The sequence below is a fragment of the Curtobacterium sp. PhB128 genome, assembly GCF_004340725.1.
Taxonomy (GTDB): domain Bacteria; phylum Actinomycetota; class Actinomycetes; order Actinomycetales; family Microbacteriaceae; genus Curtobacterium.
The window spans coordinates 169384-223165 of record NZ_SLUR01000006.1 but is presented as its reverse complement, the minus strand read 5'-3'; the positions used below and the strand labels follow the sequence as shown (position 1 = coordinate 223165).

At 71.8% G+C, this 53782-nt stretch carries 61 protein-coding genes and 1 tRNA gene (2 of these 62 running past the window's edge); 33 read left to right on the top strand and 29 right to left on the bottom strand.

The window, feature by feature from the left end; genetic code table 11:
* The 3 genes in view from EDF23_RS12485 to EDF23_RS12475 are tightly spaced (each overlapping or abutting the next) and all read left to right on the top strand, a layout consistent with a single transcriptional unit that may run on beyond the window.
* A protein-coding gene (locus tag EDF23_RS12485) for an alanine--glyoxylate aminotransferase family protein (protein WP_131921804.1) crosses the window boundary here: on the top strand, positions 1-465 show its final stretch. The gene continues 768 nt to the left of window position 1, outside the view; only the last 465 of its 1233 coding nucleotides appear in the window; its start codon lies off the left edge, out of view; the stop codon is at positions 463-465.
* Positions 462-1721 carry an allantoate amidohydrolase gene (locus tag EDF23_RS12480; protein ID WP_131921803.1) on the top strand — a complete coding sequence of 420 codons (1260 nt, stop codon included), beginning with the start codon at positions 462-464 and terminating at the stop codon, positions 1719-1721. Before EDF23_RS12485 ends, EDF23_RS12480 begins: the two co-directional genes overlap by 4 nt.
* Positions 1718-2551, top strand: coding sequence for a MurR/RpiR family transcriptional regulator (locus EDF23_RS12475; RefSeq protein ID WP_123292009.1), 834 nt, complete (start codon positions 1718-1720; stop codon positions 2549-2551). The genes EDF23_RS12480 and EDF23_RS12475 overlap by 4 nt, the downstream gene beginning before the upstream one ends.
* On the opposite strand, the gene EDF23_RS12470 is transcribed toward EDF23_RS12475, so the two are convergent.
* Positions 2518-3024: an SRPBCC family protein gene (locus EDF23_RS12470; RefSeq protein ID WP_131921802.1), complete on the bottom strand. Its 507-nt coding sequence runs from the start codon at positions 3022-3024 to the stop codon at positions 2518-2520. The genes EDF23_RS12475 and EDF23_RS12470 overlap by 34 nt on opposite strands.
* Positions 3021-3596: a GNAT family protein gene (locus tag EDF23_RS12465; protein WP_131921801.1), complete on the bottom strand. Its 576-nt coding sequence runs from the start codon at positions 3594-3596 to the stop codon at positions 3021-3023. The genes EDF23_RS12470 and EDF23_RS12465 overlap by 4 nt, the downstream gene beginning before the upstream one ends.
* Positions 3597-3640: 44 nt before the next feature.
* Between EDF23_RS12465 and EDF23_RS12460 the strand changes: the two genes are divergently transcribed.
* Positions 3641-4678, top strand: coding sequence for a dipeptidase (locus tag EDF23_RS12460; protein WP_131921800.1), 1038 nt, complete (start codon positions 3641-3643; stop codon positions 4676-4678).
* 78 nt (positions 4679-4756) lie between these two features.
* Positions 4757-5785 (top strand): PDDEXK nuclease domain-containing protein, encoded by a 1029-nt coding sequence (locus EDF23_RS12455; RefSeq protein ID WP_131921799.1) that lies wholly within the window; start codon positions 4757-4759, stop codon positions 5783-5785.
* Here the strand turns inward: EDF23_RS12455 and EDF23_RS12450 are convergent.
* Complete coding sequence (locus tag EDF23_RS12450) at positions 5776-6447, bottom strand: DUF899 family protein (RefSeq protein WP_131921798.1); 672 nt, start codon at positions 6445-6447, stop codon at positions 5776-5778. The genes EDF23_RS12455 and EDF23_RS12450 overlap by 10 nt on opposite strands.
* Positions 6448-6613: 166 nt before the next feature.
* Here EDF23_RS12450 and cysK point away from each other — a divergent pair, with 166 nt between their 5' ends.
* Together cysK and epsC are read left to right on the top strand one after the other, a co-directional pair.
* Positions 6614-7552 (top strand): cysteine synthase A, encoded by a 939-nt coding sequence (gene cysK, locus EDF23_RS12445; protein ID WP_123292013.1) that lies wholly within the window; start codon positions 6614-6616, stop codon positions 7550-7552.
* Complete coding sequence (gene epsC / locus EDF23_RS12440; protein WP_235035942.1) at positions 7549-8133, top strand: serine O-acetyltransferase EpsC; 585 nt, start codon at positions 7549-7551, stop codon at positions 8131-8133. The genes cysK and epsC overlap by 4 nt, the downstream gene beginning before the upstream one ends.
* A gap of 80 nt (positions 8134-8213) precedes the next feature.
* On the opposite strand, the gene EDF23_RS12435 is transcribed toward epsC, so the two are convergent.
* Entirely contained in the window at positions 8214-8513 is a 300-nt protein-coding gene (locus tag EDF23_RS12435) for an excalibur calcium-binding domain-containing protein (RefSeq protein ID WP_243648909.1), read from the bottom strand.
* A 155-nt stretch (positions 8514-8668) separates the two neighbouring features.
* Between EDF23_RS12435 and EDF23_RS12430 the strand changes: the two genes are divergently transcribed.
* The gene (locus EDF23_RS12430; RefSeq protein ID WP_131921796.1) at positions 8669-9043 is read left to right on the top strand and encodes an MmcQ/YjbR family DNA-binding protein; all 375 of its coding nucleotides are present in this window, start codon (positions 8669-8671) and stop codon (positions 9041-9043) included.
* Here the strand turns inward: EDF23_RS12430 and EDF23_RS12425 are convergent, their stop codons facing one another.
* Positions 9044-9691, bottom strand: a complete 648-nt coding sequence (locus tag EDF23_RS12425) for an MOSC domain-containing protein (RefSeq protein WP_123938558.1) — start codon at positions 9689-9691, stop codon at positions 9044-9046.
* 103 nt (positions 9692-9794) lie between these two features.
* Here EDF23_RS12425 and EDF23_RS19260 point away from each other — a divergent pair, with 103 nt between their 5' ends.
* Genes EDF23_RS19260 through EDF23_RS12410 form a run of 4 tightly spaced genes read left to right on the top strand, consistent with a single transcriptional unit; the run spans position 9795 to position 11475 of the window.
* Positions 9795-9965 (top strand): hypothetical protein, encoded by a 171-nt coding sequence (locus EDF23_RS19260; protein ID WP_165901117.1) that lies wholly within the window; start codon positions 9795-9797, stop codon positions 9963-9965.
* Between the two features lie 9 nt (positions 9966-9974).
* Positions 9975-10529, top strand: a complete 555-nt coding sequence (locus EDF23_RS12420) for an RNA polymerase sigma factor (protein ID WP_111084365.1) — start codon at positions 9975-9977, stop codon at positions 10527-10529.
* A complete protein-coding gene (locus EDF23_RS12415) occupies positions 10526-11170 on the top strand; it encodes a hypothetical protein (protein ID WP_131921795.1) in 645 nt (214 codons plus the stop codon). The genes EDF23_RS12420 and EDF23_RS12415 overlap by 4 nt, the downstream gene beginning before the upstream one ends.
* A complete protein-coding gene (locus EDF23_RS12410; protein WP_131921794.1) occupies positions 11167-11475 on the top strand; it encodes a hypothetical protein in 309 nt (102 codons plus the stop codon). Before EDF23_RS12415 ends, EDF23_RS12410 begins: the two co-directional genes overlap by 4 nt.
* Positions 11476-11641: 166 nt before the next feature.
* On the opposite strand, the gene EDF23_RS12405 is transcribed toward EDF23_RS12410, so the two are convergent.
* The 7 genes from EDF23_RS12405 to EDF23_RS12375 all read right to left on the bottom strand — a co-directional run bounded on the left by EDF23_RS12405 (position 11642) and on the right by EDF23_RS12375 (position 17987).
* Entirely contained in the window at positions 11642-12808 is a 1167-nt protein-coding gene (locus tag EDF23_RS12405) for a low temperature requirement protein A (RefSeq protein ID WP_131921793.1), read from the bottom strand.
* A 92-nt stretch (positions 12809-12900) separates the two neighbouring features.
* Positions 12901-13791: a phospholipase gene (locus tag EDF23_RS12400; protein ID WP_131845753.1), complete on the bottom strand. Its 891-nt coding sequence runs from the start codon at positions 13789-13791 to the stop codon at positions 12901-12903.
* Positions 13792-14081: 290 nt separating this feature from the next.
* Positions 14082-14537 carry a MarR family transcriptional regulator gene (locus tag EDF23_RS12395; RefSeq protein WP_131921792.1) on the bottom strand — a complete coding sequence of 152 codons (456 nt, stop codon included), beginning with the start codon at positions 14535-14537 and terminating at the stop codon, positions 14082-14084.
* A 186-nt stretch (positions 14538-14723) separates the two neighbouring features.
* Positions 14724-15374: a GntR family transcriptional regulator gene (locus tag EDF23_RS12390; RefSeq protein WP_131921791.1), complete on the bottom strand. Its 651-nt coding sequence runs from the start codon at positions 15372-15374 to the stop codon at positions 14724-14726.
* Positions 15375-15496: 122 nt separating this feature from the next.
* Complete coding sequence (locus tag EDF23_RS12385; protein ID WP_165901116.1) at positions 15497-16288, bottom strand: DUF2071 domain-containing protein; 792 nt, start codon at positions 16286-16288, stop codon at positions 15497-15499.
* Entirely contained in the window at positions 16285-16683 is a 399-nt protein-coding gene (locus EDF23_RS12380) for a hypothetical protein (protein ID WP_123938564.1), read from the bottom strand. Before EDF23_RS12380 ends, EDF23_RS12385 begins: the two co-directional genes overlap by 4 nt.
* A 29-nt stretch (positions 16684-16712) precedes the next feature.
* Positions 16713-17987, bottom strand: a complete 1275-nt coding sequence (locus EDF23_RS12375) for a bifunctional phosphopantothenoylcysteine decarboxylase/phosphopantothenate synthase (protein WP_131921852.1) — start codon at positions 17985-17987, stop codon at positions 16713-16715.
* 64 nt (positions 17988-18051) lie between these two features.
* On the opposite strand from EDF23_RS12375, the gene EDF23_RS12370 reads away from it, so the two are divergent.
* Positions 18052-18843, top strand: coding sequence for an NRDE family protein (locus EDF23_RS12370; RefSeq protein WP_165901115.1), 792 nt, complete (start codon positions 18052-18054; stop codon positions 18841-18843).
* A 57-nt stretch (positions 18844-18900) separates the two neighbouring features.
* On the opposite strand, the gene EDF23_RS12365 is transcribed toward EDF23_RS12370, so the two are convergent.
* Positions 18901-19809 carry an SDR family oxidoreductase gene (locus EDF23_RS12365; RefSeq protein ID WP_123938565.1) on the bottom strand — a complete coding sequence of 303 codons (909 nt, stop codon included), beginning with the start codon at positions 19807-19809 and terminating at the stop codon, positions 18901-18903.
* An 88-nt stretch (positions 19810-19897) separates the two neighbouring features.
* On the opposite strand from EDF23_RS12365, the gene EDF23_RS12360 reads away from it, so the two are divergent.
* The 3 genes from EDF23_RS12360 to EDF23_RS12350 all read left to right on the top strand — a co-directional run bounded on the left by EDF23_RS12360 (position 19898) and on the right by EDF23_RS12350 (position 22638).
* Positions 19898-21007 (top strand): LLM class flavin-dependent oxidoreductase, encoded by a 1110-nt coding sequence (locus EDF23_RS12360; protein WP_216834442.1) that lies wholly within the window; start codon positions 19898-19900, stop codon positions 21005-21007.
* Positions 21008-21156: 149 nt separating this feature from the next.
* Positions 21157-21786, top strand: a complete 630-nt coding sequence (locus EDF23_RS12355; RefSeq protein WP_123292027.1) for a hypothetical protein — start codon at positions 21157-21159, stop codon at positions 21784-21786.
* A gap of 360 nt (positions 21787-22146) precedes the next feature.
* Complete coding sequence (locus EDF23_RS12350; protein ID WP_123292028.1) at positions 22147-22638, top strand: pyridoxamine 5'-phosphate oxidase family protein; 492 nt, start codon at positions 22147-22149, stop codon at positions 22636-22638.
* A gap of 128 nt (positions 22639-22766) precedes the next feature.
* On the opposite strand, the gene EDF23_RS12345 is transcribed toward EDF23_RS12350, so the two are convergent.
* A complete protein-coding gene (locus EDF23_RS12345; RefSeq protein ID WP_131921788.1) occupies positions 22767-24008 on the bottom strand; it encodes a hypothetical protein in 1242 nt (413 codons plus the stop codon).
* A gap of 226 nt (positions 24009-24234) precedes the next feature.
* Between EDF23_RS12345 and EDF23_RS19645 the strand changes: the two genes are divergently transcribed.
* Positions 24235-24636, top strand: coding sequence for a Rid family hydrolase (locus tag EDF23_RS19645; RefSeq protein ID WP_235035960.1), 402 nt, complete (start codon positions 24235-24237; stop codon positions 24634-24636).
* Positions 24637-24686: 50 nt separating this feature from the next.
* On the opposite strand, the gene EDF23_RS12335 is transcribed toward EDF23_RS19645, so the two are convergent.
* Genes EDF23_RS12335 through EDF23_RS12315 form a run of 5 tightly spaced genes read right to left on the bottom strand, consistent with a single transcriptional unit; the run spans position 24687 to position 30111 of the window.
* Complete coding sequence (locus tag EDF23_RS12335; RefSeq protein ID WP_243648908.1) at positions 24687-26360, bottom strand: amidohydrolase family protein; 1674 nt, start codon at positions 26358-26360, stop codon at positions 24687-24689.
* Positions 26357-27016, bottom strand: a complete 660-nt coding sequence (locus tag EDF23_RS12330) for a bifunctional 4-hydroxy-2-oxoglutarate aldolase/2-dehydro-3-deoxy-phosphogluconate aldolase (RefSeq protein WP_123292032.1) — start codon at positions 27014-27016, stop codon at positions 26357-26359. Before EDF23_RS12330 ends, EDF23_RS12335 begins: the two co-directional genes overlap by 4 nt.
* 55 nt (positions 27017-27071) lie before the next feature.
* Positions 27072-28049: a sugar kinase gene (locus EDF23_RS12325; protein ID WP_131921787.1), complete on the bottom strand. Its 978-nt coding sequence runs from the start codon at positions 28047-28049 to the stop codon at positions 27072-27074.
* Entirely contained in the window at positions 28046-28891 is an 846-nt protein-coding gene (locus EDF23_RS12320; RefSeq protein ID WP_131921786.1) for an IclR family transcriptional regulator, read from the bottom strand. The genes EDF23_RS12325 and EDF23_RS12320 overlap by 4 nt, the downstream gene beginning before the upstream one ends.
* A complete protein-coding gene (locus tag EDF23_RS12315; protein ID WP_165901114.1) occupies positions 28891-30111 on the bottom strand; it encodes an alanine racemase in 1221 nt (406 codons plus the stop codon). The genes EDF23_RS12320 and EDF23_RS12315 overlap by 1 nt, the downstream gene beginning before the upstream one ends.
* A gap of 159 nt (positions 30112-30270) precedes the next feature.
* On the opposite strand from EDF23_RS12315, the gene EDF23_RS12310 reads away from it, so the two are divergent.
* Both EDF23_RS12310 and EDF23_RS12305 read left to right on the top strand, forming a co-directional pair.
* Complete coding sequence (locus tag EDF23_RS12310) at positions 30271-31680, top strand: MFS transporter (protein ID WP_207895487.1); 1410 nt, start codon at positions 30271-30273, stop codon at positions 31678-31680.
* Between the two features lie 164 nt (positions 31681-31844).
* Entirely contained in the window at positions 31845-32621 is a 777-nt protein-coding gene (locus EDF23_RS12305; protein ID WP_111084345.1) for an endonuclease/exonuclease/phosphatase family protein, read from the top strand.
* Between the two features lie 326 nt (positions 32622-32947).
* Here EDF23_RS12305 and EDF23_RS12300 read toward each other — a convergent pair whose 3' ends face one another.
* From EDF23_RS12300 to EDF23_RS12290, 3 genes are read right to left on the bottom strand one after another with little or no spacing between them, the layout of a single operon-like run.
* A complete protein-coding gene (locus EDF23_RS12300; protein ID WP_123681305.1) occupies positions 32948-33565 on the bottom strand; it encodes an ABC transporter permease subunit in 618 nt (205 codons plus the stop codon).
* A gap of 50 nt (positions 33566-33615) precedes the next feature.
* On the bottom strand, positions 33616-34692 hold the full coding sequence (locus EDF23_RS12295) for a methionine ABC transporter ATP-binding protein (RefSeq protein WP_123292036.1): 1077 nt from the start codon (positions 34690-34692) through the stop codon (positions 33616-33618).
* Complete coding sequence (locus EDF23_RS12290; RefSeq protein WP_123672400.1) at positions 34692-35645, bottom strand: MetQ/NlpA family ABC transporter substrate-binding protein; 954 nt, start codon at positions 35643-35645, stop codon at positions 34692-34694. The genes EDF23_RS12295 and EDF23_RS12290 overlap by 1 nt, the downstream gene beginning before the upstream one ends.
* 146 nt (positions 35646-35791) lie before the next feature.
* Here EDF23_RS12290 and EDF23_RS12285 point away from each other — a divergent pair, with 146 nt between their 5' ends.
* Positions 35792-36286, top strand: coding sequence for a 2'-5' RNA ligase family protein (locus EDF23_RS12285; protein WP_131921784.1), 495 nt, complete (start codon positions 35792-35794; stop codon positions 36284-36286).
* Positions 36287-36363: 77 nt separating this feature from the next.
* Here the strand turns inward: EDF23_RS12285 and EDF23_RS12280 are convergent, their stop codons facing one another.
* The 3 genes from EDF23_RS12280 to EDF23_RS12270 all read right to left on the bottom strand — a co-directional run bounded on the left by EDF23_RS12280 (position 36364) and on the right by EDF23_RS12270 (position 39548).
* Positions 36364-37611, bottom strand: a complete 1248-nt coding sequence (locus EDF23_RS12280) for an FAD-binding protein (RefSeq protein ID WP_131921783.1) — start codon at positions 37609-37611, stop codon at positions 36364-36366.
* Between the two features lie 41 nt (positions 37612-37652).
* Entirely contained in the window at positions 37653-39134 is a 1482-nt protein-coding gene (locus tag EDF23_RS12275; RefSeq protein WP_131921782.1) for an MDR family MFS transporter, read from the bottom strand.
* Positions 39135-39266: 132 nt separating this feature from the next.
* Positions 39267-39548 carry an acylphosphatase gene (locus tag EDF23_RS12270; protein WP_228504877.1) on the bottom strand — a complete coding sequence of 94 codons (282 nt, stop codon included), beginning with the start codon at positions 39546-39548 and terminating at the stop codon, positions 39267-39269.
* A gap of 166 nt (positions 39549-39714) precedes the next feature.
* Between EDF23_RS12270 and EDF23_RS12265 the strand changes: the two genes are divergently transcribed.
* The 7 genes from EDF23_RS12265 to EDF23_RS19255 all read left to right on the top strand — a co-directional run bounded on the left by EDF23_RS12265 (position 39715) and on the right by EDF23_RS19255 (position 46156).
* Positions 39715-40413: an NUDIX domain-containing protein gene (locus EDF23_RS12265; protein WP_131921781.1), complete on the top strand. Its 699-nt coding sequence runs from the start codon at positions 39715-39717 to the stop codon at positions 40411-40413.
* Between the two features lie 8 nt (positions 40414-40421).
* A complete protein-coding gene (gene nadA, locus EDF23_RS12260; RefSeq protein ID WP_131921780.1) occupies positions 40422-41693 on the top strand; it encodes a quinolinate synthase NadA in 1272 nt (423 codons plus the stop codon).
* Between the two features lie 50 nt (positions 41694-41743).
* The gene (gene nadB / locus EDF23_RS12255; RefSeq protein ID WP_131921779.1) at positions 41744-43375 is read left to right on the top strand and encodes an L-aspartate oxidase; all 1632 of its coding nucleotides are present in this window, start codon (positions 41744-41746) and stop codon (positions 43373-43375) included.
* The gene (nadC, locus tag EDF23_RS12250) at positions 43372-44250 is read left to right on the top strand and encodes a carboxylating nicotinate-nucleotide diphosphorylase (protein ID WP_131921778.1); all 879 of its coding nucleotides are present in this window, start codon (positions 43372-43374) and stop codon (positions 44248-44250) included. Before nadB ends, nadC begins: the two co-directional genes overlap by 4 nt.
* 2 nt (positions 44251-44252) lie before the next feature.
* The gene (locus EDF23_RS12245) at positions 44253-45392 is read left to right on the top strand and encodes a cysteine desulfurase family protein (protein WP_131921777.1); all 1140 of its coding nucleotides are present in this window, start codon (positions 44253-44255) and stop codon (positions 45390-45392) included.
* A 93-nt stretch (positions 45393-45485) separates the two neighbouring features.
* Positions 45486-45752 carry a hypothetical protein gene (locus tag EDF23_RS12240; RefSeq protein ID WP_131921776.1) on the top strand — a complete coding sequence of 89 codons (267 nt, stop codon included), beginning with the start codon at positions 45486-45488 and terminating at the stop codon, positions 45750-45752.
* A 322-nt stretch (positions 45753-46074) separates the two neighbouring features.
* Positions 46075-46156: transfer RNA gene (locus EDF23_RS19255), tRNA-Ser, on the top strand.
* Positions 46157-46225: 69 nt separating this feature from the next.
* On the opposite strand, the gene EDF23_RS12230 is transcribed toward EDF23_RS19255, so the two are convergent.
* A complete protein-coding gene (locus EDF23_RS12230; RefSeq protein WP_243648907.1) occupies positions 46226-46738 on the bottom strand; it encodes an MSMEG_6728 family protein in 513 nt (170 codons plus the stop codon).
* An 89-nt stretch (positions 46739-46827) separates the two neighbouring features.
* Here EDF23_RS12230 and EDF23_RS12225 point away from each other — a divergent pair, with 89 nt between their 5' ends.
* Positions 46828-47424, top strand: a complete 597-nt coding sequence (locus tag EDF23_RS12225; protein WP_165901113.1) for an NAD(P)H-dependent oxidoreductase — start codon at positions 46828-46830, stop codon at positions 47422-47424.
* 116 nt (positions 47425-47540) lie between these two features.
* Here the strand turns inward: EDF23_RS12225 and EDF23_RS12220 are convergent, their stop codons facing one another.
* Together EDF23_RS12220 and aroQ are read right to left on the bottom strand one after the other, a co-directional pair.
* A complete protein-coding gene (locus tag EDF23_RS12220; protein WP_131921774.1) occupies positions 47541-48593 on the bottom strand; it encodes a Gfo/Idh/MocA family oxidoreductase in 1053 nt (350 codons plus the stop codon).
* A 315-nt stretch (positions 48594-48908) separates the two neighbouring features.
* Positions 48909-49352: a type II 3-dehydroquinate dehydratase gene (aroQ, locus tag EDF23_RS12215; RefSeq protein ID WP_123313893.1), complete on the bottom strand. Its 444-nt coding sequence runs from the start codon at positions 49350-49352 to the stop codon at positions 48909-48911.
* Positions 49353-49494: 142 nt separating this feature from the next.
* Between aroQ and EDF23_RS12210 the strand changes: the two genes are divergently transcribed.
* Positions 49495-51165 carry a sodium:solute symporter family protein gene (locus tag EDF23_RS12210; RefSeq protein ID WP_123292052.1) on the top strand — a complete coding sequence of 557 codons (1671 nt, stop codon included), beginning with the start codon at positions 49495-49497 and terminating at the stop codon, positions 51163-51165.
* A 22-nt stretch (positions 51166-51187) separates the two neighbouring features.
* A complete protein-coding gene (locus tag EDF23_RS12205) occupies positions 51188-51523 on the top strand; it encodes a hypothetical protein (protein WP_111084327.1) in 336 nt (111 codons plus the stop codon).
* A 224-nt stretch (positions 51524-51747) separates the two neighbouring features.
* Here the strand turns inward: EDF23_RS12205 and EDF23_RS12200 are convergent, their stop codons facing one another.
* Entirely contained in the window at positions 51748-52278 is a 531-nt protein-coding gene (locus EDF23_RS12200) for a DUF3800 domain-containing protein (protein WP_131921773.1), read from the bottom strand.
* 96 nt (positions 52279-52374) lie between these two features.
* On the opposite strand from EDF23_RS12200, the gene EDF23_RS12195 reads away from it, so the two are divergent.
* The 3 genes in view from EDF23_RS12195 to EDF23_RS12185 are tightly spaced (at most 50 nt apart) and all read left to right on the top strand, a layout consistent with a single transcriptional unit that may run on beyond the window.
* Positions 52375-52791: a VOC family protein gene (locus EDF23_RS12195; protein ID WP_131921772.1), complete on the top strand. Its 417-nt coding sequence runs from the start codon at positions 52375-52377 to the stop codon at positions 52789-52791.
* A gap of 49 nt (positions 52792-52840) precedes the next feature.
* The gene (locus EDF23_RS12190; protein WP_131921771.1) at positions 52841-53482 is read left to right on the top strand and encodes a DNA-3-methyladenine glycosylase I; all 642 of its coding nucleotides are present in this window, start codon (positions 52841-52843) and stop codon (positions 53480-53482) included.
* Between the two features lie 50 nt (positions 53483-53532).
* Positions 53533-53782: the beginning of a DJ-1/PfpI family protein gene (locus EDF23_RS12185; protein WP_131921770.1), read on the top strand. It continues 569 nt past the right edge of the window; the window shows 250 of its 819 coding nt (coding positions 1-250); it begins with the start codon at positions 53533-53535; its stop codon lies beyond the right edge, outside the window.

Below are 53782 nucleotides of genomic sequence, written 5' to 3'. Positions count from 1 at the left end.
CTGAACCACCACACCGAGGCCGCGTCGATGCTCTACGCCGCCAACGAGTGCGCCCGCATCCTGCTCGACGAAGGGCGCGAGCAGGCGATCGCTCGGCACGAAGTCGCGGGCCGCGCGATGCTGCAAGGTGTCCAGGCGCTCGGGCTCGGCGTGTTCGGTGACGTCGCACACAAGATGCACAACGTCGTCGCGGTGGAGATCCCGTCCGACGTCGTCGGCGACCAGGTCCGTGGTTCGATGCTCGACGACCACGGCATCGAGATCGGCACCTCGTTCGGACCGCTGCACGGCAAGGTCTGGCGCATCGGCACCATGGGCTACAACGCCCGCAAGGACACCGTCGTGACGACCCTCGCCGCCCTCGAGCACGCGCTCCGCCGGGCGGGGCACGCCGTCCCGCACGGCGGTGGGGTCGACGCGGCCCTCGACGTCTTCGCCGGTGCGCCGGTCGGGGTGCTGGCGTGAGCGCGGCCCCGGTCGTGACCGCCACCGCCCTGGGCACCGCCGACGCCGAGCTCGTGGCGCGCTGGTGCGACGAGCTCGCCCTGGTCACCGAGGAGACCGGCCGGATCACCCGCGTGTACCTGTCGCCCGAGCACGCCCGCGTCAACGGGATCGTCGCCGGGTGGATGCAGGACGCCGGACTCACCACCTGGCAGGACGCCGCCGGCAACCTGCACGGACGGGTCGACGGTGCGGCCCCAGACGCCCCCGTGCTACTGCTCGGCTCGCACCTCGACACCGTGGTGGACGCCGGCCGCTACGACGGGATCGTCGGGGTCCTGATGGCCATCCGCACCGCTGCGCGACTGACGGCCGCGGGACCGCTGCCCGTCGCGCTCGAGGTCATCGCGTTCTCCGACGAAGAGGGGACCCGCTTCGGCAAGGCGCTCCTCGGGTCGTCCGCCGTCGCCGGGGTGTGGGACGAGTCCTGGTGGGACCTGGCGGACGGCGACGGCGTCACCCTGCGCGAGGCGTTCAGCCGGTTCGGGCTCGACCCGGCCCGGGTGGGTGACGCGGCGGCAGACCCGACGACGCTCGCCGGCTACCTCGAGGCGCACATCGAACAGGGCCCGTACCTCGAGCAGGCCGGTCAGGCGCTCGGCGTCGTCACGAGCATCGCGAGCGCCCGACGGTTCTCGGTCGAGGCCGTGGGCGAGGCCCGGCACGCGGGCGGCACCCCCTACGAGCGCCGCCACGACGCGCTGCTCGCCGCGGCCGAGGCCGCCTTGGCCGTCGAGCGGATCTGCCGGGCGTCGCACCACGTCGGCACCGTCGGCACGATGACCGTCGAACCGGGCGCGGTGAACGTGGTCCCCGGCCTCGCACGGTTCTCGGTGGACCTGCGCGGCGAGTTCGACGACGGCCGCGACGCGGTGTGGGACGAGCTCACGAAGGCGTTCTCGCTGATCGGGGAACGACGCGGGGTCAGCGTCACGCCGACCGAGGTGCACCGCGCGCCGGCGGTGTTCTGCGCGCCGCGGCTGATGGACGCCGTCCGCGCCGGCATCGAGTCGACGGGTGAGGCCGCGCCGATGGAGCTGTTCTCGCGGGCCGGACACGACGCCATGTCGCTCGGGCTCGTCACCGACGTCGCGATGCTGTTCCTGCGCAACCCGGACGGCATCAGCCACCACCCGGACGAGTTCGTCTCGACGCCCGACATCGCGCTCGGGCTCGACGCGCTCGCCGTCGCGGTGGAGCGGGTGGCCCGGGCATGAGCACCGCCGGACCGGACGTCCGCGCCCGCATCGACTCCGTCTGGGAGCAGCTCTCGCCCGCCGAACGACGTGTCGCCGCGATGGTCCGGCACGACCCGGAACTCCTGCTCGTCGGGACCTCGGCCGAACTCGCCGCCGAGTCGGGCACGTCGAAGGCCACGGTGTCCCGGCTCGTCCGGTCGCTCGGGTTCCAGGACGCGGCCGAGGTCCGGCAGAACCTGATGTCCGCACGCGGCTCCGGCCTGCCGTGGGTTGCGGAAGACGCCGCCCACGTCGACCAGCGCGCCGTCGAGGCCCGCAACCTCGACGCGGCCTTCGCCTCGCTGGCCCGTGCCGATCGTCCGCGACTCGCTCGCCGCATCGTCCGCGCTCATCGCGTGCTCGTGTTCGGGGAGCGCGGCGCCTACCCGGTGGCGCTGCAGCTCCGCGCGCAGCTCGCCCAGGTCCGCTCCGACGTCCGGGTCGGTCCGGCACCGGGGCAGCGGCTCGGCGAAGAGGTCGCCGACCTCGACCGCCGTGACCTCGTCGTCCTGGTGACCGTGCGTCGGCACACTGCCGGGGTCGACCGGATCGTGCGGCACTGCGTGTCGACCGGCGCCGACGTCGTCGTGCTGGGCGATCCGACCGCAGCCGTCATCGCGGCACCGGCGAACACCGCGATCCTGTGCCCGGTCGACTCACCGGCGGCGTTCGACTCGATGGCGGCCTTGTTCGCGGTCGTCGCGGCCATCGCGAACGACGTGTACGAAGCCTCGGGACCGGCCGGCCGCGCGCGGGTCGACGCGGTGGCGAGTGCCTACGACGCGCTGGGGGAGCTCGCAGCGCCCTGACCGTCGGGGCTGTCGGGGCCGTCGGCGTGCAGCTCGGTGGCGAGCGACGCGTTGCGCTCACGGATGAGCCGCGGCAGGTAGCGCTCGAGGGCGACGACCTCGGCCAGACGACCGAGCGGGCCGAACGGTGCGCGGAACGTGATGGTGTCGACCATGCGCGTGCCGCCGGCCGACGGCTCGAACCGGTGCTCGTGGTGGAAGCGGGCGAACGGCCCACGCACCTGTTCGTCGACGAACCGGTGCGGAGCCTCCAGGCTGGTGATCTCACTCGTCATCCGCCAGACGATCCCGAAGTGCCGCGCGCGCCAGGTGACGGACTCGCCCAGGCCGATCGTGCCGGACGTCGTGCCGGCGACGGCGCGTTCGTCGGTCGCAGCCATCGACCGCTCGTGCGCGCCGATGTCGAGCGACAGCGCGAACGCACGCTCGGGCGGTGCCGCGAGCTCGGTCACCACGCGGAACGTCACCGTCACGAGGCTGGCCAGACCGTCGGCGTCGAGCGGTCGTCATCGTGCAGAGCAGCCGCGATGAGCTGGTCGTGGCGTCGTCCGCGGTGGAACACGCCGGACCGGAGCCGTCCCTCGTAGCGGAGCCCGAGCCGCTGCGCGATCGCCGCAGACGGGGCGTTCGCCGCGATCGCCCTCCACTGCACGCGGACGAGCGCGAGCCCGTCGGGCGACGGCGCGAACGCCCACGCCAGGACGGCGGCTGCGGCCTCGGTCACGAAGCCGTGGCCGCGACCGTCCGGGTGCACGGCGTAGCCGACCTCGGCCGCGCCGTCGACGAACCCGAACAGCCCGATCGTCCCGAGGAGTCGGAGGTCGTCGGCCCGCCGGATGCCGAACTCGTAGCGGGAGTCCGTGGACCAGCCAGCGCGCACGACGTCGGTGATCCAGTGGTGCGCCTCGGCGTGGCCGTACGGCACCGGTACCGGTGTGTAGGCGACGACGTCGGGATCGTTCGCGTAGGCGATGACGTCCTCCGCATCGGCGGGCACCGGCACGGAGAGCACCAGGCGATCGGTCCGGAGGGTGACGGGGTCCACGCACCGAGCCTAGCCACGGGGACGTGCGCGGTAGCGTCGGGGGCATGACGTTCGACGCGATCCCGTTCCCGGTCATCGACGGCCACAACGACCTGCCGTGGGAGCGCCGCGAGACCCACGACTCCGGGGTCGAGGGCATCGACACCGAGGTCGACTCGCTGCACACCGACCTGCCGAAGCTCCGCGCCGGTGGGGTCGTCGGCCAGTTCTGGTCGGTCTTCGTGCCCGTCGACGAACCGGACCCGGTGCGGACGACGCTGCAGCAGATCGACCTGGCGCAGCGGATCATCGAGCGGTACCCGGAGTCGCTCGCACTGGCCCGGACGGCGGCCGAGGTCCGGGCGGCGGTCGAGTCCGGCCGGATCGCGTCGCTGCTCGGCGCCGAGGGCGGGCACTCCATCGGCGACGACCTGGCGGTGCTCCGCGACTTCGCCCGACTCGGCGTGCGCTACATGACGCTCACGCACAACGACGACACCCCCTGGGCCGACTCGGCGACGGGCTCGCGTCCGCACGGCGGGCTGACCGACCGCGGCCGCCAGGTGGTGGCCGAGATGGAGCGGATCGGCATGCTCGTCGACCTGTCCCACACCGCACCGGCGACCATGCGGGACACCCTCGACGTCGCCACGCAGCCCGTCGTCTTCAGCCACTCGTCCACCGTCGCCGTCGACGACCACCCGCGCAACGTGCCGGACGACGTGCTCGCCCGGTTGTCGGACAACGGCGGCATCGTGATGATCACGTTCGTGCCGAAGTTCGTCTCCCGCGACTGGGCGGACTGGGAGGACGCCGGCTCGGTGGGGGAGCCGCCGCTCGTGACGGTGTCGGACGTCGCGGACCACGTCGAGCACGCCCGCGACCTCGCCGGCGCAGCACACATCGGCCTCGGCGGGGACTACGACGGCACCCCGGTGCTGCCGCCGGACCTGCGCGACGTGTCCCGGTACCCGGTGCTCGCCTCCGAGCTGCAGCGGCGCGGGTGGGGAGCGGACGACCTGCGGGCGCTCGCCGGGGGCAACGTGCTGCGGGTGCTCGAAGCGACCGACGAGCGGTTCGCGCGGACGGCGTTCGTGCGCTGACCCTGGCCATGTGCCCTCACACGTGACGTCCATACCGATTCGTGGACGGCGCGTGCCAGCAGCCCCCACGATCGGCGGATGACTGATGGATCGACGCTCCCGGCCGAGTACGAACACACGTTTCGAGTGATCCGCGAACAGGTGACCGCGACGCGGCATCGCGTGCAGCTGGCAGCGAACGCGCAACTGGTGCACCTGTACTGGTCGATCGGCACGGTCCTGCTCGAGCGGTCGAAGAGCGGGCAGTGGGGGAGCGGTGTCCTGAACCGGCTCGCCGACGATCTGCGAAGCGAGTTCCCGTCGATGAAGGGGCTCTCGGCGACGAACCTCAAGTACATGCGGCAGTTCGCGGCGGCCTGGCCTGAGGAAGCATCAATTGGTCCACAGCTTGTGGACCAATTGCCGTGGGGGCACATCCGTGCTCTGCTCCCAGTGCCGGAGCCTGATCGCCGGGCTCGGTACGCAGTAGCTGCAGTTCAGGGCAGCTGGTCGCGCAGCGCGCTCGTGCACAACCTGCGAACCCGTGTCCTGGAGCGCAGCGGGACTCCGCCAACGAACTTCAGTCGTCTCCTGGACGAAGACGGTGCCGATCTGGCTCGGCAGATGACCCGGGACCCGTACGTGCTCGACTTCCTCGCCGTCGACGGCGACCTCGACGAGCGAAAGCTCGAGCGCGCACTGGTGCAGCGGATCGAGGAGACCCTCCGCGAGTTCGGTACCGGGTTCGCATTCGTCGGGCGACAGGTGCACTTCGACGTCGACGGCAACGACTTCTTCGTCGATCTCCTCTTCTTCCACGTCGAGCAGCTCCGGTACGTCGTCGTGGAACTCAAGACCGGAGAGTTCCGGCCGGACAACATCGGGCAGCTCTCGTTCTACGTCGCCCTCGTCGACGACAGACTGCGTCGCGACACTCACGCTGCGACGGTCGGTCTGTTGCTGGTCGCAGGCAAGAACGACGCGGTCGTCCGCTACTCGCTCGGTACGTCGAGCGCGCCTGTCGGCGTCTCGTCGTACGAGTTCCTGCCTGCGGAGATCCAGCGAGCGCTGCCTTCGGAGGCGCAACTCCGGCGGGCGCTGCGGCCAGCGGAGGACGCTCAACCGTAGGTGGGGTACTGCGGCCAGCCCTCGGGGCTGTCCTCCCAGTCCTGCTGGCGGCCGTACGCGGTGCGGTCCATGATGTGCGCGACGGGCAGGATCGCCTCGGTCCCACGCGATCCGGTGGCGTACGTCAGGTAGGGCACGCCGTCGCGCAGCAGGTAGTACGAGTAGCCCGGCACCGGACCGTCGTAGTCGTCGTGGTGCAGGGTCCACCCCCAGTCGTCGTGGTAGCTCGTGGCACCCGACGACACCCACCGGTGCGGCCAGCCGTGCAGCTCTCGCCAGCGCTCGAGCTTCTCGATCCGAGCCTGCGAGACCATGGCGAACGCGATGCCCTCGTCGTCGAGCCGGCCCGTGTTCGCCGGCAGGTTGTCCACGGCCCAGGTGCAGCTCGGGCAGCCGTCGTCCCAGTCGGGCGCGAACATCACGTTCTGCACGAGGAGCAGGTAGCGGCCGTCGAACAGCTCGGAGAGCCGGACCGGGCCGTCGGCGCCCTGGAACTCGTAGTCCTCCACCTCGACCATCGGGAGTCGTCGGCGGGCGGCGGACACGCGGTCGCCGTGCCGGGTGAGTTCCTTCTCGTCGCGGACCTGGGTGGCGAGTGCCTCGTCGAACGCGGCACGGTCGACCACGGGCGGTGCGACCTCGGGTTGCTGCAGCTTGGACATGGCGACCTCCTCGTCGTTGCCCGGCACCGTACGCCCAGGTGGGCCACACGGCAACGGGGGCCCGATGTCGTGGACAGGAGCGCCTGGGGTCCGGTCGCTAGGATCGGGCGCACACCGCGCCTCCAGGAAGAGCGATGCGCGACCTGACCCGATGAGGACGGACCGGATGAGCGGCACGATCTACGACAACATCTCCCAGGCGTTCGGCAACACCCCGCTCGTCAAGCTGAACCGGCTGCCGAAGGCGGGCGGCGCCGAGGTGCTGGCCAAGCTCGAGTTCTACAACCCCGGCGCCAGCGTGAAGGACCGCCTCGGCGTCGCGATCATCGACGCGGCCGAGCAGTCCGGCGACCTGCAGCCGGGCGGCACCATCGTCGAGGGGTCGTCGGGCAACACCGGCATCGCCCTCGCGCTCGTCGGTGCGGCCCGCGGGTACAAGGTGATCATCACGATGCCGGAGACGATGAGCGTCGAGCGTCGTGCGGTGATGCGCGCCTACGGCGCCGAGATCGTGCTCACCCCCGGTCCCGAGGGCATGAAGGGCGCGGTCGAACGCGCCGCCGCGATCGTCGACGAGACGCCCGGCGCGATCCTCGCCCACCAGTTCGAGACCGCTGCGAACGCCGCGATCCACCGGAAGACCACCGCTGAGGAGATCCTGCGCGACACCGAGGAGCACGTCGACGTGTTCGTCGCCGGCGTCGGGACCGGTGGCACGATCACGGGTGTCGGCCAGGTGCTCAAGGAGCGCGTGCCCGGCGTGCAGATCGTCGCGGTCGAGCCGAAGGACTCCCCGCTGCTGACCGAGGGCAAGGCCGGACCGCACAAGATCGCGGGCATCGGTGCGAACTTCATCCCCGAGGTCCTCGACCAGTCCGTCATCGACGAGGTGTTCGACGTCGAGCTCGACGACGCCCTGCGTGTGGCGCGGGCGCTCGCGACCGACGAGGGCATCCTCGCCGGCATCTCGTCCGGCGCGATCATCCACGCCGCGCTCGAGATCGCAGCGCGACCCGAGAACGCCGGCAAGCGCGTCGTCGCGATCGTCTGCGACACCGGGGAGCGCTACCTGTCGACGGTGCTCTTCGAGGGACTCACTGCGTGAGTCGTCCCGTCCGACGAGGCGTGCTGCGGACGGTCCGGGAGGACCTGGCCGCAGCACGCCGCGGCGACCCCGCCGCCCGTGGTGACCTCGAGAACGCGATCGTCTACTCCGGGCTGCACGCCATCTGGACCTACCGCGTGACGCACCGGCTCTGGCTCGCCAGGGGCCTGCCCGGATCGCGGTTCGTCGCACGGGTCATCGGCCAGGCAGCACGGTCGGTGACGGGCATCGAGATCCACCCTGGCGCCCGCATCGGCCGACGGTTCTTCATCGATCACGGCATGGGCGTCGTGATCGGGGAGACCGCGGTGATCGGAGACGACGTCGTGCTGTTCCACGGGGTGACCCTGGGCGGGCGCGGTGGCGACCACGGCCCAGGAGCCCGCCGGCATCCGGTCGTCGGCGACCGCGTCGTGCTCGGCGCGGGATCGTCCCTGATCGGGGCGATCAGCATCGGGCAGGACTCCGTCGTGGGTGCGAACACCGTGGTGACGAAGGACGTCCCCGCGGGGTCGGTCGTCACCGGGGTCGCCGGGACCGCCCGCCCGCGGTCCGGGCACGAGGGCGTCCCGACGCTCTGAACGCCCCGCCGCATCGACGGGGCGTCCGAGGGCCAGCGGTTCGGTGCGTCAGCGCGTCAGCGCTTCGGCGCGTCAGCGCCTCAGCTCTTCTCGCAGGCGATGCCGTCGGCGTCGGCGTCCATCTTCTTGTTCGCCTTGTACAGGGCGTCGTCCTTCTTCACCGTCCCCTTGAGAGCGCGGTAGGTCACCGTGCCCTTCGAGGTGACCTTGTTCTTCGTGACGGACTTCTTCGCGATGCCGCCCGAGTACACCTTGTGCACCGCGGTGCAGTTGGCGTAGGTCTTCGGGGCGGCCTGCGCGGTGGAGGCCCCACCGACGACGACGGTGGTGGCGAGGACTGCGGTGGCGGCGGCGATGCCGAGGGTACGGATGATGCGCACGGGTTCCCCCTGGAACGAGTGGGTGATCGCCGGAGCGACCGCCGCGTCGGGTACGCGGCGACCTGATCCTACGATGTGAACGACGCTCATGACATGCCCCCGAACAGGTCCGGTCCGCGAGCCGCGGTGTCGGGCGTCTGGGGCATGCTGGGTGCATGGACGGCGCGCAGTTGCACGAGATCGCGAGTCGCACCGCGATGGGCCTGCCCGCGGTGTTCGAGACCGAGCCCTTCGGCGAGGGCGCCCTGGTCTACAAGGTCGTCGACAAGATGTTCGTCATGACGAGCGAGCTCCGTGGTGTGCCGATCGTCAACCTGAAGTGCGCGCCACCGCACGGGGCATCACTCGTCCGCGACCACGCCGAGATCACACCGGGGTGGCACATGAACAAGCGGCACTGGATCACGCTCGCTCCCGGTGACGGCATCGACGAGACCCTGGTCGAGGACCTCGTCGCGAACGCCTACGACCTGGTCGTCGCCGGGTTGCCCCGAGCGAAGCGGCCCCTCGACCCGACGCGTGGCGACTGATCAGGAGCTGGCGGCTGCCGAGGACCGGGCGAGCACCTTCGAGACGTCGCGGACGACCTTCGGCGCGAGACGCTCCCCGGACTCGAGCACGGCACGGGCACGCTCGGGGGTCAGCCCCGCGAAGACCTCGCCGATCGTCACGCCGTGCTCCGGCCGGTACGTCACGACGACCGGGTCACCTGCTGCCACCGGGCCGGACTTCACGACCCGCAGGTACGCGCCCGGACGGCCTTCCTCGGTGAACCGCCGGACCCACTTGTCGACGCCCATCCGGCGCGCGAACGTGCCGCACGGGATCCGCGGGATCGTCACCTCGAGCTCCAGCGTCTCGCCGATGCGCCACCGCTCGCCCGTCACGGCCCCGGTGACGTCGACACCCGTGGTCCGCAGGTTCTCGCCGAACAGGCCCGGCGGGATCTCGCGCTCCAGCGACGCGGCGAAGTACGCGGCGTCCTCGTCGGCGTAGGCGTACACGGCCTGGTCCTCGCCGCCGTGGTGCTTCCGGTCGGCCTGGACGTCGGCGTACAGCCCGAGCGGTCGGACCCGGACCTTGCCGTCGACCGGACGCTTGTCGATGGCGGTGACGCCGATCGTGCCGGAGTCGGGCAGCAGGCGGTCGACGCGGCAGACGGCGGTGACGAGCGACATGTCTCCACTCTGGCGGAAGTGTGACGAGAAGTGTGACGATCCGCCGGTTCGGTGCGTCACACCGGTGAGGGACCATGCCCGGTGGTCCGACCGAGGAGTTCCCATGCTCGACGACGACATCGTTGCCGTCCGCCTGACCTCACATGGCAGGCACGCACCGACGCACGGGTTGGTGCAGGCCCGGATCCGTTCGCTCAGCTCCCGACCGGTCGGCCCGCTGCGGGTCGTCCCCGTCCGCAAGCGCGTCCAGCGGAACACCATCCACCACCAGTAGAAGGAAAGCGTGCACCACCAGTCCCTCGCCGAGCTCGACGACGCGGTCCTCGCCGGCCGGTCGTCCGATGGCGACGTCCGGGCCTTCGAGGTCCTGATCCGCCGCTACACGCCGCTCCTGCGCGCCTACGCCCGTCGGACCCTGGGATCGACCGACGAACTCGACGACGTCGTGCAGGAGACCTTCATCACCGCGTGGGACCGCCTTGACCGGCTCGAGGACCACGCCAAGGTGAAGTCCTGGCTGATGCGGATCCTCAGCCGGAAGTGCCTGGACCGCATCCGGGCCCGCCGGTTCCACGACGACGTCACCGAACTCGAGGTCGCCGCACCCGCCGACGACGCTCCCGACCGGGTCGCCGAGGCCCGCTCGCGCGAGGAAGCGGCGGAGACGGCGCTCGCTGAACTGCCCGAAGCCCAACGACGCTGCTGGATCATGAAGGAGGTGCTCGAGTACAGCTACGACGACATCGCCGCAGAACTCGACCTGCCTCCCTCGACGGTCCGCGGACTCCTGTCCCGAGCGAGGAAGAACATGATCCGACTCATGGAGGGATGGCGATGAGCGACCTCGACGCACTCGAACTCGACGACCTCGACGGCCACTCCATCGACGAGCTCGCCGACTACCTGGACGCCGGCATGCAGCCGCCGGACCCCACCATCGACGGCTCACCCGCGTGCCAGAACGCCCTCGCGGCGATCCTGCGCGTGCGGCACGCGTCGCTCGGCTCCCTCGAGGCCGCCGCCCGCGACGAAGCCCCGGCCGACGAGTCGTGGATCGGCGGCGTGCTCGCCAACATCTCGTTGGAGTCCCGCTCCGGACGGGACGTCCCGCTCCGCGCGCAGTCCGAGTCGGAGCGCCCGGTGATGACCGAGGGAGCCATCCGATCGCTCATCCGCCGGACCGGCGACGGTGTTCCCGGCGTCCTCGTCGCCCGGTGCCGGCTCGAGGGCGACGTCACCGAACTCGCCGCACCGATCCGCGTGGTCGTCGAGGTCGCGATCATGTCGGGTCCGTCGATCGTCGCGACGGCGGACCTGGTCCGCACCGGGGTCGCCCAGGCGCTGGCCGAGCAGACCGACCTGGTCGTCGAGTCGATCGACGTGGTGGTCCGCGACCTGCTCGAACCGCAGCCTGACGCCGACGCCGACGACCCGCACACCGACACCGGCACCGAGATCGACACCGAGGGGACCCGATGAGCACCACCGACGACACCCTCGCCGTGGTCGAACAGGCCGTGGTCGACGTGCCCGGCGTCGCCGACCTCTACCGTGCCCGCCCGACCGTGGCCAGCACGGTCAGTGCCGTCCGCGGCATGGCGTCCAGCACGACCCCCGCACGCATCGTGGTCGACGACGGCGTCTTGCGGGTCGTCATCGGCACCGACGGACACCGTCCCGCGCCCGAGGTCGCCCGCGCCGTGCACGACGTCGCCCTGTCGACGGCGTCGGCGCACGGCCTGGCGCTCGCGCGGGTCGACGTGCGGGTCGCGCGGGTGGGGTGAACCCGGCTCGTCAACGCGACACAGTCCCGTCACCGTGCACGGACCGTCCCGCTGAAGCGACAGAATCCCGTGAACAGTTCGCGGGATTCTGTCGCTTCGGCGACGGCGGACGGGAGGCCCGTGGCGGCACCGCCACGGGCCTCCCGTCCGACCCCCGGTCGCGTCCTCAGCGCACGCGGTTCGTCCCCGGCCGCCGCTCGGCGACCTCGAGCACCACGACGATCGCGGCGACGAGCAGCGCGGTCGCGACGAGGGAGACGTCGGGCACCGCGATCGTCGCGAGGATCGCGACGGCGAGCACGACGACGATCGCGTTCCACCCGGCGGACAGCGACGGCCGGAGTGCGAGCGCCCAGATCGCGAGCACGAACAGCGCGACCGGGACGGCCACGGTCGCAGCGACCGTGGCGTGCGACAGGTCGGCCTCGCCGGCGTCCGCGCTGACCGCGACCTCGATCCCGGCCGGCAGTGCACCCGCGGCGGCGAAGACGAAGTAGTGGCCGTAGCCGAACACGAGCGCGCTCGGCAGGTTCCGGATGTGGTCGTGCTGCTCGCGCGAGAAGTAGATCCACCAGAGTCCGGCGACGATGACGAGCCCGGCCGCGGCCAGGACGAGCAGCGACGCGAGGTGGTCGGCCTGGGCGATGCCGTCGATGACCGCGTTCGCCGAGGCGACGAGTCCTTCGCCCAGCACGATGAGGGTGAACAGCGCGTACCGCTCGGCGATGTGGTGCGTGTGCCACGGCGTCGTCTCGCCCGTGCCCTCGGCGATCGGCGGGACGGAGACCTCGAGCAGGACGAGGACGGGGAACGCCCACGCCGTCGATCCCTGCGGCAGCGCGAGCATGCCGACCCAGAGCGCCTGGACGACGACGATGCCCACGGCGTACCGGAGTGCGGTGCGGCGGTACCGCGAGGACGACACGGCGACGCGGAGCCACTGCGCCACCATCGCCAGGCGCATCACCACGTAGCCGATCACCGGCACCGTGAAGTCGCCCTCGGTCATGGCGGCGTGCACCCCGGCGGCGAGCACGAGCACGCCGGCCATCTGCACGAACGTCGTGACGCGGTACAGCCAGTCGTCGGTGTCGAACGAGGTCGCGAACCAGCTGAAGTTCAGCCACGCCCACCAGATGGCGAAGAACACCATGGCGTACGCCACCACCGCGGAGCTGACGTGCCCCTCGGTCTCGATCTCGTGCAGGTTGGTGGCGGCGAAGCCCACCGCGACGACGAACACCAGGTCGAACAGCAGTTCCAAGGGGCTCGCGGCACGGTGTCCCTCGGCGGGGTCGCGGGGCGCCATCCGGCGCAGTCCGATCGTCGTCACCCGGCATGCCTACAGGACGAACGGCCCCGGGCGGTACCCGGGGCCGTTCGACGTGCAGGTGCGTGGGCCAGCAGGCGGCCGGCCCGCGCCGCTCAGTAGAAGTTGCTCGCCTGCGAGTGCGCCCACGCCGAGCACGGGGTGCCGTACGCGGCGCTGATGTACTGCAGGCCCCACTTGATCTGGGTCGTGGCATTGGTCTGCCAGTCGGAGCCGATGGTCGCCATCTTCGAACCGGGCAGCGCCTGCGGGATGCCGGTCGCCCCGCCGTTGGCGTTGACGGCCTGGTAGTTCCAGCCCGACTCCTTGGTCCACAGGTTGTCGAGGCACTGGAACTGGTCGGAGCCCCAGCCGTACTCGGACGACGCCAGCGAGGTCGCCGTCGCCTTGGCACCAGCGACGGTGTTGCCCGCCGCCAGCTTCTGTGCGGCCTCCGCTGCTGCGGCGGCGGCCCGCTTCTCGGCGGCGGCCTTCGCGACGGCGGCCGCCTTCGCGTCGACGTCGCGCTTGTCCTGCGTGGCGCTGGCCTGCGCGACGTGCGCGGTCGACTCGACGGTCGACGAGATGCGCGTCGTGAGCGCGGCGCCGGACAGCTCCGGGTAGTCACTGAGCGCGTCGATGTGCTGCTCGAGCGAGGCCGTGTCGGTCTTGGCGTTCGCCGTCGTCATCACGGTCTTCGCGGTGGAGATGGTCGCCGCTGCCTGGGCACGGTCGAGGGCGGTGCCGCGCAGGGCGGGCTGGGCCGTCGCGGACGCACTCGCGGTGCCGGTCGGCATGCCGAGCGCTTCGCCGATGGCGGGCTGGGTGCCGATCGTGAGGGCACCGCCGGCGACGGCGAGGACCGCGGCGCCGCCGACGATCAACGTCGCACGGTGTCGGAGCGCACGGTGGCGGAGGGCGCGGCGCACACGCCGGCTGGGGGAGTTCAGGGCCTCACGTCGGGTCGAGGCGGTGGTGGTGGGGAGGTCGGGGGTGTGTCCTGGCATCGGTTCCGGTGGTCGGGCGGTTCGTGGTGCGGGACTCCGGGCTGCGCGACGCGTCGGGGACGGTGAGCGATGCTGCGCGCGTCGAGGTGCGCGCAGCAGGGGGAGTCCGGCGAACCGGGGAGGACCGGACGGTGGTGTGGGGCCCGTCCGTCCGCCGCGACCGGCCCTGGGGAGGCCGCCGTCGGGCGAAGCCGACACGATGACTCGTCAGACTGGATGACGCGTCCAGGATCGCTGGCAGAACCGTCCGTCCACCCGTTGGTAACGGTTCGGTAACGGCCGGTTCGGACCTAGAACGTGTGAGGTTCCTGGGTGCGGTCGCCCTGGGCGACGCGTTCGAGGGCGTCGAGCGCTCCGGCGATCGCGGTGACGTCGGACTCACCGAGCTCCGCGATGAGCTCGGCGACGATCCCGGTGCGGTCCGAGCGTGCTCGTTCGACCGCTGCGATGCCCTCGTCGGTGGCCGAGACCATGAAGGCCCGACCGTCTCGGGGGTCTGCCTCGCGCGCGATGAACCCGCGTTGTTCGAGCTCGGTCAGGATGCGGGTCATCGTGGGCTTCGTGACCACCTCGATCCGCGACAGGTCGCCCGGGCGCAGGGGTCCTTCGCGCTGGATGGTGGCGAGGGCGGACACGATCCCGTACCCGAGCGAGGCCGAGTCCGTCCGTGCTCGCCGGTTGATCCGTCCGACCGCCGCGGCCAGACGTGCGGCGACCTCGGTACGGTCCGTCGATCGAGGACTCATGTGCTGCTCCGGGTGGGCGATCGGGTGGTCGCCAGCGATGCTATCGGCTCGCCGGATCCGCAGTCTGGGAGCGTCGTGCGCGTCGGTCGCGGGCCAGGACGGGGTGTCCGGGAGGCCCGTGGAACGCGGACCGCCCGCCTCGCGTGCGCGAGACGGGCGGGTTCCTGTACGGCGGTACAGCCGGACTCAGTGCTTCTCGCCCGGCAGCTGGTGGATCGCCTCGGTCGCGAGCTCGGCGGCGACGTTGTCGCCGGACTCGGTCGCGGTGCGCAGCCGACGGAAGTCCGCGGTCATGCGGTCCCAGTCGACGAGCTCGTCGAGGTTCGGCAGGCGCAGGCGGAAGGCCAGTCCGTCCATGGTGTCGCGGCACACGCGTTGCAGGTTCTCGTTGCCGCACTCGGCGACGTAGAGCGCGAACACGTCGAGCGAGTCGTGGTTGACGGCGGGGACGTCGTGCGACTCGAGCTCGGCGATCGTCTTGTCGAGCTGCGCGAGGATCTTCTTCCGTGCACCCGCGCCGAGGCGCGGGACCGCGAGGCGGACGACACCACCGAACAGCACCCCGAGGGTCTGCATCGCCTCGATGACCTCGGCGGGGTTCGGCGTCGTCACGCGCGTGTACCGGTTCGGCGCCATCTCGATGAGGCCGGCGCGGGAGAGCTGGCTCAGCGCCTCGCGGATCGGGGTGCGGGAGACGCCGAGCCAGGCGATGAGCTCGTCGTCGTTGAGCCGCTCGCCGGGGACGAGCGTGCCGTCCATGATCGCGTCGTGGATCTTGTGCCGGACGGTGTCGCGGAGTAGTTGGTGCTCGGTCGGGGCGCTGCGGGGGACCGGCATGGGTTCTCCTTCGATCGGGGCGCGGTCAGTGCACGCGCACCGATCAACGTACCTGATATGAGACCGGCGTTCCGCTCGGCTCAGCGCGTGTCACCGGGCGGCATCGTCCGTGGCGTGGTCCCTCACCGCACGACCCCACCCCAGGCGTACCGCACCGTGGTGCCGTCGACGACGAGCAGCGAGTCGGGTGCCCGGTCGAACAGCCCCGGCATGCCGACGGCGTCGGGCAGGTCCCCCTCGAGCCGGTCGAGGTGCGCGGCCCGAACGGTCAGCGGCGGGTGCTGTCGCTGCCAGAACAGCGTCTGGGCCAGGTACCGGGCGTGGATGCCGGCGCGGGTGGTGAGCTCGGCGGCGAGTGGCGTGTCGACGACGTCACCGGCGGTGACCCGGATCGAGGCCGCGTGCCGGGGTCTGGCCGTGCCCGAGGGGCGTTCCTGCCGCAGCGACCGCGCCCAGCGCACCGGGTGCAGTGCACGTGCGGGGTGCCGGACCGACCGGTGCGCGACGACCTCGCCGCGGCGGCGCGACCGGGCGTGCGCGAAGGTGTACGGCACGCCGAGCAGCGCGTGCGCGGCCACGATCGCCGGCACGTTCGCGGTGTCCACGGTGCGGTACGCGACCCCGCGTCGGCCCTGGTCGTCCACGGTCAGGACCTCGATGGTGACCTCGGTCATGCGGCCGAGGCGGCCGGCGGAGGGGAACGGCGGCACCCGCGTCTCGTGGAAGACGTACGCGGTCAGTCCCACCCAGGCGCTGCCGTCGACAACGTCGGGGCGCGTCCCCCGCGGGACGAGTCGCGCCAGTGCGCCCGGGTCGTGTCGCCAGTGCGCGAAGACGATGTCGTCCCACGCGTGCTGGGTCACCGGCCGGTGCAGCAGTGGTGCGGCCGCACGGGTCCAGGACGGCTGGGTCACCGCTTCGGTGCGTGCCGACCGACGCGCACGGCCCACAGGACGAGCGGGGCCTGCAGCGGGAGCCGCAGCACGGAGACGAGGCGCATCGCCCGGGTCGAGCGCGGGCTGTCGAGCAGGTCGTTCGCCATCTTCACGTTCGCGGGGAAGACCGCGGCGAACAGAGCAGCTGCAGCCCACCCCGAGGCCCGGCGAGTGGCCGGGAACACGAGCCCGGCGGCGATGCCGAGTTCGGCCACGCCGGACGCGACCGTCGTCAGCCGCGGTGGCAGTGTGTCCGGCACGATCCGGTCGTAGTGGCGCGGCTGCAGGAAGTGGGTGACGCCGGCCCCGCCGAGCAGCACCGCGAGCAGTGTGGCAGTCCGGGTGGCTCGTTTGATCCGCTCACGTCGTCGCATGCCCCCATCGTGCTCGCCCGTCCTCGGAATCAGGTCAGTGCGGTCGCGACGAGGTCGAGGACCGCCGCCGCCACCTCGGCCTTCGTGCCCGAGGTCTCGCGGACCACCTCGCCGCCCGGCACCAGGACCTCGATCGCGTTCTCCTCGCGCTCGAACCCGGCCGACCAGCCGACGTGGTTCACGACGAGCAGGTCGGCGGGCTTGCGGGCGATCTTCGCGCGGCCGAGTGCGATGCGGGCGTCGCGGTCGGGTTCGGTCTCGGCGGCGAACCCGACGATGACCTGCCCGGTGCGCCGCGCCGCCACCAGGTCGGCGAGCACGTCGGGGTTCCGCACCAGCTCGAGCGTCATCCGCTCGCCCTGCGCGTCCTTCTTGAGCTTCTCGGCGAGGACCTCGGCCGGCCGGTAGTCGGCGACGGCAGCGGTCATCACGACGACGTCGGCATCGACCGCCGCGGCGTGCACGGCCTCGGCGAGCTCGAGCGCTGACCCCACCGGCACGACGGTCGCGTCGATGCCCGCGGTCAGGCCGGCCTCGACGTTCGCGGCGACGACGGTGACGACGGCGCCGCGCGCCGCTGCGTCGGCGGCGATCGCCAGGCCCTGCCGACCACTCGACCGGTTGCCGACGAACCGCACGGGGTCGAACGGCTCGCGGGTGCCCCCCGCGCTGACGACCACGCGGACACCGGACAGGTCGCCCTGCTCGCCACGGGCCCCGGCGCCGGACTGCGTCCCCCCGTGGGTGCCGGCGCGACGCCCCGCGCCTGCACCGGCCGGGTCGTCCAGCACGGCGAGCGCCGCGGCGACGATGTCCTCGGGTTCCGCCATCCGGCCGATGCCGGCGTCGTCGCCCGTCAAGGCGCCGACCACCGGTCCGACCAGGTGCACGCCCCGCTCGCGCAGGACGGCGACGTTGGCCCGGGTCGCGGGGTGCTCCCACATCTGCGGGTGCATCGCCGGAGCGACGACGACCGGGGCGTCGGTGGCGAGCAGCGTCGTGCCGAGCAGGTCGCTCGCCAGGCCGTTCGCCATCCGTGCCAGGGAGTCCGCGGTCGCCGGGGCCACCACGACCAGGTCCGCGCGACGGCCGAGGGCGACGTGGCGGACCTCGGAGACGTCGTCCCAGACGCTCGTGGTGACGGGGTTGCGGCTGAGTGCCTCGAGCGTCGGCAGCCCGACGAAGCGCAGCGCCCCCTCGGTCGGGACGACGTGCACCTCGTGCCCGCGCTTGACGAGGTCGCGGACCACGCCGACGGCCTTGTAGGCGGCGATGCCCCCGGTGATCCCCACGATGACGGTCAGGGTGCGCTCTGCTGCTGCGTTCACGCCGCTCACGCTACCGGGGGCACGTGCGAGGATCGACGGCATGTGCACCGTCGTCGTCCGCGTCGACCCCGGGTCCGCGTGGCCCGTCACCGTCCTCGCCCTGCGGGACGAGTCACCCGAGCGTCCGTGGGACCCGCCTGCTGCGTGGTGGCCCGATCGCGACCCCGGGGTCCGCGGTGTGCGCGACCGTGCTGCCGGCGGTGCGTGGCTCGCCGCCTCGGACCGCGCCGGACTGGCGGTCGTGCTCAACCGCGGCGAACCGGTGCCGAGTGTCGACGGCACGTGGACGACCCGCGGCGTGGTGCCGGTCGACGCCGTCGCCGACGACCTGCTGCCGGGACACGACGGCACGCTGCCGACCACCCGCGCGTTCAACCTGGTGCGGGCGACCGCCGACGGCGCCGCGGTCCTGACCTGGGACGGCACACGGGTCCGAACGACCGAGCTCGGCCCGGGCGTGCACATGGTGACGCACGGCGAACCGGACGACCCGGCGGCGCCGCGCATCGGGCGGTGGCTCGAGGCCTTCCGCGCCGCGGAGGCCCCGGTCGGGCCACCGGTGCTCGGACCCTTCGACGAACTCCGGACGGTGGACGCGGGCGACGACGCCGGAGACGGGTGGAGCGGCTGGTTCGGCGTCCTGGCCGAGTCTGCTGTGCTGCCGAGCGACCACCCGGACGCGATCCTCCGTGACGCGCACGAGGCCGAGGGGCACATGACGACGCTGTCGATCGTCGCCGCGGCGATCGGTCCGGACCGCACGGTCCTGCAGCACGCCCGCCTGACCGAACCCGGACGGTTGGACGGGTCGGTGGAGCTGCACCGCGCCTGACGCGGGCGGCGCACCGGACGCGCCACGGGCCTCCCGGCCGCGCCCCGCGCCCCGCGCTCAGAGGGGCGGGCGTGTCCCGGTGAGGTCCTCGGCGACGGCCCAGAGCGAGCGGGCGAGGTCGGCGCTCCGTGCCGACCCGGGGATCGAGACGGCGGTCGTCGGTCCGGTCAGGCCGAAGGGACCGGCCGGGCCGTAGTAGGCGCCACCGACCGCGTTCGGGCCGACCGCGGCGTAGAGCAGCGGCTCGGTGCCCTGCTCGACCGCCTGCGTGAAGGGGAGCGCGCGGTTGTTGGACCGCACCGGCTTCGCGCGTCCGAGTGAGCGCCCGGCCGACTGGAGGTTCGTGCGGGTGTAGCCGGGGTGCGCCGCGGTGCTGACGAGGGGGACGTCCGCCTCGACCGTCAGTCGGTGCAGGTGCAGCGCCAGGAGCAGGTCGGCGAGTTTGGACTGGCCGTAGGCGCGCCAGCCGTTGTACCCGCGTTCCCACTGCAGATCCCCGAATCGGATCCGGCCGGGGATCGCGGCGAGGCTCGACATGGTCGCGACCCGCGGTGCCTCGGCGCGCAGCAGCGAGGGCAGCAGCAGGTTCGTCAGCGCGAACGGGCCGAGGAAGTTCGTACCGAACTGCAGCTCGAACCCGTCGACCGTCTCGAAGCGCTGCGGCGGCGCCATGACCCCGGCGTTGTTCACCAGGACGTCGATCGGGCGGTCCTCGCCGACGATGCCGTCGGCGAAGCGGCGCACGCTCGCCAGGTCCGCGAGGTCGAGTTCGCGCACCTCGACGTCGGCGTTCGGGTGGGCTGCACGGATCTCGGCCGCGGCGGCATCGCCCTTCGCGGTCGTGCGCACGGCGAGCACGACGCTCGCGCCGGCGGCCGCGAGACGGGTCGCGGCTTCCTTCCCGGTGCCACTGTTGGAGCCGGTGACGACGATCCTGCGTCCGGTCTGGTCAGGGAGCTTCGGCATGCGGGCGACCGTACACGCGGGCGCTGGCCATCACGGCTCGGCCGTGCTATTTTGATGCAAACGCATGGAAGTGCGACCAGGAGGAACCATGAGCAACGCATTCGGCACCGACCGCCCCTCGGACGTCCCGCCGCCCGCACCCGAGCGGATCGGACGCGTGGAGCTCGGCATCGACACCTTCGGCGACGTCACCGAGCTCGCCGACGGCAGCCTCAAGTCCGACGCGCAGAGCATCCGCGACGTCGTGGCCCAGGCCGTCCTCGCCGACCAGGTCGGCATCGACTTCATCGGCGTCGGCGAGCACCACCGCGCCGACTTCGTGGTGAGCGCACCCGAGGTCGTCCTCGCCGCGATCGCCGCCTCGACCTCCCGCATCCGGATGGGCTCCGCCGTCACGGTGCTGTCGTCCGACGACCCCGTGCGCGTCTACGAGCGCTTCGCCACCGTCGACGCGATCTCGGACGGCCGTGCCGAGGTCATCCTCGGGCGCGGTTCCTTCACCGAGTCGTTCCCGCTGTTCGGCCACGAGCTCTCCGACTACGAGGTCCTGTTCGAGGAGAAGCTGCAGCTCTGGGCGGCCCTGCGCGGCGGCGACGCCGTCACCTGGTCCGGCACGAAGCGCGCGAGCCTGGTCGACCAGGACGTCTTCCCGAAGCTCGAGCACGGCGCCATCCCCACCTGGATCGGCGTCGGCGGTTCCCCGCAGTCGGTGATCCGTGCGGCGTCGTACGGCCTGCCGCTGTTCCTCGCCATCATCGGCGGGCAGCCGGCGCAGTTCGCCCCGTTCTCGCGGCTGTACCGTCAGGCGCTCGCCCAGCTCGACCTGCCGCAGCAGCCCATCGCGATGCACTCGCCGGGCTTCGTCGCGGCGACCGACGAGGAAGCCGCCGAGCGGTACTGGCCGTACCACAAGGCCGTCACCGACCAGCTCGGCCGGGAGCGCGGCTGGCCGCCCCTCGACGTCGCCGGCTACCACGCGGGCCTGTCCGCCGGTGGCTCGCTGTACGTCGGGTCGCCGGAGACCGTTGCGCGGAAGATCGCCCGGAACATGCGAATCCTCGGCGCCTCGCGGTTCGACATGCGGTACGCGACCGGTCGCCTGCCGCACGAGGACATGCTGCGGTCCATCGAGCTGTACGGCACCCAGGTCGCGCCCCGTGTGCGCGAGCTGCTCGCCGAGCCCGTCCCCGTCCCGTAGGCGATCACCCCGGCGGGCCCACCCTGCGAAAGCGACAGATCGCCGCGGAACGTTCGCGGCGATCTGTCGCTTTCGCGCACCCGTCGGCCGGGAGGCGCGGGTCGGCTCCGTCGGTCCGGCTCACGGGCACGCCGGGTACGGTCCACGGCATGCCGTCACGCCCCAGCACCCCACCCGTCGAGCGCCGGTTCCGCGGCCGGATCATGGGCGTCGGCACCACCTCGGGCGTCCGGATCGTCGTCGGGATGTGGGACCGCTCGCCGTTCGGGGCGTTCACCGACGTGTTCCTCGAGCTACCCGACGGCACCAGCGTGCTGCTCGCGCCGGACGAGATCGTCGCCGCCTACGTCTCCGGCACCTACCGGTTCGACACCGTGTCCGTGGTCGACGTCCGGGCCCGACGGACGGCCCGTGGCCTGGAGCTCGACGCCGGCGCCCTGCAGGTCTCGGTCGACGTCGGCACGATCTCACCGCTCGGCCGGGTGCTGCGCGTCGTGCCGAAGCCGATCGCCCGCGACCCGCGGTGGCTCGCCGCGATCGACCCGATCGCCCGGCTCGTCGCGCCCGGATCCGGCACCGCCGGCTCGGCGGGGAACGGCCGCCGCGAGTACTACGGCGTGACCGGGGCGCACGACGTCACCGGCGTGCGCGGGACCTGGGCGGGAGAGCCCCTCGGCACCCTGGCGCCGCTCGACCCGCCCGTGGCGTTCGGCTTCGCGTCGATGCCGCGGGTGCCGCAGGTCGTCGACGTCGAGACCACCATCCGCGAGCCCGCCTGACGCGTTCCGTACGGGTGCATCTTCCGACGATCCACCACCGGATCGACTCGTGGACTGTCGCTCGTTGCGCATGCATCCGGTGCGTGTGCATGTTCCGACGATGCACGCGGTGATCGTCTGGTGGAGTGTCGCTGTGTGCGGACGCATGGAGCGCGCCGGACCGGGTGCGGGCACTGCGGACCGGCCACCTGCGTGGCCGGAAGTGTCCGGGGGAGTCGGCACGGGCCTCCCGGTCGGGGTGGTGCTGCCACGTGCCGGACGCGCCCAGCGTCGAGGGGCACACTGGCGGGAACGGTACGGCCCCGCCGGACCCGCGGTCGAACGTCGGGACGGGTGGGGCGCACGACGCAAAGGAGCATCATGACCGACACGCAGACCGACCAGCGCGCCGCCATCTCGGACATCGTCCACGGCGCCCACACGGCCCTGTTGACGACGGTGAGCGAGGACGGCCAGCTGCACGCCCGGCCGCTCGCTGTGCAGGACAAGGCGTTCAACGGGACCCTCCGCTTCCTGGTGCAGGACGGCAGTGAGAAGGTCGACGACATCGCCAGGAACCCGCACGTCAACGTCTCCATCGAGTCGCAGGGCGGCTACCTGTCCATCGCCGGCACCGCCACGGTGACGCAGGACAGTGCCGTGATCGACGAGCTGTGGTCACCGTTCGCCGAGGCCTGGTTCCCGGACGGCCGCGACGACCCCTCGATCCGACTCCTCACCGTGTCGGGCGACTCGGTCGAGTACTGGACGCAGGACACCGGCCCGGTCGGCAGCCTCGTGCAGACGCTCAAGGCCGCACTCGGCAAGCAGAGCCAGCCGGACACCGGGGACCACGGGACCGTCGAGCTGTAGGGGCGGGGCGGGGCGGGCTCGGCTCGGCTCGAACCGACTCCGAACGACGGGACCGATGTCGTACGACGTCGGTCTCGTCGTTCGGAGTCGGAGCTGTCGTCGGGCCGCTGCTGGCGTCCCCGTCCTCGCTACGGAGGCCCGAGCAGCCAGAGCACCGCGACGAGCACCGGCTGCCCGGCCAGCGCCGCGGTGACGAACGTCCACCGCATCCACGGCTTCGCGACGAGCTCCGGCGAGCCGAACAACGGCGCCAGGGGCATGAGCAGCCGCGGGGTCGAGGCCATCGGCAGCGACACCGCGAAGATGTAGAGCGCGTAGGCGGCCGAGTACAGCACGGTCGTCGACCCGAGCCGCTTCGTCGACCGGCGGAGCAGCCAGATCGGGAACCCGACGAGCAGGAACACCACGATCAGGATCCCGCCGACGCCGAGCCAGCGCCCGGCGATGAGGAACCACGGCGACAAGGGCACGAAGTCCACGCGGCCGATGAAGTTCACCCACCACGACATCTCGGTCTCGAGGTAGGCGTTCGGCGTGCCGGTCACGTGCGACGCGATGACCGGCCACGCGAGACCCGCCACCACCATCACGGCACCGGCGGCCACGACCTGCACCTGCTCGCGGAGCGGGAAGGTGTCGAGCACCCGCCCGGTCTCACGGCGAGCCCGGACCCACCGCACCAGGGCGATGACCCCGAGCACGAGCGGGACAGCCAACGCACCCGGACGGGTGAAGGCAGCGGCGACCCCGAGCACGGTGAGCAGCCCGTACCGGCGACGCTCCAGGGCGAGCAGCGCGCCGAACGTGAGCGCGAGGAACATGCTCTCCGCGTACCCGACCTGCAGCAGGAACGACAGCGGCCCGCACGTGAAGAAGAAGACTGCCCACATCGCGGCGGCGTTGCCCGCACGGTCACGGACCAGGCGGTGCAGCAGATAGGTCGCCAGCAGACCGGCCAGCACGGAGATGAGCGGGGCGCCGACGGTGAACGGCAGCCCGGTCGATGCGGTGAGCATCCGGATCGTGAACGGGAACGCCGGCAGGAAGGCCCAGGCGTTCTGCGCCACGTTGCCGACGGCGTCGAGCGGCAGCACGTCGGGGTACCCGTGCAGCGAGATCTGCTCGTAGTACTGACCGTCCCAGGCGGTGAGGAACGCCGTGAAGCCGTGCCCGTTGCCCCAGATGGCGTTGTCCGGCATCGCCCGTCCGATGAGCGGGTACGCGAGTGCCAGCCACAGCGTCGACACGATCCGGCCCCCGGTCCAGACGAGCAGCACGGCCGCCCACGCCGGCAGGGAGGTCACGGTGTCGAGTGCGCGGCGCCGTCCGGTCGCGGCGGTCCCGGTGACCGCGCCGTCGAGCCGGCTCATGCGCGTGCTCGGCGCGAGCCCGTGCACGCTCGGCGGCGTTCGGGCAGGGAGGACGGCACCCGGCCAGGGTAGTCGCCCTCCACCTGGGTGGTCGGTGCGGCACCCCGGACGGGAGGCCCGCCCTGCGTTCTGCAATACGGAATCGGTCGGGTGCGTGGTCGGCTCTCGAGGCGGCCTTCCGCCTAGCCTGGAGTCCGCCCACGACCGACGAACCACAGGAGCAACCGTGCCGAACCCCACCGCGCCGAAGACCGCCATCGTGACCGACAACGCCCCGAAGCCCGCCGGGCCCTACAGCCAGGGCATCGTCGCCAACGGCTTCATCTACACCGCCGGGTTCGGCCCGCAGGACCCCGCCACGGGTGCGATCGCCGACGACGTGGCTGGTCAGACCGCGCAGGTGCTGGCCAACGTCGCAGCGGTCCTGGCCGAGCACGGTGCCACCCTCGACGACGTCGTGAAGTCCACGGTGCACCTCGAGCACTCCGACCGCGACTTCCCGGCCTTCAACGAGGAGTACGCGAAGCACTTCTCGCAGCCGTACCCGGTCCGCACCACCGTGCAGTCGCACCTGGCGAACATCCTGGTCGAGATCGACGTCGTGGCGGTGCTGCCGAGCGCTTCGTGACGTCGGCGCAGGCTGTGTGAAGCCTCACCGAGGCGCCTCGCCGCGCTGGGTCACCGACCCCCGGTGCCCGCTGCTCCCTGCTCGTGGTCGATCCGACCCGGGTGGCGACGCAGCCCGGCACCGGGGGTCTCGTGCGTCAGGGCGCCGTCGGCCAGCACGGGGACGCCGGCGACGAGGACGTCGTCGATGCCCTCGGCCAGGCGCATCGGTTCGTCGTAGGACGACCGCGCCGCGACCCGATCGGGATCCACGACCACGAGGTCGGCGACCGCCCCGACGGTGACTGCGCCACGTCGACCGAGGCCGAGTCGCTCGACCGCCGTGGTGGACAGGTGCCGCGAGGCCTCGAGCCACGTCAGGAGTCCCGTGCGGGCGAAGTCCTGCAGGTAGCGTGCGAACGTGCCGTACGCGCGTGGGTGCGGGTGCGTGCCCACGAAGATGCCGTCGGACCCGGCCATGTGCCCGGGCAGTCGGAAGAGCGGTGCGAGGTCGTCGGCAGTCCGGGGACGGGGCACGCGCATCACGGCGGTGACCTGCAGTGCCGAGTCGACCAGGACGTCGATGGCCAGGTCCACCGGATCCGTCCCGGTCGCCTCGGCGGCGTCGGCGAGGGTGCGGCCCTGCAGCGCGTGGAACTCGGCGGCGGGCACGTGCGACAGCGTGATCTGCTCCGCCCAGCCGGTGCCGAGGTCGGCGCGGGACAGCACACGGTCGAGCACGGCCGCCCGCACCGCGGCACGACCCTCGTCGTCGGCGATCGCGTGGGCGAGGTCCTCGGTGCCGGGGCGGGCGAGGGCCGCGGGCAGCAGCAGCATCGACAGGATCGTGCAGCCGCGCGAGTACGGGTAGGCGTCGAAGGACATCGGGGTGCCCTCGGCCTCGAGTTCGGCCAGTGCGGTCACCGCGAGGTCGACGGGCGCGTGCAGGTGGGAGACGTGTGCGCGGACGCCCGACGCGCGGACGATGTCGGCGATCTCGTCGAGGCCGGCGCGGGCGTTCCCCTCGTAACCACCGCGCATGTGCGAGACGTACAGCCCGTCGACGGCAGCGACCTCGGTGCACAGCGCAGCGAGTTCGGCGGTGCCGGCGAACAGGCCGGGGACGTAGTCGAGCCCCGTCGCCAGGCCGACCGCACCGTCCGCGAGGCCGTCGCACACGAGCTCCCGCATCGCGGCCAGCTGCGCGCTGTCCGCCGGCCCCGGGTCGTCGCCCATGACCTCGTGCCGGACTGTGCCGGCGGGCACGAGCGTCGCGATGTTGATCGGGGTCGTTCCGTCGTAGGTCGTCAGCAGGCCGTCGACCCCGCCACCGCGGTACGTCGGGTGCGGGCCGTCGATGGCGGCGAAGTACGTGTCGGCGTACGAACCGTCACCCGGCGCTGGTCCGACGCCGTCCTGTCCGGTCACGATCGTGGTCACGCCCTGGCGCAGGAGCGCGAGCTGCACACCCTCGTCGAACACGAGCGACCCGGCGTGCGAGTGCGCGTCCACGAAGCCCGGCAGCACCAGGCGTCCGTCGCAGTCGATCACGTGCGCGTCGGCAGGGGCGTCCAGGTCGGCACCGACGGCGCGGATGACGGCGTCGGTGACGAGGACGTCGGCGCGCACCGGGGCCCCGTCCGCACCGAGTACCGACCCGCCGCGCAGCAGGACGACGCCGCCGGCGGACTGCTCGCCGGTGGGCTGCTCGGAGCCCGTCATGTGCTCGGGATCGCCGGTGGTCATCGGTCGAGCGCCGCGACGAGCCGGCCGGCCCGCTCCCGCAGGGCGTCGAGGTCGCCCGAGGTCAGCGCGTCGCCGACGAGCGGGGACCCGAGTCCGACGGCGACCGCACCGGCGGCCAGGTAGTCCGGGGCGTCGTCGACCCCGATGCCCCCGGTCGGGATGACGTCGACGAAGTCGAGCGGTGCCAGGACCTGCTTCAGGAACGCGGGGCCGCCGAGCTGCGCCGCCGGGAACACCTTCACCGCGCGGGCACCGAGCCGCCACGCGTGGACGATCTCGGTCGGGGTCGCGGCACCGGGGTACCAGCCGAGGCCACGCTCGTGCGCGCGCTCGCCGAGTTCGGCGTCGAGGTGGGGACTGACGGCGAACGAGGCGCCGGCGGCGGCGGCCTCGTCGAGCTGGCGGACGTCGAGTACCGTGCCGACGCCGATGGAGGCCGCGGAACCGTACCGCTCGACCGCCCACGCGATGCCCTCGCGCCAGCGTGGGGTGTTCGTGGTGATCTCGATCGCCGTCACGCCGGACTCGACCAGGGTGGCGATGACGTCCTCGACGTGGTCGCCGGTGCCGCCGCGGAGGATCGCGATCGCCGGTCCGGCCTGGTGGCGGTGCCGTGCGCCGGCGTGCTGCTCGGTGCTCGTGGTGTCGTTCGTCATGGTGCGCTTCCTCGAGTGGTGGTGTTCGGCGGACACGGTGTCGGCGGACGCGGTGTCAGCGGTCGACGTGGTCGTGCACGGTGTGGTCGGTGTCCGATGGATCCGGGGCGTGGTGCAACGCGGCCGGGTCCGGTCGGCGCCAGTCGCTCTCGACGGTGCAGGCGAGTGCGCCGGCGTCGGCGGCCCGGTCGAGCGCCTCGGCGGCGTCCGCTCCGCCCATGCTCGCCGCGAGCCATCCCGCGACGAACGCGTCACCGGCACCGACCGGGTCGACGACGCGCACCGGGGTCGCGGGCCGACGGACGAACACGCCGTCGATCGACGCCACGGCGCCGCGGGAGCCGAGCTTCACGACCGCGCGGCCCCGTGCCAGTGCGGCGAGATCGTGCGCGAGTGACTCCTCGTCGTCGTCCTGTTCGTCGCGGTCGAGCACGAGTCGGGCCTCGTCGTCGCCGGCGAACACCACGGCGGACCGTGCTGCGACGGCTCGGTACCGGTCTCGTGCAGCGTCGGCGCCGATGAGCTTCGGCCGGTGGTTGACGTCGAACGACACCGGCACGCCGGCGGCGGCGGCCCGGTCGAGCGCTGCGGTCACGGTGTCGTGTGCGGACTCGGAGAGCGCGAGGGTGATCCCGGTGACGTGCACGAGCGCAGCGGTCTCGACGACGCTGCGGGGCAGGTCCGTCGCGGCCAACGCCGAGCCGGCCGAACCACGGCGGTGGTAGGTCACCCGGGTGCGGCCGTCGAGCAGCCGCTCCTTCATCATGATGCCCGTGGATCGCTCGGCGTCGGGGACCGCGAGGACGTCGACGCCCTCGCCACCGATGTCGGCGGCGACCCGGTCGCCGGCGGGGTCCGTGCCGACCCGACCGATCCACGTGGCCGGCACCCCGGCGCGGACCAGGCCGATCGCGACGTTGCTCTCGGCGCCGCCGGTGTCCACCCGCATGTGCTCGAGGTCCGGCACCGCGCCGACGTCGCGCCCGGTCAGGAGCAGCATCGTCTCGCCGAACGTCAGCACCGTGCCGGTCACCGGGCACCCCGCGCGAGGGCGAGCTGCGCCGACGAGGACCCGAGCGCGACGGAGATCTCGTGGGCGGTCCGCACGACGCCGTCGCCGAGTTCGCGGACCGCCGCTGCGGGGAACCGCGAGGCCAGCCCGGAGATGCTCATCGCGCCGACCACCTGGTTCGCGTGGTCGAACACCGGGGCTGCGACGCACCGGATGTCCGGCTCGTTCTCACGGTCGTCGATGCCGTACCCCCGTCCGTGCGTCCGGTCGACCTCGTGCCGCCAGCGGTCGTCGTCGGTGATGGTGTGCTCCGTCATGACCTGGGCCGGTTCGGCGAGCACCCGGGCGAGCAGCTCCGGTTCACCGAAGGCGACGATCGCCTTGCCGGACGCCGTGTTCCGCATCGGCAGGCGGTTCCCGATCCGGGAGCCCATGCGGACGGTGCCGCGGGTCTCGACCTTGTCGACGTAGACGATGTCGGTGCCGTCCGGCACGACGAGGTGGCACGTCAGCCCGGTCTGCTCCGCCGTCCGACGCAGGAACGGTGCGGCGGCGGAGCGCAGGTCGATCCCCTCGAGGTAGCTCTGCCCGAGCAGCAGGGCGCCGAGGCCGAGCGTGAACCCGGCGTCCGGGGTGCGGCGCAGCAGGTCGTTCTCGAGCATCGGGGCCGTCAGGCGGAGCACCGTCGACTTCGAGGTGCCGAGCTCGGCGGCCAGCACGGACAGGCTGACGGACACCGCGCCGCTGCGGGTCCGGTCGGCGATGCAGTCGAGCAGGCGGAGCCCGCGACGCAGGGACAGTGCGGCGTTCCGGGCAGGACCGTCGCCGTCCGTCGGCACCGGGGCCGCGGTGGTCGCGCGCATCAGAACCACGTCGCGATCGTCCGGAGCACGGTGTCGTCGTCGGCCAAGACGTGCACCTGCCGCCACTTGTCGAACACCGTGCAGGGGTGCGAGATACCGAACACGACGACGTCACCGGGCGTCAGCTCGGGGGCACCGTCCGCCAGCGCGAGGTAGCAGTGCTGGTCGTCGAGACGGGTGACGGTGACCGCCCCGGGCGGCGGGACGACCTGTGGGGCGCCCGCCGGGCCTCCTGGTAGGGCCGGCCGCACCGACCGCACCACCGGCAGCCCCTCGTCGAAGGAGATGTCGCGCTTGCCCACGGCGACGAACGCGAGCCCGGGCTCCGGGCAGGACGTCACGCGTCCCCAGACCTCGATCGCGGCGACGAGCGAGCCCTCGGCCGGGTGCCGGCCGAACGGCGTGCGCTCGGCGTAGAAGCCGTCGTCGTGGGTCAGGTACGCACCCGACCGCAGCAGCACGTCGAGGTCGTCGGTGCGGTGCGCCACGGCGTCCACGACGGCGTCGAACCAGGCGCTGCCGCCCATGCTGAGGAGCCCGCGACCGTCGACGTGCCCGCGGACGGCCTCGGCGACGTCGAGCACGCCGGCGACGTACTCGCGGGCAGCGTCGACGCCGGGCAGCCCGCCCTCGTACCCGGAGACACCGCGGAGCACGAGTCCGGCGTCGTGGGCGAGCAGCGCGAGGGCACGCGCGTCGTCGGGGGAGCGGACCCCGGTGCGCCCGCCCGGGAACCCGAGCTCGACCAGGACGTGCAGCTCACCGGCGACGGTGCCCTGCGCTGCGACGGCGGCGGTGACGCCTGCGGCGGAGTCGACGTAGCAGAGGACGTCGGCGTCCGGGTCGACCGTGCGTCGCGACGCGAGCCAGGCGAGACCGGCGGGGTCGAGGACCTCGTTCGCGACCAGGACCCGGTGCACGCCGTGCTCCCACGCGACCATCGCCTGCTGGACCGACGCGACCGTGACTCCCCATGCCCCGGCGTCGATCTGCCGTGCGGCGAGGTCGGGTGCCATGTGCGTCTTCATGTGCGGCGCGAACAGCAGCCCGTGGCGGTCGACGTAGGCCTGCATGACGGCGGTGTTGTTCGCCAGGGCGGACTCGCGCAGCGTCATCACGGGCAGGTGGGCGTGGTCGAGGACGTGGTGCGGAGTGCCCGCTGCCGGGTCCCAGGCGCCCTTCGTGGTCACGGTCCGGGTCGTCGTGTCGGCGTCGGTCATCGGTGAGCCTCCTGTCGTCGCGCAGCCTCCACGCTCCCGCTCGGCGGACCCGCAGGGCAACGCGCTGGTGCGCATCATTCTGCAATGCACAACACGATCGCGGAACCTCCTGACACGATCCCCCCGCGACCCGGCACCGGGCATAGCCTTTGACGCGACATGGCGACGACGATGACGACACCCAGACGGCGGACGGGCAGCACGGCGGTCGCCGTGCTCGTGGCGGGGACCTTCTTCATGGAGCTCCTCGACGGCACGATCCTGGCGACGGCGGCGCCCGCGATGGGACGCGACCTCGGCGTCGACTCGGCCGCGGTGGGCGTCGCGATCACCGCGTACCTGGTCACCCTGGCGGTGTTCATCCCCGTCTCGGGCTGGCTCACCGACCGGATCGGGTCCCGCACCGTCTTCGCTGGCGCGATCGCGCTCTTCACGATCGCATCGGCGCTCTGCGCGATGTCGACCGGCCTCGTCGACCTGACGCTCTGGCGCATCCTGCAGGGGCTCGGCGGTGCGCTGATGGTGCCCGTCGGCCGGCTCGTGGTGCTCCGGAGCGCCGGTCGCGAGCAGCTCGTCACGGCCATCGCGATCCTCACCTGGCCCGCCCTCGCCGCGCCGATCATCGCCCCGTTCATCGGAGGCGTGCTCGTCGACACCCTGACGTGGCACTGGATCTTCCTGATCAACATCCCGCTCGGCGTCATCGCGTTCGTCGCCGCGCTCGTGCTCGTCCCGCAGGAGCGCGCCGCGCAGCGCGTGCCGTTCGACTGGTTCGGGTCGCTGCTCGCGTGCTTCGGCCTCGGGTCGCTCGTCGTGATGGCGTCGCTGCTCGCGCTCGACGTCATCCCGGTCCTGGCCGTCGTGGTGTCCGGTGTCGTCGGCGCCGTCTGCTGCTGGTTCGCGGTCCGTCACTTCCGCCGGGCACCGCACCCGATCATGGGGCTCGAGGCGTTCCGGCTCGAGACGTTCCGGGTGTCGCACGCCGGCGGCAGCCTGTTCCGCCTCGCGGTCTCCGCGGTGCCGTTCGTGCTCCCACTGCTGTTCCAGGACGCCTGGGGCTGGAGCGCCGTGCTCGCCGGGTCCGCCGTGCTGTGGGTCTTCGTCGGCAACCTCGGCATCAAGCCGATGACGACGCCGTTCCTGCGCTGGTTCGGCTACCGCCCGGTGATCATCGTGTCGAGTGCGATCGCGGCGCTGACCGTCGTCGCGATGGCGTTCATGACCGAGGACACCCCGTTCTGGCTGCTCGCGGTCCTGCTCGTCGTCAGCGGCGCCGCCCGCTCCGTCGGCTTCACGGCGTACAACACCATCGCCTTCGCCGACGTCGAGCAGGCCGACATGACCCCGGCGAACACGCTCTCGTCGACGCTGCAGCAGACCGCCGCTGGGTTCGGCGTCGCCGTCGCCGCGGTCGTGATCCGTGCAGCCGGCGGGCTCGGTGGCGACGGCCCGTACTCCGTCGCGTTCTGGGTCATCGCGGCGCTGCTCGCCGTCGCGTGCGTCGAGGGCATCCTGATGAGCCGCACAGCGGGGGACACCGTCCGCCCCGCCCGCAGGGTCCGCGCCTGACCCGGGCGGTTCCACGCAGCCCTGCGCGCGGCCCGCGACTGTCCGTTTCCGTCACGGTCACACGCGCGAAACCCGACAGGCGTTACAGTCTCAGCATCCGTTTGCGAACGCCGAGTACGGTTGCCGCGGCAGGGTGACCCGGACCACCCGGACAGGAAGGCAGCATGGCCGCGCCAGAACAGCAGAGCACGATCGCCACCGACGCAGGCGTGCCGCCCACTGCCCTCCGGGTCGTCAGCTACAACCTCCGGGAGCACACCGCGAACGGTGAACTCGCCGCCCTGGCCGAGGCCTCCGACGCCGACGTCCTCTGCGTGCAGGAGTGCGACAGCAACGACCTGGCCCCGTCGATCGGTGGGCTCTCGCTCGCCGCGTCGACCCGCACGAACCGCCTCGGGCTCGCCATCTACAAGCGCGACGACCGCTTCGAGGTGCAGGACTTCAGCATCCACTCGCTGCAGAAGTCCCTGCACGACCGGGTCCTCGCACCCGCGCACGAACGGCTCATCGCGATGCACCTGCGCGACACCGAGGCCGATGCCGAGGTCGTCGTCGCCTCGTTCCACGCCTCACCGCTGACCGCGACGAACTCCCTGCGCCGCAAGCAGATCGAGGCGGCGCACCAGTTCCTCCGCGAGCTCGCGAAGGACGTCCCCGCGGTCATGGTCGGCGACTTCAACTACCCCTGGTTCCAGACGAACCTGCGTCGCAAGATCGAGCAGGGCGGGTTCGCACTGTCGCTGTCCGACCAGCCGACGTACCTGCGGTACCGCAAGTTCACGGGCCACTTCGACTTCGCGACGAGCGTCGGGCTGCACATCGCCGGCGTCGAGACCCTGCCGGCGGGCATCTCCGACCACCGTCCGATCCTGGTGCGCGCGCACTACGAGCACCCCGGAGCGACCGGCACGATCGAGACTGTGGAGTCCCCGGCCGCCTGACCCGCGGGCATGTCGTCGAGTGGTCAGCAAGTGTCGGCCGGCGGTCCGGCAGGCGACACGTCGTGACCACTCCGTGGGCGACGGCGGGAAGTCGTGACTGCTCGGCGGGCGACGCTGGGCGCGCCGGTGGAGCCGGCAACGCACTGGAGGCCCGGTGCCGGTCTCGTGTACCGGCACCGGGCCTCCAGGCGGTTGCGGCCACGGCACATGGCGCAGCGGCGAAACGCGCCGTGCCCGCCGTCGCGTGGTCACGAACTGTCGGCCAGCGTTCCGCCGAGCGACACGTCGTGACCACTCGGCGGACGTGAGCGGGGAGTCGCGACCCGTCAGCGACGCAGGGTCGCGCGCGCCAGCCGGTTGCCGACGAACTGGCCGAGCTGCACGATGACGACGATCGCCGCCACCGACACGTACACGATCCACCAGTCGTACCGCTGCGATCCGTAGGTGATCGCGTACTCACCGAGTCCACCGCCACCGATCAACGCACCCTGTGCCGTCATGTCGACGATGCCGATGTAGATGAACGTGTAGCCGAGGATGAGCGGCCCGAGGCCCTCGGGGATCAGGACGGTCAGCAGGATCGAGACCGGGTGTGCCCCCGATGCCCGGGCCGCCTCGACGACGCCGGGGTCGACCGCGAGCAGGTTCTGCTCGACGATGCGCGACACCGCGAAGGCCGCTGCCAACGAGATCGCGAAGGTCACCGCGGGCACGCCGATCGTGGTCTGCACCACGACGCGCGACAGCGGGGCGATCGCGGCGAGGAAGATCACGAACGGGATCGGCCGGACCAGGTTCACGACGACGTTGATGATCGTGTACGCGGTGCGGTTGCCGAGCAGGTTGCCGGGCCGGGTCGCGTAGAGCAGCAGCCCGAGGGCGAGCCCGATGACGCCGGCGATGACGAGCGACACGAGCGACATCACGATGGTGTCGCGCATGGCGGCGAGGAAGACGTCGAACGTGTCGATCACGCTCTGGAACGAGTTGTTCACGCTGCTGCCTCCTCGTCGGTCGTGACGCCGTCGGCGCGCAGGGCGGCGACGGCGCGATCGATGGCGTCCGGTGCACCAGCACCAGCACCAGCACCGGCGTCGGCGACCCCGCCGGCCGTCAGCTCGTACGTGAGCGAACCGATCCGGCGCTCGCGGATCTCGCCGACCCCGCCGTAGACGAGCTCGGCGGTGACCCCAGCGGAGCGGAACACCGCGTCGATCCGGTTCTGCAGCCCGGCCTCGTCGGTGATCTGCACGGTCACCAGACGACCGGGGTGGCGTTCGCGCAGGCGAGCGAGCGTGTCGACCGAGGGGCGGTCGTGCAGCGCGGTGCGGACGAACCGCTGCGCAGCGCCCGTCTTCGGCGCGGAGAACACGTCGTAGACGTCCCCGACCTCGACGACGCGTCCCTGCTCCATCACGGCGACGCGGTCGGCGATCTGCCGGACGGCGTCCATCTCGTGCGTGATGACGATGATCGTCACGCCGAGTTCCTTGTTCACCCGGCGGAGCAGCCCGAGCACCTCGGACGTGGTCTCCGGGTCGAGGGCGCTGGTGGCCTCGTCGGCGAGCAGCAGGTCGGGCGACGCCGCGAGGGCCCGCGCGATGCCGACGCGCTGCTTCTGACCGCCGGACAGCTGCTCCGGGTAGGCGTGGGCGCGCTCGAGCAGCCCGACGAAGTCGAGCAGCTCGGCCACGCGACGGTCCCGCTCCTCCTTCGGCACACCAGCGACCTTGAGCGGGTACGCGACGTTGCCGGCGATGGTGCGGGACCGGAACAGGTTGAACTGCTGGAAGATCATCCCGATGTTGCGACGCGCCAGACGGCGATCCCGCTCGGGGATCGCCGTCAGTTCCTTGCCCGCCACGGTGACGGTCCCGGAGCTGGGGAGCTCGAGGGCGTTCACCAGACGGACCAGGGTGGACTTGCCGGCACCGGAGTACCCGATGACGCCGAGGACCTCTCCCTGGTGCACGTCGAGGGAGACGTCCTCGACGGCCACCACGGTCTCGCCGGTGTCGGCGCGGCGGTAGTGCTTCGAGACGCCGCGGAGTTCGACGAGGACCGGCACTACTCCGCTGCCGCCTTCGCGTCGGACTCGACCGTGGTGAGCTCCTTCTGCAGCGAGGCGGCGCTCTCGTCGCTCGGGACGGCGTCCGGGTAGTCCTTCGCGAAGACCTTCTGCACGGCGTCGTCCTGGAACAGCTTCGCCAGGTCGAGGTACGTCTTGTTGGTCTTGTCGGCGTCGCGGACGGCGAACACGTTCACGTACGGGGCAGCCGAGGCGCTCTTCGGGTCGTCCTGGAAGATCGCGTCCTTGGTGTCGAGCCCGGCCGAGGTGGCGTAGTTCACGTTGACGATCGCGCCCTCGACGGAACCCTGCTGCAGGGCGTTCGCGGTCTGCGAGGCGTCGAGCGTCTGCACGTCGACCTTGTGCGAGGTGATGTCGGCCGTGGTCGAGAAGGCGTTGCCGCCGTCCTTGAGCTCGAGCAGGTCAGCGGCCTGCAGGACCAGGAGCGCACGGGCCTCGTTGATGGCGTCGTTCGGGATCGCGACCTTCGCGCCGTCCTCGAAGTCCGCGACGTCGGAGACCTTCGTCGAGTACAGCGGCAGCGGGTAGACGGCCGTCGCGCCGATCGGCTGCAGGTCGTCGTCCGAGGTGACGTTGTAGTTCGCCAGGTACTGGATGTGCTGGAACTGGTTGATGTCGATCTGCTTGTCCTTGAGCGCAGGGTTCGGCAGCGAGTAGTCCGAGAAGTTCTGGAGCTTCACGGTGACGTTGAGCTGCTCCTTGGCGGCCTTCACGTACGTGTTCCAGTAGGGCAGCGACTTGTCCGAGACACCGATGGTGACGGTCTTCGGCGCAGCGTCACCGGCGGCAGCGCCACCGCTGTCGCCACCGGAGCGCACGACTCCGACGATGACGGCGACGACGATCGCCACGACGACGATGACGGCGGCGATGATCCAGCCGATCGGGCGCTTGCCCTTCGGCTTCTCGGGCAGTGCGGGGGCTGCGGACATGCTGGTGCTCCTCGTGGGCCGTGCTGTGCGGGGGAGCCGCGGTGGTCCGCGGCGTGGAGTCGAGTGTGACGGGAGCGGGTCCCCGGTGCGAGTTCCGTTCCGCCGTGTTACATCGCCGTCACGGGGTGCGTTGGTTCACTCGGTACGTGCGCAGCATCGAACTCGTCCTCGACGGCCCCTCGGACCGAGCGGTCCGGGCGCTCTGGCAGACCCTCGTCGCCGCGGAGCTGCCGAGCCTCGGCCACTCGGGGACGAACGACCCGCACGTCACCCTCGTGGCCGGCGAGACCCTGCCCGTCCCGACAGACCTCGACGTCGCGGTGCCCGAGGCCCTGCGCGTCGCCGGTGTCCTGCTCTTCCCCGCCGGCCCCGGTCGGCACGTGCTCGGCCTCGGCGTGGTCGTCGACGAGCCACTGGCCCGCTTCCACCGCGCGGTCGACGCCGCCGCTCCGGGCTCGGTCGACTCGTCGCTGCCCGGTCGGTGGGCGCCGCACGTCACCCTCGCTCGGCGGATCCGCGACGTCGACCTGCCGGCGGCGCTCCGGGTCCTCGCTGCGGACGGGCCCCTGCCCGAGGTGCTCACCGTGGGCGGTCTCCGGCACTGGGACGGGGGTGCGAAGGTGGTCACCCGCTTGCGCTGACGCACGCTGCGGACCGGCACCGGGGCGCGGGTGCGCAGGTGCGCAGGTGCGCAGGAGCGTCGGACTGGAGGCGCGGGTCAGGCCCGCAGCACCCGCTCGCCGAACGCGGATGCGAACGTCCGGTCCGGGTCGGCTCGTGCGATCAGCTCACGGACGTCCGCCACCCTCGGGTACAGCTCCGCGATCGCGTCGCCGTCGAGCGAGCTCATCTTGCCCCAGTGCGGTCGCCCGTCGAACGGTGCGAGCCGCGCCTCGAGGTCGGGCAGCAGCGCAGCGACCGCCTCCGGGTGCTTCTGCCAGGTGAACGCGATGCAGAGCACGTCCTCGCCCTGGGTCGGGCTCAGCCAGAGGTCGTCGGCCGCCATCGTCCGCAGCTCGCACACGTGCAGGTGCGGCTGGATGCGGTCGGCCAGCCCTCGCAGGGCGTCGAGCGCCGCCGCCGCGTGCCGGAGCGGGACGAAGTGCTCGCTCTGCACCTCGGACCCGTGGCTCGGCACGGACTCGATGGGGAAGTGCGGCAGCCGGTCCCACCAGGGGCCCACCGAGCCGTCGCGCGCCGTGTGGTGGCCGTCGCCGGGCGAGCCGGGCAGCCGGGGAGCGCCGAACAGGTCGTCCGACACGGCGGTGTCGTCGGCGCCGTCGGGGACCCGGGACTTCACGAGCGCCTCGCTGATCTCGTCGCCGAAGACCGTGTAGGCGCACACCGAGTACCCGGCTGCGTGGACTGCGGCGACGTGGTTGGTGAACGTGCTCCACGGGAACGGCCCGTACGAGTCCTGCCGCATCCGGTACGTGGGTTCGAGGTCGAGCGTGACCCGGGTCACGATGCCGAACAGCCCGAGGTGCAGGGCGGTGCCGGGGAACGCCGGGTCGGTGCGGTCGACGGTCCGGAGCGAACCGTCGGGGCCGAGCAGTTCGAGGGACCGGACCGCGGTGGTCAGCGAGCCGAGGGTGGTGCCGGAGCCGTGGGTGCCGGTGGCGACCGCGCCGCCGACGGAGATGTGCGGGAGCGACCCCATGTTGTGCAGCGCGAACCCGGCGCGGTCGAGGTCGGGAGCGACGACTCCGTAGCGGGTACCGGCTCCCAGGGTCGCCGTCCGCCGCTCGGGGTCGACGACCAGGTCGGTGGGGATCGCGGTCAGGTCGAGCAGGACCCCCGGGGCGTCGGCGGAGTCGTTGAACGAGTGCCGGGTGCCGAGCCCGTGCGCCCGCGGGGAGCGTGCGACGACCTCGGCTGCTTCGTCGATCGAGCCCGGTCGGAGCACCTGCTCGGCCGTGTACGTGACCGTGCCGGACCAGTTCAGTTCGCTCGCCGTCGACCGCATGCCGCCCACGATGCCACGTGGACCCGTGGGCGGCACCGCGGTCAGTGCGCGGGCGGGGGCGTCGGCGCGCCCTCGGGCACCGCCGGACGGGTGACGAAGACCGATGCCAGGATGCCGAACAGCGAGATCACCGCGCCGACCATGAACGCGGTCTTCACACCAGAGGCGGTCGCAGCGGCCACGGCGTCCGCACCCGCCCCGGTCGCTGCCGTGGCGGCGCCGATCGTGAGCAGGGTGACGAACAGGGCGGTGCCGGCGGCTCCGGCGAGCTGCTGCGCCGTGCCGAGGACCGCGCTGCCGTGCGAGTAGAGCTTCGGGGGCAGACCACCGAGTGCCGCCGTGAACAGCGGGGTGAACGTGAGCGCCAGGCCGATGCTCAGCACGACGTGCGCCCCGAGGACGAACCACACGCTGGTGTCCACGCCGACCGTGGAGAGCGCCCAGAGCACCGCGCTGACGATGATCGAGCCGGGGATGAGCAGCACGCGCGGTCCGCGACGGTCGTAGATGCGCCCGACGATGGGGGAGAGGAGCCCCATGAGCAGCCCGCCGGGGAGCAGCAGCAGTCCGACGTTCAGGACCTCGAGCCCGAGGACGCGCTCCAGGTAGATCGGCAGCAGGATGAGCGTGCCGAACATCGCCATGAAGCTCAGCGCCATCGCGACGATCGGGACGGTGAAGCCGCGGGTCTGGAAGGTGCGCAGGTCGAGCAGGGCGCTGTCGGTGCGCTGCAGTCGGGTCTGACGGAGGATGAAGACCGCCAGGGCGACGGCACCGACGACGAGCGCGGTGACCGGGACGAACAGGCCGGTGGTGCCGGCCTCGCCGATGCTGGACAGGCCGTAGACGATCCCACCGAACGCGAACGCGGACAGGATCACCGAGACGACGTCGAGCGGTGCCCGGCGGGGCGTCGAGACGTTGCGGACCTTCACCATGCCGAGGATGAGCGCGGCGATCGCGATCGGCAGGACGAAGCCGAACAGCCAGCGCCAGTCGAACGCGTTGAGGATGAGCCCGGAGATCGTCGGGCCGATGGCCGGCGCGACCGAGATGACGATCGAGATGTTGCCCATGATGCGGCCACGGTGGGCCGGGTCGACGAGGGTGAGCACCGTCGTCATCAGGAGCGGCATCATGATCGCGGTGCCGCTGGCCTGGACGATGCGGCCGACGAGCAGCAGCGTGAACCCGGGTGCGAGCAGGGCGATCAGGGTGCCGGCCGAGAACAGGCCCATCGCCCAGACGAAGACGGGGCGGGTGTTGAACCGCTGCAGCAGGAACCCGGTGATCGGGATGACGACCGCCATGGTGAGCAGGAAGCCCGTGGTCAGCCACTGCCCGGTCGCCGCACTGATGTCGAGGTCGTCCATCAGCCGCGGCAGCGCCACGCCCATGATCGTCTCGTTGAGGATGACGACGAACGCGGACACGAGCAACAGCCCGATCACGAGTCGGGTCTCGGCAGCGGTCGGTTGCGAGACGCTTCCCGTGCGGGGGGCGGAATCGACGGCCTGGGTCATGCGGGAGCTCCTGGTGGATCACGACTGGTGGAACGAGGTGGCGCAGAACGCGCAGACAGGGCAACCGCCTGAGTGGATTCGATTATTCCGCTCCGCACCGACATCCGCACGTGAACGGTCGGTGCGACCGTGTCAGTGCAGGATCGCGAACCCGTCGGCGTCGCCGTGCGGCACGACCGGCCGGAACTCGACGTCCGTCACGGTGGCCGACGGCGGCCCGCTCCGCAGGCACTCCATCAACGTCTCGACCGCGACCGACGGCCCCTCGGCCTCGACCTCGACGGTGCCGTCCCAGAGGTTCCTGGCGTACCCGACGAGGTCGAGCCCGTCGGCCTTCCGTGCCGTCCAGTACCGGAACCCGACCCCCTGGACGGTCCCCGACACCACGGCATGCATCCTCGTCACCGTCGTCATGATCCTCACCGTATCCACGCGGGGCCTCCCGGAGTTTTCGGCCTCGTGACGATCTGTTTCCGGTTCGTGACGACCCGGAGGCCCTCACGGGCGCAACACACCACGCAGCGGTGATAGTGTCATCGCAACCCGAACACTTCGAGTCAGAATGACATTAAGGTCCACCATGGACGAAGCAGGCATCCGCGTCGCGGTCTCGACCGTGATCGTCGCGCTGCGCCCGCACCCCGACACCGGGGCGCCGGCGCTGTGGATGCCACTGGTGCGCCGGGTGGCCGAACCGTTCGAGGGGTCGTGGGCGCTGCCCGGCGGCTGGGTCGGCGTCGACGAGGGACTCGAGGACTCCGCCGCGGCGCGACTGCGCGAGACGACGAACGTGCAGCCCCGCTACCTCGAACAGCTCTACGCGTTCGGCGACGTCGGCCGCTCACCGAGCCGGGTGGTGTCGATCGTGTACTGGGCGCTCGTGCACCCGGACGAGGCGAACGTCGTGCCGGACGACTGGAACGTCCGCTGGTTCCTCGCCGATGAGCACCCGCCGCTCGCCTTCGACCACGACCGGATCGTGGAGTACGCGCTCTGGCGGCTCCGCACCAAGATGTCGTACTCCCGCATCGCCCAGGCCTTCCTGGGGGACCGCTTCACCCTCGCCGAGCTGCGCGGGGTGTACGAGGCGGTGCTCGGGCGCGCGCTCGACCCCGCGAACTTCCGTCGGCAGGTCGAGAAGTCCGACGCGATCCTGCCGACCGACGAGACCACGAGCGGGGGCCGGCACCGTCCGGCCCGGTTGTACCGCTCGAACCCCGACCTGGCCTACGCGGACAACGGCCCGCTGCAGCAGGGCACACGACCGCAGAACCGATAGGAACCACCGTGTCCATCGCGACGACCATCGACCTCATCTCGAACGGCAAGGCCGGCGGCAGTACCTGCACGCCCGACCTCGCGATGCCCACGTGGGACTTCGACTCCCGGCCCGGGTACGGCCCGGGCTCGTCGATGACCGACGTCATCCCGACGAGCGCACCGCGGCAGGGCGTGCTGCCAGACGAGTACAAGACCGCGCCGACCGACGAGCTGCACGAGCGCATCGAGCGGGCGAAGGCGACGCTCGGCGACCGGGTCGTCGTCCTCGGGCACTTCTACCAGCGCGACGAGGTCGTCCGGCACGCGGACTTCCTCGGCGACTCGTTCCAGCTCGCCAACGCGGCGCTGACGAAGCCCGACGCCGAGGCCATCGTGTTCTGCGGCGTGCACTTCATGGCCGAGACCGCCGACATCCTGGCCCGCGACGACCAGCGCGTCATCCTGCCGAACCTCGCGGCCGGCTGCTCGATGGCGGACATGGCCGACATCGACAGCGTCGAGGCCGCCTGGGCCGAGCTGACCGCCGTCTACGGCACCGAGCCCGACGCCGACGGCCGGGTGCCCGTCATCCCCGTCACCTACATGAACTCCGCCGCCGACCTCAAGGCGTTCTGCGGGCGCAACGGCGGCATCGTCTGCACCAGCTCGAACGCCGCGACGGTGCTCGAGTGGGCGTTCGAGCGCGGGCAGCGCGTGCTGTTCTTCCCCGACCAGCACCTCGGTCGCAACACCGCCAAGGCCATGGGGATCAGCACCGACCTGATGCCGATGTGGAATCCCCGGAAGCCCCTGGGCGGCAACGAGGCGAGCGACCTCGAAGCGGCGAAGGTCATCCTCTGGCACGGCTTCTGCTCGGTGCACCGCCGCTTCACGGTCGACCAGATCGACCAGGCCCGACGCGAGCACCCCGGCGTCCAGGTCATCGTGCACCCGGAGTGCCCGATGGCCGTCGTCGACGCCGCCGACCACGCCGGCAGCACCGACCTGATCCGGAAGACCGTCGCCGCGGCCACCGAACCGACGACGTTCGCGATCGGCACCGAGATCAACATGGTGAACCGGCTCGCCGCGGAGTACCCGCAGCACACGATCTTCTGCCTCGACCCGGTCGTCTGCCCGTGCTCGACGATGTACCGGATCCACCCGGGCTACCTCGCCTGGGTGCTCGAGGCCCTCGTGCGCGGCGAGGTGCTCAACGAGATCGTCGTGCCCGCCGAGGTCCAGGCCGACGCCAAGGTCGCGCTCGAGCGCATGCTCGCGGCCAAGCCCCGCGGCTGAGCCCCGAGCCCGAGCCCGAGCCCGAACCCGAACGACCGAGGGAGACCACCGTGCACGTCGTCATCGTCGGCTCCGGCATCGCCGGACTGACCGCAGCGATCCGTGCCAGCGCCGTCCACGACGTCACACTGGTGACGAAGGGCGCGCTCGCCGACAGCGCCACCGCGTACGCCCAGGGCGGGGTGGCGGTGGCACTCGGGGCCGACGACTCGCCGGCACTGCACCAGGCCGACACCCACGTCGCGGCGGCCGGCAGCGCGGACGCGCGCGCCGTCGAGGTCCTCTGCACCGACGGGCCGGCCCGGGTCCGCGACCTGCTCGCCCTCGGTGTGCCGTTCGACCGCTCGACCGACCCGTCGGCCCTCGACCGGTACGGCGACGACCTGGCCCGCGGGCGCGAAGCCGCGCACGGACGTTGGCGCGTGGTCCACGCCGACGGCGACGCGACCGGCGCGGCGATCGAGCGCACGCTCATCGACGCGCTGCACCGTCAGCACGTCACGATCCTCGAGCGCACCTGCCTCACCGACCTCGTCGTCCGGGACGGCACCGTCGTCGGCATCGACGTCCTCGACCTGCTCGGCGAACCCCGACGGATCGACGCCGACGCCGTCGTGCTCGCCTCCGGGGGAGCGGGACACCTGTACCGCGAGACCACCAACCCGCTCGTGGCGACGGGGGACGGCGTGGCCGCCGCGTGGCGTGCCGGAGCGGTGGTCGCCGACCTGGAGTTCGTCCAGTTCCACCCGACCCGCCTCGCCGTGCCGGACGGCGGGCTCGTGTCCGAGGCCGTCCGCGGCGAGGGAGCCGTCCTCCGCGACGCGCGCGGACGCCGCTTCATGACGGCGGTGCACCCGGACGCCGAGCTCGCTCCACGCGACGTCGTCGCCCGCGGCATCGCCGCCGCCGTCCGCGACCAGGGCGGCGCACCCGTGCTCCTCGACGCCACCGGACTCGGCGCGGACTTCCTGACCGGGCGGTTCCCCGGACTCACCCGGGCCACCCGTGCGGCCGGCTTCGACTGGACCCGACAGGGTGTGCCGGTGTCCCCGGCGGCCCACTACTCGATGGGCGGCATCGCCACCGACGCCGAGGGGCGCACCAGCCTCCCGGGGTTGCTCGCCATCGGCGAGGCCGCCTGCACCGGGGTCCACGGCGCGAACCGTCTGGCCTCGAACTCCCTGCTCGAGGGACTCGTCTTCGCGGTCCGCGCAGCGGACGCGGTCGCCGGACCCCGGCCCGGCATGCTCCGCCTGCGGGGGAACGCAGACCTGCGCGTGACCAGCGTTCCCCGAGCGGCGGACGTGATCCGCGCCTCCCGTCAGACCTGGCCAGGAGGCCCGGATCACCGTGACGGGTCCACCGACGTCCGGCAGGCGGTCCAGGCCGTCATGACCGACCGCGTCGGGCTGCTGCGTGACGCGACCGGACTGGCGAGCGCCCGGCGCGAGCTCGACGCGCTCACCGCGCCCGCCACCGGCGGCGTGCGCGAGCACGAGGACCGCGCACTGCTCGACCTGGCACGGCTGGTGGCGCTGGCCGCCGAGACCCGCACGGAGTCCCGCGGTGCCCACGCCCGCACCGACCACCCCGACACCGATCCAGCAGCCCCGGCCTCGTACGCCTGGGTCGCCGAGACGGTCACTCGACACATCGCCGTTCCGCAGGAGGTTCCCGCATGACCATCGACCCCGGCACCATCCCGCCGCACGCCCTCCGCCGCGTCATCGAGACCGCGCTGGAAGAGGACGCGCCCTGGGGCGACGTCACCAGCGAGACGCTCATCCCGGCCGACGCGACCGCGACGGCGACGCTCGCGGCCCGTGAACCCGGAGCACTGAGCGGCGGGACCGTCTTCGTGGCGGTCATGCACGCGGTCGACCCGTCGATCCGGGCGACCCTGCACGCCGACGAGGGGTCCGCGTTCACCGCCGGCGACACGCTCGCCACCGTGACGGGGTCGGCGCGTTCGGTGCTCCGCGCCGAGCGGGTCGCGCTGAACCTGGTGCAGCGCATGTCGGGCATCGCCACCGCCACCGCGGCCCACGTCGCGGCCGCTGCGGGCACCTCGGCGCGGATCGTCGACACCCGGAAGACCACGCCAGGCCTCCGTGCGCTCGAGCGGTACGCCGTGCGCTGCGGCGGCGGGCACAACCACCGCACGTCGCTGTCCGACGCCGTGCTGGCCAAGGACAACCACCTGGCCGTGCTGCTCGCCGGCGGCATCGGCATCGGTGACGCGATCACCGCAGCGCGGCAGCGGCTCGGGCACACCGTGCACGTCGAGGTCGAGGTGGACCGCATCGACCAGATCGAGCCCGTCGTCGCGGCGGGCGTCGACACGATCATGCTCGACAACTTCACGCCGGCCGAGCTCGAGACGGGTGTCGGCATCGTCGCGGGTCGCGCGCTCGTCGAGGCGTCGGGCGGGGTGTCCCTCGACACCGTCGCGGCCATCGCCGCGACCGGGGTCGACGTCATCTCGGTGGGGGCGCTCACACACTCGGCCCGGGCGCTCGACCTCGGGCTCGACATCGCGGTGGCGGCCGGGGACTGACCGTGTTCTACCTGGACCGGGCGGCCACGACCCCCGTCCGCCGCGAGGTCCTCGAGGCGATGTGGCCGTACCTGACCGGGGTGTTCGGCAACCCGTCGTCGACGCACGGTGTCGGTGACGAGGCCGCGCGCGGGCTCGCCGCTGCACGGGCCACGGTCGCCGGCGTGCTCGGCTGTCGACCGGCCGAGGTCGTCTTCACCACGGGTGGGACCGAGGGTGCGAACACCGCGATCAAGGGGATCGCGCTCGCCGCCCCACGCGGACGACACGTCGTCACCAGTGCGATCGAGCACGAGGCCGTGCTCGAGAGCTGCGCGTACCTGGCACGCTTCCACGGCTTCGACGTCACGGTGCTGCCGGTCGCGTCGGACGGCTTGGTCGACCCGTCGGTGCTGCGTGCGGCGCTCCGGCCGGACACGACCCTCGTGTCGATCGCGCACGCCGACAACGAGATCGGCACCGTGCAGGACGTCCCGGCGCTCGCCGCCGAGGCCCACGCGGTCGGCGCGCGCTTCCACACCGACGCCGTGCAGTCCGCGCCGTGGCTGCCGGTCGGGCTCGACGTCCTGGGCGTCGACGCACTGTCGCTGTCCGGGCACAAGCTCGGGGCGCCGAAGGGGACCGGCGTGCTCGCGGTCCGGTCGGGGGTGCCCGTCGAACCGTTGCTGCACGGCGGGGGACAGGAGCGGGGCCGACGCTCCGGCACCGAGGACGTCGCCGGCGCGGTGGCGGTCGCGACGGCGCTCGGGTTGGTGGCTGCCGGCGGTGCTGCTGGCTCCGCCGCCGCGACGACCGTCCGTGACGCCGTGCTCGACGGGGTGCTCGCCGCCGTCCCCGGCGCGTTCGTGACCGGGTCGCGCGAGCACCGGCTGCCCGGGCACGCGTCGTTCTGCTTCCCCGGGGTCAACGGCGAGACCGTGCTGCTCGAGCTGGAACAGCGCGACGTCGTGTCCTCGTCCGGCAGCGCCTGCGCCGCGGGCAGCACCGAGGCGTCGCACGTGCTCACCGCGCTCGGGATCCCGGACGAGGTCGCCCGGACCGCGCTCCGACTCACCTTCGACGGTTCACTCGCCGCGGAGGACGTACCGGTCGTCGTCGGAGCGGTCGCGGACGCCGTGGCCACCGTCCGCGCACCCGGCTGACGTGTCGAACGCAGGGTGTACTAGACGTTCTACTCCATGAGTGGGGTCGTGTCCCCCCTTATGCGGACACGGAATCTGCGCCAGAGTGTCCACATGGCAAACGTGATGATGACCCGGACACGACGGGACGACCGCTTCCGAGCGGTGCAGCTCCTGCCCGCACCGGCGACCCTCGTCGCGCTCGCCCTGGCTGCGCAGCACGACCTCGGCACCGCCCCCCTCGGGCTGATCGCCGCCGTCGGAGCCCTCGCGACCGTCGGGAGCGCCCTGCTCCCCATGATCCGACCCGCCGCCGCTCGACGGTCGATGCCCGCACCGATCGAGACGGACCGGTACCGAGAGGACACCGAACACCCTTGAGGTCCGACACCGCCTGGCTCCTCCCGTGACCCGGCCGGTGCCCCAGACCGGATGCCGATACCCCTGATCGACATCCGGAGCGGGGCGCGACGTTCCCCCTGTCGTCGCGTCCCGCCACACACCGCGACCCGCCGTGGGCCGACGTCGACCCCCTGAACGACGTCAGTTCCCCTGCAGCCCACGGCGGGCTCCCGGTGTCTCCCGCTCCCGCTACCGTCGGAGCATGCCCTCGTACCGTGTGACCCTGGCGATCGGCGCGCTCGCCGCCGGCACCGCGCCCGACGCCGTCCTGCCCGCTGCGGCCCGGCTGGTCGCCGAGCACGCCGTGGTCGAGGCGCAGGACGTCCGCCTGCTGCGCGGTGTGCCGTGCGCGGTCGTCCGGTTCGAGTCCGACGACGACGCCACGGCAGCGGTCGTGCGCGACCGGGCCGTGCACGGCCTCCGCGACGTGGTCGAGATCCGCTCCGACGTCGTCACGCGTCGTGACGGTGCGCGGTGGATCCCGGTGGCGTGACGGCTGCGGCCGTCCTGCCCGGGGTGTGCGGCGCGCCCGGCCAGACGTAGTCGAGGTCGTCGGATGCGTCCGGGAACAGTACGCGGTAGTGCTCCGGCGCCTTCTGCACCAGCTTCGAGCGGTGTGACGCGTGCAGGGCCTCGTCGTCGTTCCACGGCGGGATCGGGACGTCGCCGCGCTCGTACGCCGCCAGGTCCTCCGGGACCCGCCCGAGGTCCAGCAGCGTCTTCTCCAGGCAGGTGTCCACGTGCCCGCGGTCGAGCCAGACGCGGCACGTCGCCTCCTGGTACGCCATCAGCGCCGGACGGTAGCCGCGCCACATCGCGGTGACCGGGTGGTGCTGCCAGCCGTACCCCGGCAGCGTCAGCGCCCGCATCACCTGCAGGGTCTCCACGCGCTGCTTGCCGAGACGTCGGTCGTCGAGGACCTCGGCAGAGGCCCGGAAGTCGGCGTACGGCAAGAACGTCTGCATGCCGCGGGACGGTACCCGCGGGGCCTGGCACCCGACACATGTCGTCACACGCGGACCGCCCCGGTGGCAGGCGTGTGAGCATCGACCGCATGAGTGGAGAACTGGTCGTCGGCGTCAGCGGTAGCCCTTCGGACCCCTCGAGGACGTCCACCCTGGTCGCGGCCACGGTGGCGCGCCTCGGGCAGGAGATCGAGGGTGCCCGCACCGAGACCATCGAGATCGGCCCGCTCCTGGCCGACCTCGGTGCCGCGTCGTCGCGCGAGGCGATGTCCGAGCGCACCCGGGCGGCACTCGAGACCGTCGAGGCCGCCGACGTGCTCGTCGTCGGCAGCCCGGCGTTCCGCGCCGCCTACTCCGGCGCGTTCAAGCTGTTCTTCGACTGGATCGGGCAGTACGACCTCGTCGACACCCCGGTCCTGCTGACCGCGACGGGCGGCAGCGACCGTCACGCCCTGCTCGTCGAGCACCAGATGCGCCCGCTGTTCGGCTTCTTCCAGTCGACGACGCTGCCGATCGGGGTGTTCGGCAACGAGCGCGACTTCACCAAGCGCGAAGGTGGCTACGACATCGGCAACGTCGACCTCGAACTCCGCATCGACCAGGCCGTGCGCCGGGCGATCCCGATCATCCGCGGGGGCTTCGCCACGGCCGGCCTGGCCGACGTGCGGCGCCCCGCGGACTTCTGACCCGGCGCCGCCGCCCTTCCGCGCGTTCCTGGTCGAATCGGGCGTACCTGGTCTGGAGTTCTCACCAGGTACGCCCGATTCGACCTCGCATCGCAGATGTCGTGGGAAAGAACGCGCTACGGAGCGGGGACGGTGACCGTCTCGCCCGACGCCGCCGACCGGCGCGCGGCGTCGAGCACCTCGACCACGTGCACCGCGTCGTCGACGGGCACCGGCACCGGACCGAGCCCCCGGACGGCCCGCGCGAACCGCTCGTAGTAGTCCGTGTAGGAGCTCTGTGCCGACGGGACGTCGACCGTGCCGGACTCCGTCGTGAGGGTCCCGGACGAAGGCTCGACTCCCCAGGTCGACCGGTCGTCGGCAGGTGACGCACCCGCCACGGCTGCCTGTGCCTGCACGTCGGTGCTCGTGGCCCCGTACGTCCCGTCGACACCGTCGAGGCGGAGCTGCCGTGCACCCAGCCACCCGGCCTTGTTCGACGTCAGGACGGACTCGACACCGGACACGTGCGTCGCTGCGAGCGTGAAGCCGGCGTCGATCTGGCCGTCCTGGTCACGGCCGAGCGAGCGGGCATCGCGAACGTCGAGCGTGCAGGACACCCGGGCGATCGGTCCGAACAACGACACGGCCTGGTCGACCAGGCGCGAGCCGATGTCGGAGAGCACGCCGCCGCCGATGCCGGTCGCGATGCCGTGCCGCTCGACCATGTCGAAGCGGGACCAGAAGCGCAGTGGCGTCCCGACCCGTCCGGCGTCCAGCACGCTCCTGAGGGTCGTGAGGTCGGTGTCCCAGCGGCGGTTGTGGAAGGGCGTGATCACGACGCCGGCGTCGGCCGCGGCCTGCCGGATCTCGCGGGCGGTGGCCGGGTCCGGGGCGAACGGCTTGTCCGCGACGACGGAGACCCCGGCGGCGATCGCCTGCAGGACGAGTTCGCGGCGGGTGGACGGGGGAGTGGTGACGACGACGGCGTCGACGCCTGCGGCGATCAGGTCACCGAGGGAGTCGTGCACGGTGACGCCGGGTAGGTCGGTCGCGAGCTGCTCGCGCTTGGCGGCCGAGCGGGCGACGACGCCGACGAGGTCGATGCCTGCCGCGTCCAGCAGGAACGGGCGGTGGAACGCCCGCCCTCCGATGCCGTAGCCGACGAGTCCGATGCGCACTTTGTCCATACATATGAACCTAGCGCGTCCAGCCCGCGTTGGGAACGTTCCAACGAGGCGGACGGGAGGCCCGCGGGGGCCCCGCCACGGGCCTCCCGTCCGCCTTTTGCGCGCGTGTCGGGCGCGACGTGCGCGCGTGTCGGGCGCGACGTGCGCGCGTGACGGGCGCGACGTGCGCGACGTGCGCGACGTGCGCAACCGCCAGGTTCCACGACTTGCCGTCCGCGTGACGCCGAGGTTCCACTCCGGGGCGGCAGCGGCGCCGAGGTTCCGAGATCTCGGAACCTCGGCGGGGCGAGAACCGCCCGTGCGGCGTGACGGGTGTCAGGCGATGAGGGACGCGACGTGTGCGACCGCCAGGCGGTAGCCGTCTGCGCCCGCGCCGGCGATGACCGCGGTCGCAGCGGTGGCGACGTGGTCGACGTGTCGGAAGGGCTCGCGCTTCCACGTGTTCGACAGGTGCACCTCGACGACGGGGACGGACAGCGCCTCGACCGCGTCGTGCAGCGCGACCGAGGTGTGTGCGTAGGCCGCGGGGTTGATCACGACCGCGGCGAAGTCGTCGAGGGCCTCGTGCAGCCACTCGACCAGTTCGCCCTCGCGGTTCGTCTGGCGGAAGTCCGCGTCCAGTTCGTGCACGGCCGCCTCGGTGTGCACGATCGCCTCGAGCTCGGCGAGCGTCACGGTGCCGTACTGCTCCGGGTCGCGCCGCCCGAGGATGTCGAGGTTCGGTCCGTTGAGGACGAGGATGCGCGCCTGGTCGGTCATGGGGCGAGCCTAGCGATCGCGGGCCACGGGGTACCGCCGGCAGACACATGCCTCGGCTATGTGAACGGTCACAATTCGGTGTAACGTCTCCGTCCGGGTCGGCGGAGTTGTCGACTGCAACACACTGACGTGGAGATGTTGAATGGTTCTCGCTGCAGCGAACGAAGGGATCCGGCTCGACTTGGGCTGGGTCGACTACCTGATGGTCATCGTGTACTTCGCGGTCGTCATCGGGATCGGGTTCACCGCCCGCAAACAGGTCCGGACGAGCATGGACTTCTTCCTGTCCGGGCGCTCGATGCCGGCGTGGATCACGGGCCTGGCCTTCGTGTCCGCGAACCTCGGTGCGACCGAGATCCTCGGCATGGCCGCCAACGGTGCCCAGATCGGCATGGCGACCCTGCACTACTACCTGGTCGGCGCGGTGCCGGCCATGGTGTTCCTCGGGCTCGTGATGATGCCCTTCTACTACGGCTCCAAGGTCCGGTCGGTGCCGGAGTTCATGCTCCGCCGGTTCGGCAAGGCCCCGCACCTGGTGAACTCGATCGCGTTCGCGGTGTCGAACGTGCTCATCGCGGGCATCAACCTCTACGCCATGGCCATCGTCATCGAGGCGATGCTCGGCTGGCCGGAGTGGCTGGCCATCGTCGTGTCCGCCGGCTTCGTGCTCGTCTACATCACCCTCGGCGGGCTCTCCAGCGCGATCTACAACGAGGTCATGCAGTTCTTCGTGATCATCGCCGGGCTCATCCCGCTGACGATCGTCGGTCTGCACCGCGTCGGCGGCTGGGACGGACTGTCGTCTGCCATCGTGAAGACCCAGGGCGTGCAGCACCTGCAGGCGTGGGCTGGCACCGGCTTCGGTGACGTGACCAACCCGATCGGCGCCAACTGGCTCGCGATCGTGCTCGGCCTGGGCTTCGTCCTCGGCTTCGGGTACTGGACCACCAACTTCACCGAGGTGCAGCGCGCGTTCTCGGCGAAGAACATGTCCGCTGCGCGCCGCACGCCGCTCATCGCCGCGATCCCGAAGCTGTTCATCCCGGCCATCGTCGTGATCCCCGGTCTCATCGCCGCGGCGGTCGTCGGCAACCAGTTCGCCGACGGCTCGCTCACCTACAACGACGCGATCCCGAAGCTCATCCAGATGTACCTGCCGACCGGTGTCCTCGGCGTCGCGGTGACCGGCCTGCTCGCGTCTTTCATGGCCGGCATGGCGGCCAACGTCTCGTCGTTCAACACCGTCTTCACGTACGACATCTGGCAGCGCTACATCAAGCCGAACATGCCGGACATCCACTACCTGAAGACCGGTCGCTGGGTCACCGTCGTCGGCGTCCTGGTGGGCATCGCGACCGCGTTCATCGCGGCCCAGGCGTCGAACATCATGACGTACATGCAGACGCTGTTCTCGTTCTTCAACGCGCCGCTGTTCGCCGTCTTCATCCTCGGTCTGCTCTGGAAGCGGATGACCACGCAGGGTGCGCTCTGGGGCTACGTGCTCGGCATCGTCACGCCGACGATCACCTGGATCGCGTACCTCGTGAACCCGGACCTGTTCGCCACGGCGACCGCAGAGACCCTGTACGGCGCGATCATCTCGTTCGTGACCGTCCTGATCGTCGGGTTCATCGTCTCGATGTTCACCACGCCCAAGGACGAGAAGGAGCTCGGCGGTCTGGTCTACGGCATCGGCAAGATCGACCTGCACGGCGACTCCGTCGCGACCGACACCGCCTGGTACCGCTCGCCCGCACTGCTCGGCACCGTCGCACTGATCCTGTGCGTCGTCCTGTACCTGCCGTTCCTCTGATCCGCGAAGGAGATCACCGACCATGAGTGACACCACCACCCCCGGCGCGCTGACCGAGGAGCAGAAGGCCGCCCTCGTCCGTTCGACCCGTCGTCTCGACCTGCGCCGCATCCTCGGCGGCCTGTTCGTGCTCTACGGCGTCATCGTGACGATCGTCGGCATCGTCCACTGGGACACCGACCCCGAGAAGACCGGCGGCATCCACATCAACCTGTGGGTCGGACTGTCGATGCTCGTCGGCGGCCTGCTGTTCTTCCTCTGGGACCGCCTGAACCCGGTGCCGGCCGAGGACATCATCGGCCAGGCCGAGGCCGAGGCCGACCAGAAGGCTGCCGGCGAGGGCCGCGCGTCCGCCTGACCTCGGGCGCGCGCCACTGAGCCGACTCGGAACGACGAAGCCGCTGTCGCACGACAGCGGCTTCGTCGTTCCGAGTCGATGAACGCGGGCGGTTGACGCCCTCGCGGAGCGGCAGTAGTATTGATATGTCGATCGGGTGCTGCTCGGTCGAAAGTGATCCCCGGATGTCCTGCAGCCAGCGCGGGCCCGGGGATTTGCGTTTTCCCGGCGGTGCCACAAGCGCGTCACGACACGATGAGGGCGCTCGACAGGTCGTGGGGTGCAGGCATCGCCGCGACATGGCCGCCGCACGCTACGTCGGCCAGCGCGAGGAGCGGTTCATCAGACGGAGAAGCGTGCTCGAACCGGAGCTCCTTGCCGATGCCCCGGTCTCGCAGAGCGTCGAACATCGCTCTGTCGTCGGCATCGCGAGCCGGCCCCCGAGTCTCGAGGATCACCTGGTGGACCTGTCGGAGTTCGAGCTCGTGCGCGAGTCGTTCGATGCAGCGCCGTCGTCGGCGTTCGGTACGTGCCACCGCGCCGTCGTAGCGCACGACCAGGACCGAGACGGCGTGTCGGAGGAGGTCGAGCCACGAGAGTCGCTGACCGGGGAGGGCTTCGTACCAGTGCAGCTTCCGCATCCGCCGCGGTGTCGCCGCCCGGACGTCCGCGCGTGCCGCTTCGCAGGCGGACGCCGTGATGACCACGGCCGCCATGACGTACGTCGTGTGATCGCGTCCGCCGCCCGGCTCCGATTCGTCGACGTACGCGTGCATCGAACCAGCATATTGCGTATCAGTCCGCACCGCGACGGAACGGTTGCGCATCGCCGCGCCACGGGCCAGGTTGAGCGTGACGAAAGGAACCTCCCCATGGACACGATGGTCTTCATCAACCTGCCCGTCACCGACCTCGACCGTTCGACGGCGTTCTACGAAGCCCTCGGCTACTCGATCAACCCGATGTTCACCGACGACACCGCTGCGTGCATCGTCATCAGCGACACGATCTACGTCATGGCGCTCACCCACGCGAAGTTCGCCGACTTCACCGACAAGACGATCGCCGACGCCGGCACCGTCGAGGTCATCAACTCGCTCACCGCCGGGTCGAAGGACGAGGTGCACCGCATCGTCGACGCCGCCGTCGCGGCCGGCGGGAGCGAGGACCGCGCGCCGATGGACCTCGGCTTCATGTTCCAGCGGAGCTTCACCGACCCGGACGGTCACCGGTGGGAGTACGTGTGGATGGACCCGCAGGCCGCCCAGGACGGCCCGCCGGCCGAGTGACCACACGGCCGGCAACGACGGTGTCGGCGGCGCACGCGAGGATGGTGCGATGAGCACCGAGCCCGCAGCCACCGAGCCCGCAGCCACCGAGCCCGCGCCCCACTCCGACCTGGTGATCGGCGACGACGGACTCGCCCGGCCGGTGTGGGCATCGACGGACGAGCTGCTCCGCGACTACTACGACACCGAGTGGGGCATGCCGGTGCGGGACGAGCGCGGCGTGTTCGAGCGGCTGTCACTCGAGGCGTTCCAGTCCGGCCTGTCGTGGCGCACGATCCTGGCGAAGCGTCCGGCGTTCCGTGCGGCGTTCGCGGACTTCGACCCCGACACCGTCGCGGGCTTCGGCGAGGACGACGTCGCTCGGCTGATGGCCGACGCCGGCATCGTCCGGAACCGGGCGAAGATCCTCGCGACCATCACGAACGCGAACGCGACGGTCGCCCTGCGGCAGGACGGCGGGTTGTCCGACTTCGTCTGGTCGTTCCGTCCGGCGACGACGCCCGAACCGGAGTCGTACGCCCAGGTCCCGACGACCTCCGACGAGTCCGTCGCACTGTCGAAGGCACTGCGGAAGCGCGGCTTCGCGTTCGTCGGTCCGACCACGATGCACGCCCTGATGGAGGCGCTCGGCATCGTCGACACGCACCTGCTCGGCAGCCACCGGCGCGGGACCTCGGGCGTCTGGAACTGACCAGGACGCCGACCCCACCGGCAGCGAGGGCACCGGGCTAGGGTCGCGGCATGAGCACCGACCAGCCGAACCCGCGCGTGCGTCCTGTCCACCCGGTCGACGCCGACGTCGTCGACGTGCCCGTCGACGTGCCGGCCCCCACGCCGGACACGGCCGGGGACGCGGCGACGGAGCCGGAGCCTGGCCACGACCCCGCCGAGGTCCGGATCGCCTTCCTGCTCTTCCCGGACCTGACGCAGCTCGACTTCACCGGTCCGGCGCAGGCGCTCTCCCGGGTGCCCGGCGCACGCGTCGAGTACG

Excerpts from the sequence above, each read along its gene's own strand:
- EDF23_RS12475 (WP_123292009.1), top strand. The coding sequence starts at position 1,718 with ATGAGCACCGCCGGACCGGACGTCCGCGCCCGCATCGACTCCGTCTGG.
- EDF23_RS12460 (WP_131921800.1), top strand. The coding sequence starts at position 3,641 with ATGACGTTCGACGCGATCCCGTTCCCGGTCATCGACGGCCACAACGAC.
- EDF23_RS12455 (WP_131921799.1), top strand. The coding sequence starts at position 4,757 with ATGACTGATGGATCGACGCTCCCGGCCGAGTACGAACACACGTTTCGA.
- EDF23_RS12450 (WP_131921798.1), bottom strand. The coding sequence starts at position 6,447 with ATGTCCAAGCTGCAGCAACCCGAGGTCGCACCGCCCGTGGTCGACCGT.
- cysK (WP_123292013.1), top strand. The coding sequence starts at position 6,614 with ATGAGCGGCACGATCTACGACAACATCTCCCAGGCGTTCGGCAACACC.
- EDF23_RS12430 (WP_131921796.1), top strand. The coding sequence starts at position 8,669 with ATGGACGGCGCGCAGTTGCACGAGATCGCGAGTCGCACCGCGATGGGC.
- EDF23_RS12425 (WP_123938558.1), bottom strand. The coding sequence starts at position 9,691 with ATGTCGCTCGTCACCGCCGTCTGCCGCGTCGACCGCCTGCTGCCCGAC.
- EDF23_RS19260 (WP_165901117.1), top strand. The coding sequence starts at position 9,795 with ATGCTCGACGACGACATCGTTGCCGTCCGCCTGACCTCACATGGCAGG.
- EDF23_RS12415 (WP_131921795.1), top strand. The coding sequence starts at position 10,526 with ATGAGCGACCTCGACGCACTCGAACTCGACGACCTCGACGGCCACTCC.
- EDF23_RS12410 (WP_131921794.1), top strand. The coding sequence starts at position 11,167 with ATGAGCACCACCGACGACACCCTCGCCGTGGTCGAACAGGCCGTGGTC.
- EDF23_RS12400 (WP_131845753.1), bottom strand. The coding sequence starts at position 13,791 with ATGCCAGGACACACCCCCGACCTCCCCACCACCACCGCCTCGACCCGA.
- EDF23_RS12395 (WP_131921792.1), bottom strand. The coding sequence starts at position 14,537 with ATGAGTCCTCGATCGACGGACCGTACCGAGGTCGCCGCACGTCTGGCC.
- EDF23_RS12390 (WP_131921791.1), bottom strand. The coding sequence starts at position 15,374 with ATGCCGGTCCCCCGCAGCGCCCCGACCGAGCACCAACTACTCCGCGAC.
- EDF23_RS12380 (WP_123938564.1), bottom strand. The coding sequence starts at position 16,683 with ATGCGACGACGTGAGCGGATCAAACGAGCCACCCGGACTGCCACACTG.
- EDF23_RS12370 (WP_165901115.1), top strand. The coding sequence starts at position 18,052 with ATGTGCACCGTCGTCGTCCGCGTCGACCCCGGGTCCGCGTGGCCCGTC.
- EDF23_RS12365 (WP_123938565.1), bottom strand. The coding sequence starts at position 19,809 with ATGCCGAAGCTCCCTGACCAGACCGGACGCAGGATCGTCGTCACCGGC.
- EDF23_RS12360 (WP_216834442.1), top strand. The coding sequence starts at position 19,898 with ATGAGCAACGCATTCGGCACCGACCGCCCCTCGGACGTCCCGCCGCCC.
- EDF23_RS12355 (WP_123292027.1), top strand. The coding sequence starts at position 21,157 with ATGCCGTCACGCCCCAGCACCCCACCCGTCGAGCGCCGGTTCCGCGGC.
- EDF23_RS12350 (WP_123292028.1), top strand. The coding sequence starts at position 22,147 with ATGACCGACACGCAGACCGACCAGCGCGCCGCCATCTCGGACATCGTC.
- EDF23_RS12345 (WP_131921788.1), bottom strand. The coding sequence starts at position 24,008 with ATGAGCCGGCTCGACGGCGCGGTCACCGGGACCGCCGCGACCGGACGG.
- EDF23_RS12335 (WP_243648908.1), bottom strand. The coding sequence starts at position 26,360 with ATGACCACCGGCGATCCCGAGCACATGACGGGCTCCGAGCAGCCCACC.
- EDF23_RS12330 (WP_123292032.1), bottom strand. The coding sequence starts at position 27,016 with ATGACGAACGACACCACGAGCACCGAGCAGCACGCCGGCGCACGGCAC.
- EDF23_RS12320 (WP_131921786.1), bottom strand. The coding sequence starts at position 28,891 with ATGCGCGCGACCACCGCGGCCCCGGTGCCGACGGACGGCGACGGTCCT.
- EDF23_RS12315 (WP_165901114.1), bottom strand. The coding sequence starts at position 30,111 with ATGACCGACGCCGACACGACGACCCGGACCGTGACCACGAAGGGCGCC.
- EDF23_RS12310 (WP_207895487.1), top strand. The coding sequence starts at position 30,271 with ATGGCGACGACGATGACGACACCCAGACGGCGGACGGGCAGCACGGCG.
- EDF23_RS12305 (WP_111084345.1), top strand. The coding sequence starts at position 31,845 with ATGGCCGCGCCAGAACAGCAGAGCACGATCGCCACCGACGCAGGCGTG.
- EDF23_RS12300 (WP_123681305.1), bottom strand. The coding sequence starts at position 33,565 with ATGCGCGACACCATCGTGATGTCGCTCGTGTCGCTCGTCATCGCCGGC.
- EDF23_RS12290 (WP_123672400.1), bottom strand. The coding sequence starts at position 35,645 with ATGTCCGCAGCCCCCGCACTGCCCGAGAAGCCGAAGGGCAAGCGCCCG.
- EDF23_RS12280 (WP_131921783.1), bottom strand. The coding sequence starts at position 37,611 with ATGCGGTCGACGGCGAGCGAACTGAACTGGTCCGGCACGGTCACGTAC.
- EDF23_RS12275 (WP_131921782.1), bottom strand. The coding sequence starts at position 39,134 with ATGACCCAGGCCGTCGATTCCGCCCCCCGCACGGGAAGCGTCTCGCAA.
- EDF23_RS12270 (WP_228504877.1), bottom strand. The coding sequence starts at position 39,548 with ATGACGACGGTGACGAGGATGCATGCCGTGGTGTCGGGGACCGTCCAG.
- EDF23_RS12265 (WP_131921781.1), top strand. The coding sequence starts at position 39,715 with ATGGACGAAGCAGGCATCCGCGTCGCGGTCTCGACCGTGATCGTCGCG.
- nadC (WP_131921778.1), top strand. The coding sequence starts at position 43,372 with ATGACCATCGACCCCGGCACCATCCCGCCGCACGCCCTCCGCCGCGTC.
- EDF23_RS12240 (WP_131921776.1), top strand. The coding sequence starts at position 45,486 with ATGGCAAACGTGATGATGACCCGGACACGACGGGACGACCGCTTCCGA.
- EDF23_RS12230 (WP_243648907.1), bottom strand. The coding sequence starts at position 46,738 with ATGCAGACGTTCTTGCCGTACGCCGACTTCCGGGCCTCTGCCGAGGTC.
- EDF23_RS12225 (WP_165901113.1), top strand. The coding sequence starts at position 46,828 with ATGAGTGGAGAACTGGTCGTCGGCGTCAGCGGTAGCCCTTCGGACCCC.
- EDF23_RS12220 (WP_131921774.1), bottom strand. The coding sequence starts at position 48,593 with ATGGACAAAGTGCGCATCGGACTCGTCGGCTACGGCATCGGAGGGCGG.
- aroQ (WP_123313893.1), bottom strand. The coding sequence starts at position 49,352 with ATGACCGACCAGGCGCGCATCCTCGTCCTCAACGGACCGAACCTCGAC.
- EDF23_RS12210 (WP_123292052.1), top strand. The coding sequence starts at position 49,495 with ATGGTTCTCGCTGCAGCGAACGAAGGGATCCGGCTCGACTTGGGCTGG.
- EDF23_RS12205 (WP_111084327.1), top strand. The coding sequence starts at position 51,188 with ATGAGTGACACCACCACCCCCGGCGCGCTGACCGAGGAGCAGAAGGCC.
- EDF23_RS12200 (WP_131921773.1), bottom strand. The coding sequence starts at position 52,278 with ATGCACGCGTACGTCGACGAATCGGAGCCGGGCGGCGGACGCGATCAC.
- EDF23_RS12195 (WP_131921772.1), top strand. The coding sequence starts at position 52,375 with ATGGACACGATGGTCTTCATCAACCTGCCCGTCACCGACCTCGACCGT.
- EDF23_RS12190 (WP_131921771.1), top strand. The coding sequence starts at position 52,841 with ATGAGCACCGAGCCCGCAGCCACCGAGCCCGCAGCCACCGAGCCCGCG.